Genomic DNA, 41,755 nt, shown 5'->3' on the forward strand with positions numbered 1-41,755 from the left:
GATGGGCCTTCATCTGCTCCAGAGTCTGTGTCATGGCCTCCGCCTGTGCCTTGCCCCTCGCGTCCAGCCTCGCAAGAATGGCGAGGTGACGTTCCGCCACCGGCAACTGCTGCGCCACCTCGTCCATGTCATCGGTCAAGATGGCACGGCTGGCGGTCAGCAGCGCGATCTGCACCTGGGCGGCGATCAGGTGAAACGCGTTCTCGTCAAGCAGTTTACCTACCAATCTACCGGTGGCCGCGAACCACTCCTCGTCGATCAGAAAAGGGCCGGCGCCCTCAGTTGGATCGCGATAGGCGATCCGCAGCTTTTCAGCCTCGGGCAGCCGCGCATTGACCGCCTCGATCTCCGCAGCGTTCCGCTCAATGTACTGCCGTTGCCAGTCGAGGGATTGCACGTGATAGCCGACGGCAGGGACCGGGACCGACGTCTTGAGACCCAGCTTCATGCGCGTCGCGGACTGGCTTCCCTCCGGGCTCATGGCCTTGAGGAAAGCGAATTCCGGCGCGCGAAGCGAACGGTTAGACATACGGCCCCCGGCGTCGGCCAGGACGTCCTCGCCAACGCCGAGGATGTCGGTCAGGAGCTGCTTGAGCACGGTCGACCATCGGCTGTAATTATACGCCTCGATGCTGAAACCCGGCAGGTCCAGCCCCTCTTCCAGATAGAATCTGATCTGGGCAAAACGGCCTTGCGGCCCCGTTCCGGCAAAGTGCCTTTCCACGCTGCCATCTGACCGACCGACGTTTTGCGCCGCCCTGGAAACGGCGAAATCAATCGGGTCGCGGACCATCATCACCGTCCGGACCCGCGTAATGGCATTCACCGAGCAGAACCTCTGAAGCTGTCGGAACATCGGGTGATCCGGCTCGGTCAGGGGCTCGAAGAAATGCTCCGAATGCAGGACGATCCGCGGCGCCTCGGGCGCGATCGGCATATCGCCCTGCCGGGACAGAATATCGTGGTTGCCCCGCACATCCTGGGCTTGCTCACGCGGGTCCTGAGGTTCCCCAGGCCGCGCGGGAGGAAGCGGATAGTGGATCCCCCGGGCGGCCAGTCGATCGGCGTTATGGGCCAGCAGACCCTGCGCATAGGTCGTCCCGGTCTTGCCATGCCCGACAAACAATATGAGTTCTCGGTTCTGCATTTCGGTTCTCCGCTACTGCCATTTTGGTTCGGGTTGTGGCAGGTTCGCCATGACTCTTCCATGGTTTACTTTCGCGAATCGGGCCCCGCATGCATCAGAACGAAAAGCTCGCCATCCTACGCCGGGACAGATCCGAATGGGATGCGCGATGGGCGCGCCCCGGGATGGAGGCCTTCTGGCTGGATCGCGAACTGCCACCGGAGGTCGAGTCGATGCTCGACGATGGTTGGCTGCTGCCCGGAGAGACCGTGCTGGATGTCGGATGCGGCGATGGCCGCACTGCAGGCGCACTAGTGCGCCGTGGTTTCAAAGTCACCGGGATCGACAGTTCACATTCCGCGATCCGGCGCGGACAACGCGCCTTTCACGACAGCGAGGAGGCCCCGGTCTTGCGAGTCTTTGACATCTGCAGCAGCAGCGGCCGGCTCGGACGATTTGACACGATACTGGATCGCGGTTGCCTGCATTGCATTCCCGAAGCCATCCTGCCTGACTATTTCGCGGGCGCAGCGCGCCAACTCAAGCCCGGCGGACAGCTTTGCGTTTTGTACAAGACATCATCCGCCGCAGCCGAAGAAACGGCGGACCTTGTCGAACTGCTCTCCCGCGCCTCCGCCGGCCCGTTCGAATGCGAATACGTGATCTCTACAGAAATTACTGGACAGTCGAGCGCGGTTCCCGCCGTCTGCATGCGAATGCGCCAAACCGAAACCCACTGACCCGGCGAGGGCGCCGGACGGCGCGGTCGGTTGTCCCGCCTGCACCCGCCAGATGGCATGGTCCCGGCGACCGGCCTGGCAAAGCCGTACCGACCGCGCGCGTCCCGTTCGGATGGCGCGCGGACCAGATAACAGATCAGGAGAATGTCACAGTCGGCATCCCGATCACCTCGGGGTCGAGAGATGCTGACCAGCCAAGACGTCCCGGCTCCAGCGCGATACCGTGATGGCCAAGGGATGAATGAAAGCAGCAGGTTATATGGCAAGTGGCGGACAGACAGGGATTCGAACCCTGGAGACGGTCACCCGCCTACACACTTTCCAGGCGTGCGCCTTCGACCACTCGGCCACCTGTCCGTGGGGCGTGAGTTAGCCAAAAGCGAGCGGCGATGCAAGGGTGTGTTTCAGACCGTGTGAATATAGACGCGGCGGTTCTGTGCGCCCTTCTTTTCAATCTTGCCCAGACGCAGGCGGCCGATCTCGCCGGTGTGGCGCACATGGGTGCCGCCGCAGGGTTGCAGATCAATCTGATTTGCCCCGCTGCCGATCATGACCAGCCGGATTTTTCCGGTGCCCATGGGCGGCGCCACTGACATTGTCTTGACCAGACCGGGGTTGGCACGCAGCTCGTCGTCGGAGATCCACGACTCGGTCACCTCAAGGTTTCGCGCCACCAGATCGTTCAGAGCGACCTCGATCGCAGTTTTGTCCTCGGGCGATTCGGGCATGTCGAAATCCAGCCGCCCCTTGTCGGCCGAGACCGACCCGCCAGTCACCGGCAGCGGGATCACCACCGACAGAAGATGCAGCGCGGTGTGGATCCGCATGTGCCGCAGCCGCCTGCCCCAGTCGAGCCGCAAGATCACCTCGACGCCCACGGGGGGCAATGGTCCGGGCGCAGCGGGCACGGCGATCAACGCGCCCTCGGTGCCCTTGATGCAGGTGGCGATCTCTATCTGCCCGCCCGGCCAGTCGATCCACCCGCTGTCCCCTGGCTGCCCGCCGCCCGTGGGGTAAAACAACGTGCGGTCCAGAACGATTCCGCCCTCGTCGGTCAGGGCGAACACTCTGGCGGTCGCTTCTGTCAGATAGGCGTCGTCGCGGAACAGCGGTTGAGTCATGATAATTGCTCCTCGGGGGCATTGGTGTCGGTGGTCGGATACGAAGGCCCGGTGGCGGGCAAAGCATCGGGATTGCGCAATCGGATCACGCGTTGGGCCACCGGAATTTCAAAACCCTCCGCTGCGAACCTTGCGGCAATTTCGTGGTTCATGTCGGATTTGACCGTCATCACAAAATTCACATCCCGAAGAATTGCTCGGATCTCGAAATTCATCGAATCCGGTCCGAACCCCTGAAACAGGACAACGGGCGGCGGGATCAGCACGACCAGAGGATGCGCCTCGGCGATGGATTGCAACACCGTTTCGACCCTGCGCGTGTCGGTGCCATGGGCGACGCCGACGGGCACGATGACCCGCCCCGTCAGGTTGCCGCGGGTCCAGTTGGTGACGGTGCCGCTGACGAAATCAGCGTTCGGCACGATCACGTCGGTCCTGTCGAAGGTCTCGATCCGGGTTGCGCGGACCGAGATCGCCTTGACGAAGCCCATCTGACCGCCGACCTCGATCCAGTCGCCCTCGGAAATCGGACGCTCGATCAGAAGGATGATGCCCGCTACAAAGTTCGACACGATGTTCTGCAAACCAAAGCCGATACCAACAGAAAGCGCACCAGCAACGATGGCCAGCGATGACAGGTCGATCCCCGCAGTGGTAATGGCAAACACGATTGCCAGAAAAACCCCAAGATATCCGAGCCCCGCAAGGATCGCATTGCGCCCGCCGGTGTCGATGCGTGTGCGCGGCAGAACGGCCGAGCGAAGCAAGCCCTGCGCCAGCCGGGTTAACCCGAAACCGATGGCAAAGATCACCAGGAATGTTACAAAATCCGACGGCGAAAGATGCATCTCGCCGATGGAAAACCCTTCGCGGAAACGGGTCCAGAGTTCCGAAAGATCGGTGGTCCGTGCCCCCCAGATCAGCGCGAACAATGGCAGCGCCGCCAGTGAAAGCGCAAAGATGATCAACACCGGCACCAAAGCGTCGCCGGCCTGTTCATCGCTCTGTCCGGTCAACAGGGAATAGCCATCGCGCACAACGATCCACAGCACCGCCAGAGTGGTGACCAGAGCCAAACTAAGTGCAGTGGGAAACAGCAGGCCCTTGGCGGCCACGTGATATCCCGCCACCGCCAGCAGCGGCCCGATCAACCCCAGCCCCATGACGATCCGCCCGATCAGGTGTATCAGCCAGTTGAAATAGCCAGCATCGAATCCGTCTTCGTCGCGCATGTCGCGCGGGATTTTATATCCCGTCAGGATCATCCCGAGGCGCCACAGGATCAGTCCGGCCGTTACAAGGATCGGAAAATCCAGCACGACGACGGTCGCGGGATCGTATCGGTCGAAATTCGCCAGCCGCGTCAGTAGCGCGTTCAGGCTGAGGCATACGCCCAGACCCAGAAACATCAGCCGCCCGTTGCGGCGAAAACCGGCGGACAGGATCAGTGGTGCGGCAATGCTGTCGCGGCGCGGAAATGTCCGCGCGCCCAGCCACAGCGCACCAAAGAACAGTGCGCCGATCCACGGCAGAAGCTCCGCAATGATCCGGCCGCGCAGGCCCAGAGATCCGCTGGCAAAGGCCGCTTCGCGCAGTGCGACCATGCCAAGGACAGGCACAACAATCTGCATCAACGACACGACAAACGCAAAGGCCGGATGGCCGAACCTGCGGCCACCGCGCCGTTCATACAGATACAGCGTCAGTCGCTCCATCCACGCCCGCCCGCGCACCACAAGTGCAACGGCGACAAACAGAAAGAACAGCATCCAGGGCAGGTTTTCCAGCGGCTCGGGCCGGGAATCAGTGCGGCGCAAACCGGCAGAGATTTCGTTCTTCAGCTGGACAAGGCTCTGATTCAGTTCCCCAAGCGCCGGCCCCCAGAACGCCGGGTTCAATGGCCAGGGCCCCCGGGTCATCCATTCGTCGGTTCGGCGCAGACGCATGGTCGAGTCGATCTCGCGGATCAGACCGTCGGCGCGGTTATAGGCCGCTTCGGCCTCGCGCCGGGGGACAGTGATGCGCGCCAACTGCTCCATGAGTTCGGCGCGACGGATGGCGATCTCTTCGGGTTCGGCCGGCTCGCCCTCGGCGGGCAATGGGCCCAACCCGTCGATCTGCGCCTGAAGCGTGTCGATACGCGTCTTGTTGGCACCCTGCGCCGACAGAAACCGTTCGCGGAAGGTCGCGATTTCCGCACGCAGCTGATCCATCGCACGATCCGACGCCCGCCCGGTTTCAAGCGTCTCCTCGGCCCGCTCGGCCAAAGCGCCCCAAGCCGCGACATCCTGTGCCACGGCCTCCCCCGGCCCGGCCAGAAGCGCCAGACACAACAGAACTGTGCGCAACAAGGCGCTGAGGATGGCGGGCCGCTTCATCCGTGCCATGACGACCCCGCGTTCATCACTCCGTGACAAATGCGGCCGGAAGAACCCGCCCGCCCTGATCCAGCCAATCGGGGACCGGCAGCCCCTTTTCCCGCAGGAAATCGGGGTTGAACAGTTTGCTTTGATACCGGGTGCCATAGTCGCACAGAATGGTGACAATCGTGTGCCCCGGTCCCATCTCGCGGGCCATGCGCATCGCGCCGGCCACGTTGATGCCCGACGATCCGCCAACACACAGCCCTTCGTCGGTCAAAAGGTCAAACACCACCGGCAATGCCTCGGCGTCGGGGATGTTATAGGACATGTCGGGGGTGAATCCCTCAAGGTTGGCGGTGATCCGCCCCTGCCCGATGCCTTCGGTGATGGACCCGCCGTTGGATTTCAATTCACCCGTGGTATAGAAGGAATGCAGCGCGGCGCCGTCCGGATCGGCGAGCGCAACCTTGACGCCTTTGGGCTGCAACACTTGTGCCACCCCGGCCAGCGTACCACCCGACCCGACCGCGCAGATGAACCCATCCACCTTGCCACCGGTCTGGTCCCAGATTTCGGGGCCGGTGGTTTCGATATGCGCCTGACGGTTTGCCGTATTGTCGAACTGTTGTGCCCAGATCGCGCCGGCGGGTTCCGTTTCTGCCAATTTCGCGGCCAACCGTTCGGAATAATGAATATAGTTATTCGGGTTGCGATATGGCGCGGCGGGCACCTGCACCAGTTCGGCCCCGGCAAGGCGCAGCATGTCCTTTTTTTCCTGACTCTGGGTTTCCGGGATCACGATCACCGTGCGAAACCCCATTGAAGCACCGACCAGCGCCAGCCCGATACCGGTATTGCCTGCCGTGCCCTCGACGATCGTGCCGCCGGGTTTTAACGTACCGCGCGCCACTGCATCGCGGATGATGAACAGCGCCGCGCGATCCTTGACCGACTGGCCGGGATTCATGAATTCGGCCTTGCCCAGAATTTCGCAGCCCGTCGCATCGGACGGCCCGTTCAGACGGATAAGGGGGGTGTTGCCGATGGCGGCAGCCAGGTCACGGTGGATGGTCATGGGATATCCTTCGGCAGTTGCCGGACCTTACTAGTACCGCGCCGCGCCGGACTCAAGCAAAGCCGCCCGCCGCCCGCCGCCGGTCCAGCCACAAAGCCGAGAGGATCAGCGGCGAGTTTTCGACCTCGCCACTGTCGATCAGGGCCATGAGATCGGCAAAAGGCAGGACGTGGGTGCGGATATCCTCGTGTTCTGCGGCCAGCCCGCCCTGCCCCATTGTCAGATGAGGAAGGTCGCACAGGCCTATGAAACTGAACAGATATTCGCTCAGCGCGCCGGGACTTGGATAATGCGAGGCAATCGGCAGCAACTGTTGCAGGATAATTCCCGCTTCTTCCTCTGCCTCGCGCCGCGCCGCCGCATCGGGAGTTTCGCCGGGGTCGATCCGGCCTGCAACCGCCTCCAGACACCATGGCAATGGATCACCGCGCATCAGCGGACCAAAACGGAATTGTTCGACCAGCAGAACCCGGTCGCGCACCGGATCATAGGGCAGCAGTGTTACCGCATCACCACTGTGCAGCCCGGCACGGGTCATCGTGCCGCTTTGTGATCCATCGAAATGGGTGTGGGTCAGATCGGTTTCATCAAGCGCAAAGAAATGCACATAGGGTCGCCGTCTGTCGGCGATCCTCACGTCGTCCCGTCCGAAGCCCCGCCGCACAAGCACCGGCGAAGGCTGCGCCGCCGCGCGCAGGGCCGAATCCGCCCGCACCCGGATCATCGGCATGCGAAACCGTAATTCGGCCCCGGAGACCGTTCCGAACATCGTCATCACCTCGGTGGCGGCGGCACGGGTCATCGGACCCCATTGCGCCTGCCAGTCGGACAAGTCCCAGGCAATGTCGCTGCTCCCCACCGGTTCGCCGGGCAAATAGACCGTCGCAGCCAATGCGCCGCGATCGGTCTCAACCGTTGCATGGCCCGGCACATATCCGAACCCCTGTTCATAGAAATGCAGGCGCGCCAGAGCGGAGTCGGGAACATCGCGCAATAGCACCCCATGCGCCGCCACCCCGAGCCCCAGAACCGGAAAATCGCCCCCCGTGGCGCGCCAGATACCATGGCCGGGCAAGACCGCCGGTTCGCCCGCAATATCGCACCCCGCCACCAGCCCGCGCAAAGCATCGTCCAACAGCGTTCCGAACAGAAACAGATCGCTCACATGGGTTTCCATTTGGTGCGCTGCCCGATCCATTCCGTGACCAGCCCACAGAACACCGCCCCGACCGCCAGCGACGCCGCGGCATTGTTGCCCGGTATATAGGCCGCAAAATCAATCATCAGGCGGACCATCGCCTCCAACGCCTCGGTCGGATCATCATAGTACAGATCAAGCGAGCGATTGATCATTTCCCGCCCGCCCCAAAACAGCAGAACCCAGAACAGCGTCGCCACCGCCGCAGTCAGGCCATAAGCGACACCAAAGCCATAGCCTTCGCCCGCCCGCCGGCCCACAAGGCGCCACCCCATCAAAAATGCGACGGCCGCATTCACCACACCAAAGGTGATCGGAATACTGTCGCCATAAGGAATGTTGGGAATCACCAATCCGGTGACGAAAAACGCCAGCCCTGCAAACAGAATGCCGGCGATGATCTTTGCTGCGGTGGGATACATGAATTCAGGCGGGCCTTGTCACAGTGATCTGCGTCACGTCACAGTTTCCGCTGTCAAACGTCGCCGCGCAAGACAGAAGATAGAAATTCCACATTCGCCGAAATCTTTCATCAAATCCCAGAGCCCGGACTTCCTCCCAACGGTCGTTGAACGTTTCGTGCCAGCGCTTAAGGGTCTGCGCATAACTGTCGCCGAATTCGATGCTGTGCTTGACGACAAGCCCGGCCTTTTCCACCTCTGCACGCAACGCACCGGGGCTGGGCAACATGCCGCCGGGAAATATGTATTTCTGTATGAAATCAATAGTCTGACGGTATGCTTCCCATCGCTTTTCCTGCACAGTGATGATCTGCAGCGTCGCCATGCCTCCGGGTTTCAAGCGGGCGCGCAGGGTGCTGAAATAGACCGGCCAGTATTTTTCGCCCACGGCCTCGAACATCTCGATGCTGGCGATGCCATCGTACAATCCTTGTTCGTCGCGATAATCCTGCAACTTGATCTCCACCCGGTCGGCCAGCCCGGCCCGCGCGATCCGCTCAACCGCAAAGGCATATTGCGCCCGGCTGATTGTCAGACACGTCACCCGCAACCCCCGTTCGCGCGCGGCATATTCCGCGAATCCCCCCCAGCCACAGCCGATTTCCAGAACGTGGTCGCCGGGCCGCGCGCCCATCTCATCGACCATGCTGGCGTATTTCGCCAGTTGCGCCGCCTCAAGCGGTTCTTGCCCGGTGGTGAACTTGGCGCTGGAATAGGTCATCGTATCGTCCAGCCACAGACCATAGAAATCATTCCCCAGATCATAATGGGCTGCGATGTTTTTCTGCGCCTGAGCGCGCGAATTGCCCAGCCACCAGAACCGCAAACGTTCGTAAAACCGTACCAGCCCCATGCCCGGAAAACTGTCGTACATTTCCCAATTGTCGGCGTGTACCAGATCCATAAACCCCTGAAGGTCGGGCGTGGACCACCATTCATCCAGATAAGCCTCGCAAAATCCCAAATCGCCTTCGCGGATCAGGCGGGCAAATATATCCGGGTTGTGAATGCGCAATTCGGCCACCGGATTGGCGGTCTTTGTCCCCGTTGCGCGAAACCGCCGCCCGTCGGGCAGCACGAAATCCAACTGTCCATTGTGCATCGAACTGGCCATTTGGAACACCTGCGCGAAATAGCGCGGCAATTTCTCCTGCCCCGTGACACCTGTCAGAATTTCCATCACCTCGCCCCTCTCACCCTGCACCGGCAATCGCCCGTCCTGGCCAGAATACTCATTTCTTTTGCGGTTTGGATCAAAAAGATGCGGCGTCATCCAGATGCGTATATTTCCCGAACCAGCGGTGTCCCGCGCGGGGGAATCCCCCGGGGTTTCGCACGCAGGGCCATGCAGAGCAGTGTCGCCCATCGCAACATCCGCCGTCCGCGCGTTGCTCCGGTCAGGTGTTCAAAAAACGCAAGTCCGGCGAGCTCGGGAGTGGCGAACGCCCGGAATTGCGCCCGGACGAATTGGCAGTCGAGCGTCATGGAGCAAGGGGGTGCCACATTCTCCGACCGCGTCAATGGGGTGAGTAAAGGCGCCTCCGGCGGGAGTATTTAGGCAAAAGAGAAGCCCGGCGGCAGTCCGTCTTTCGTCGGCTTCTTCTTTGTAAAAATACTCAAAGAAAACGGCGCACAATCAGGCGCGCCGTTTCGGTTTTCGCGGGTGGAATTCAGCGTTTGGCGTGTTCGCTCGCCAGACCTTTCCAGATGCAATAACACATGGCCAGAAGGACCACGGTGAACAGCAGCCCGGTTGAGATCACCATCGACTGGAGCGCCGCGAGGCCACCGCCGATCAACAGCGCAATCGCCACGGCGCCCTCGAAGATACACCAGAACACCCGCTGGGGTGCCGGTGCGTCCACCTTGCCGCCTGCCGTGATCGTATCGATCACCAGCGAACCGGAGTCCGACGAGGTCACGAAGAACACGATCACCAGCAAGATGCCGATGAACGAGGTGATCGACGCCAGCGGCAGTTCTCCCAGCACCTTGAACAGTTGCAGCGACAATTCGGCTTCCTGTGCTCCGGGGAAGTTGTCGGCAATCACCTGATGGATCGCAGTTCCGCCAAAGATCGACATCCACATCACACAGACCATCGACGGGATCAGCAGCACGCAGATGATGAATTCGCGCACCGTGCGGCCACGCGACACGCGGGCGATGAACATGCCGACGAAAGGTGACCAGCTGATCCACCACGCCCAATAGAAGGCCGTCCAGCCTTGGGAAAAGTTCACGTCCTCACGGCCGAAAGGGTTCGCAAGTTGCGGCAGGTATTGGAAATAGGCGACCAGGCTGTCCCAGAAAAAGTTGATCAGGAAGGCCGTGGGCCCAACGATCAGGGTAAACAGCGCCAGCAGCCCGGCCAGCCCCATGTTGATCTCGCTCAGGATCTTGACCCCTCCGTCAAGCCCGCGCAGCACCGAAATCAGTGCCACTGCGGTGATTGCAGTGATCAGAATGACCTTGGTGGTGTTGCCGATCGGGACACCGAACAATTCGTTCAGGCCGGCATTCGCCTGTGTCGCGCCAAGACCCAGCGATGTGGCCAGACCGAACAGCGTGGCAAAGACCGCAATGATGTCGATGACATGACCCCACCAACCCCAGACCCGTTCGCCGAAGATCGGATAGAAAGCGCTGCGGATGGTCAGCGGCAGGCCTTTGTTGAAGGTGAACAGCGCAAGCGCAAGCCCGACGGTCGCATAGATCGCCCAAGGGTGAAGCCCCCAATGGTAAATCGTCGCAGCCATTCCCAGTCGCACGGACCCTGCCTGATCACCTGACGCGGCCCCCAGCGGTGCCCAGTCGGTGCGAATTCCGTTCTCGGAGGTAACCTCGCCCAGGGATGTCGAGAAGTGGGTCAGCGGTTCGGACACACCATAGAACATCAGACCGATGCCCATTCCGGCGGCAAAAAGCATCGCGAACCAGCCCGTATAGGAGTAATCAGGCGTCGCCTCGGACCCGCCCAGCCGGACCGAACCATAGGGTGTGACGATCAACACAAGCATAAAGACCACGACCAGATCGGCCGCGCCGATCAGGAACCAGGCAAAATTGTGGGTGGTAAAGTTGAACATCGCCGAAAAGACCGAACTGGCCTGTTCCGGCAGCGCGATTGTATAAAAGACGAATGCGATGATCGAGGCAGCCGAGATCGCGAAGACCGGGTTATGAATGTCGAAGGGCACGCCCAATGCGCGCCCATCGACGTTGCTCTGACCGATCTCGAAATCGGTGTCGATCAGTGTCGTCTGTCCCTCGGGCTCTGGAATGCCCGGTGATGATGTGGTGTCGGCCACTTTGCGTGTCCCCTTTTTTATTCTGGTTCATGCCGCGCCGGAGATTCGGGCGGATGCATTCCCTGCGCCACCAAGTTGCTCTCACAAGGACTGCGAGAGCGACCAACGGCGGTTCTTCCGAAGAGGCTGCGACATTTGCGACGGTCGCAACCCATAGTGTATCACACTGTAGGAGTCACCCGTTCACACAGATTTGAAGAACCGGCCGGGGCCGAACGCCCGCGATCAGGCGTTCACATCCACCACCACCCGGCCCTTGACCTCGCCTTTCAGGATCGCCGCGCCGAGGGCAGGCAGGTCGCCGAGGGAGGCGGGTACGATCATGGCTTCAAGCTTGTCCAGCGGCAGATCGCGGGCGATCCTATCCCAGGCGCGGACCCGGTTTTCATAGGGCTGCATCACGGAATCGATCCCCAGAAGGTTGACGCCGCGCAACAGGAAAGGAATGACCGTGGCGGGCAGAGCAGCGCCCCCGGCCAGACCGATCGCCGCAACAGATCCACCATAGCACATCTGCCCCAGGACCCGCGCCAGCATCGCGCCGCCCACGGCATCGATGCAACCAGCCCATGTTTCAGCTTCAAGCGGGCGTTTGACCGTTTCGGCCAGATCTTCGCGCGGCACGATCCGCCCGGCGCCAAGCCCGGTCAGATATTCCGCCGTCTCGGGCCGCCCGGTGACTGCCGCGACCCGGTGCCCCAATGCGGCCAGCAGCGCGACCGCCACCGATCCAACACCCCCCGCAGCACCGGTCACCAGAACCTCGCCCTTGCCGGATTGCAGCCCGTGATCCTCAAGCGCCATCACCGCCAGCATTGCTGTGAACCCGGCCGTGCCCACTGCCATAGCCATGCGGCTGTCCAACCCGTCGGGCAGAGGGACAAGCCAATCGGCCTTGACGCGCGCCCGCGTTGCGTGGCCGCCCCAATGGGCCTCGCCGACCCGCCAACCGGTCAGCACCACCTTGTCACCGGGGGTATAACGCGGGTCGTCCGATGTCTCGACCGTGCCGGCAAAATCGATGCCCGGCACATGGGGATAGGTGCGGACCAATCCGCCCCCCGGGCCGATGCACAGCCCATCCTTATAGTTCACCGTGGAATATTCGACGGCCACAGTCACATCGCCGTCGGGCAGACGGGTATCCTCCAGCCGTTGTACCGAGGCTGTGGTCTTGCCGTCAGCGTCCTTTTCAACAAGCAGTGCCTTGAACATCTTGATTCCCTTCAGTTTATCGGATCATGTCGGCGGATATTACCGGCGGCGCTGGGCACCGCTTTCGATATTGCTTTGCGTATTGGTGTGGCCTGCTGCCAGCGGGCAGTGCGCGCCATCATGCGGCAGGTTCCGGCCGCATCATGTGCCGTTCATTTGCCCGGGCCGGACCAGTCGATGGCGCAGATCTCGGCAGATTTGCCGCCGAAATCCCACACCCGGCCATAGTCACGGACCCGGCTTTTCAGCCCGGTCGCCGCGATGATGTCGGGGCCCATCCAGTATTTCGAGTTGCTGATCATCACCGGATGATCGGGCGACTTGCCGGTCAACATTTCGATCTCGCCCTGAATCTTGCGTCCGATCGTAATGCTGCGCCGCTTGCCCTCACGCTCGATCAGGACGTTTTCACGTTCGGCGCCAATGATCTCGCTGACCAGCATGGTGAACAGTCCGGTTGTACCGCCTGCCGCGCCGGACAGAATTTTCAGCAGCCCGTCATATGCCTTTTGTGATGCGTTTTCATCGATGTACGCGGCGACCTTCCAGTTGCCTTCGGCCATGCGGCCCGGAATGTCGACCAGCAGACCGATGTTGAGACCGTCCAGAGGCTCGCCCTCGAAATGGCCCTTGTCCACGGCGATTGCCATCCAGGTGTGGCAGTGGCCTTCGGTCGGAGGATGGGCGCCCAGTGACACGACGCAGGGGCAGAATACGGCACAGGAACAGTTCAGGAATAATTCGCCCTGCATGCGCCATTCGGTCGACTGCATCTTGCGGCGCGCCGGATTATTCACCTCTTGTACGTTTCGGTCGCGCGTTGCGACCCCGTCGGACGTTTCGCGTTCTGTCGCCATGTCATCCTCCATCAAATCATCGCGCGGGCCGTCACGACCGCCCCGCCCAGCATCAAGACCACGCCACCCGGGCGCATCACCCGCCGCCCGACATCGGGCAGTTTTTCCAGCACCATGAACAGGGTGGCCAGCCCCATCCATAGCAGACTCATCACCCCGCCGACAAAGCCCAGAACCATGAACCCCCAGCAACAGCCGACACAGAACACGCCCAGCCCAAGCCCCATGCGCAGCCCGCCGCCAAATCCCAGCCGCCAATGGCGAAGGAAATACACGGCAGGCGCGTGGCAGACGCCGTGGCACATCTCTTTCAGCCGGGTGAACTGGAACGCGCCGACAACGATCAGCAACAGCCCGGCCACCGCTGTGGATGTGGCTGCCCCCATGATGTTGAGCACCCCTGCCCGCATCAGAGCCACCTGTACGAATGCGATCAGCAGAGCAAAGACCACCCAAACCGCGAAATAGCCCAGAACAACACCCAGCCAACCCGCGCGGGTGCCGTTGGCCGATACCATCAGATCCTCATAGGCGCGCAGGGTCGGCACCATGGTGGGCAGCATCATTGCCGCCATCATGATTGCCCACATGGGAAACAGGGTGCCGAAACGAACCATCGGCATCATGTTCATGCCCGTCATCCGACCGAAAATATCGACGCCAGACATGCGTGCCATGGCGTACATCACCCACCAGGCGGCAAGGATCGCCGCGAAAAAGCCAAGCCACAGCAGGCTGCGCAAAGCGGGGGAGGTCAGGCGCATGGCAGGCTCCGATCCGGATGGCCACAGTCTTTCCGCCCATGGACCGGCGAGTCAAACACTTCGTCCTCCGGCCTGCCCCGGGATCGGCCCGGCATGGGGCCAACAGGTGTTTTTGCTTGTCGCAGCGAACCTGCCCGACTAGCGTTCCTGAAACGTCACCGATGCTTTCACGGGAAGGAAGCCATGCCAAAGCTCTTCACATTCACCCCCACTCTGGTTTCTGTCATCGCGATGGCCGCTGCCCTGCCTGCTCTGGCGCAGGACACCGACCTTCTGGTGTTCGATTATCCCGGGTTCGAGGATCCGGCGTTCCATTCGGCCTATGTCGAAAAGAACGGCGCCAGCCCCGAATTCGCGTTTTTTGGCGATGAAGAGGAAGCGTTCCAGAAACTGCGTTCCGGGTTTCGCGCCGATGTCAGCCATGTCTGCGCCGGTTCGGTGACCAAATGGGTCGAATCCGGAATTTTGCAGCCTTGGGACACGGCCAAGATCACGGCCTTTGGCGATCTGGATGCCAACCTGACGGGGCAGGACGTGGCAGCCGCCGCATCCGACACCTATTTCGTCCCGACCGATTTCGGCTCGACCGCCATCGCATTCAACACCGAAGAGGTTCCGGCCGAGGATGTCGCGTCGCTGGATGTGTTTTTGAACCCGAAATACGCCGGGCGGATGACCCTGCCCGACAATGTCGACGACTCCTTTGCGCTGGCGTATCTTGCCACGGGCACCGACGACTGGACCAATGCGACCGACGAACAGTTTGAGGCCGCGGCACAATGGCTGCGCGACGTGCATCCGAACCTGCGCACATACTGGACCGATCCGGCCGAGCTGGCGCAGCTTTTGGCGGGGCAAGAGGTGCTGGTGGCCTGGGCGTGGAACGAAACCCTGCCGACCATGACCGAAGAGGGATTTCCCGTCGGGTTTGCCCGCGAAACAACCGAAGGTTCATCCTTGTGGCTGTGCGGTTACGTCAACCTGAAGGACGGTCAGGGGTCCGAGGACAAAGCCTATGATTTCCTCAACGCGATGCTCGACCCTTCGTCGACACAGGCGCTGCTGGATGCAGGGTATGGCCAGTCGAACGCCAAGGCGATGGCCGATGTGGGCGACGAGGCGCTGACCGCCGTTGGCCTTGGCCAGATCGACGCGCCGGTGCTGGCACAACTGCCGATGAGCAACGAGTTGCGCACAAAGCAGTCCGAAGCCTTCGAGAAGATCAAGGCAGGCTTCTGACGCCTGGATCAACGCAACCAGATTGACGCCGGCCGTCCGGCGTCAATTCCCGACCCTGCGAAAAAATCGGCCGAGTAAACCCGCCGAATCAGGCAGTGGAATCAGCTCGCCGCCCTGAGAGATAGTCTCGGCGTTCCGCCCGCGGGGCCAAATCACACTGTGCCTGATGGCTCAACCTGCAGGCCCCCGCATTCTGTACCCCTGCCCGCCGATGAACGTCAGAGTTTCCAACACCAACCGGTCCCAACTTGCTTCTTGTGGCAGCGGAATATGGTTGCGACTTTCCAGCATGACGAACTTTGCCCCCGGTATTTCCGCGGCCAGAAGCCTGCCTTGATCGACAGGCTGGATCGCATCCGCATCGGCATGGATCACCAATGTCGGGGTGGTGACCATTGAAAGCTCATCCACTACCGAGAACCGATCGATAATCTGACGCAGGGTCGCCGCGTTTTCGGGTGATACCGATTGCATCTGCATCCGCACAAGGCTGTCGAGCTGTTCTTGTGTCGCGTCCGGCACGAAAAGCGTTGCGAAGGCGCGCACAAAGGGGCTGTTTTCGCGTCCCCATCCCGCTCGGATAAGACTGAGCACCGTATCCTCGTCAATGTCACCGCTCAACGGATCGCGCAGCGCACGGCCCTGTGCAAATCCGCCGTACAGGACCATGGCACTCAGCCGCTCGGGAAACCGGGTTGCAAACCGGACCGCCACCGGCACGGCCTGAGAGGCCGCAAAGATCGGAAACCGGTCAAGCCCGCACGCATCCGCCACCGCCGCCAGATCATCGACAAAATCATCCAACGTTACGTTGTCCAGAGCCCGACCGGACAGGCCGGTGCCCCGCTGATCGTACCGATACAACGTATGATGGTGCGACAAGGCGGTAATCAACGGCCGCCAGACCGGGCTGTCCCAATCCAGTTCCAGATGCGACAGCCAATGCCCCATACGCACCAGCGGCGGGCCGCTGCCGCATGTGGCGTGGGCAATTCGCGCCCCGCCCGAGGATTTCGCAAATCTGACGTCCTGCTGAACGACGCCGATGCCTGGCGACACATCACGCACGCCCTGTCCATCTGTCTCGACATCAACCGCCAATTGAAACCCGCGCCCGTGGATGGTGCGGATGATCCGCTGATCCCGGCCATTGTCACCCACCGCTTTTCGCGCGGCATTGATCCGGGCGTTGATTGTCGAATCCGAGACGTTCAGCCCTTGCCAGACCGTTTCGACAAGATGCTCTTTCGTGATCACATCACCCGGCCGGGTCACCAGCACCTGAAGCAGCGTAAAAACCTGCGGCTCCAGATGAACAGGATCGCCGCAGCGAAAGAATTCGTAACGGTCCGAATCCAGCAGGCAGGTGCCAAAGCGAAAGATCATGCCCCATTCAACGGTCAGAGGGACGCATTTCTCAAGGAAAATCGGACCACGACCGGAATGACAAGTGAATCACAAGCGTCCCACACGCTGATCACAAAGCGTCGGGGATGCGGCTGTGCTGAAATGATCGTGACCTGAAAACATGGCCGCGAGGAAAGCAGATGAAACCCGATAAAGGAATTCAGCGTCGCCCGGATGGCTCCATCGATACCGACCACTATATGACGCATGGGCGCAACATGCGCGCGGAACAGGTGCTGAACATGACGGCTGCACTTGCCAGCCGTGCCACCGCCCGGCGATTGCGCATGGCGATTTCGGCCGGGATTGCCCGCATCGCACCCGGCGGCCCTACCGGCACGGACCCAACCGCAGGGAAATGAATCCGGCGATAAACCCGCCACACCACCCCTTGCACGATGATCCGTCCCGTCCTACATTCATCCTGTCGGGGCAACCCGAATATGGTGATAAACGCGCAGGTAATAAGCGGATTGGACCCGGGGGCGGTACCCGGCGGCTCCACCAAACATCCCTTGTTGGGGGAACATGGGGCCGAAATAGGATCGACAAACGTCTAAAGCTGTTTGCTTTTACTCGGTGAGCTACCACCGATATCGGTGCAATATAGTATAGTTGCCAACAACAACCATGCTCCGGTCGCAGTCGCAGCGTAAGCTGTCACTAGACCGATACTTAAGTCCTTACGCCTAGCCGCGTAGGGCGGGGTCCGCAGGCACCTGGCAACAGAAGCCTGCACTTTCACTTCATGCGGCAGGTATCTGATATCTAATCATTTTCCGCTTGATTGCCCCTCTCGGAGTTATGCACCGGAGACAGACTAACCCCATGCAAACCGAACGCGATAAACTGGTTGCTTTCAACGAGCGGGTAAAGCTGTTTGCCGGGTTTCTGAATGCCATCGGTCTCGGTCTGATCGGCTTTGCGGTGCTGCGGCCATTGACAGAAACACCCAGCAATCCGACCTGGGCGGTGGTGTGGTGGGGCGTCATCGGACTCGCAATGCATGCGGTCTCGCACTATATATTAGGGAGACTGCGCAAGGAGATGAAACATGACCCTGTTTGAATTCATTGTTCCGGTGATCGCGCTGGCTGTGGCCGGGGGCGGTATCTATATGCTGCGCCGTTCGGAAAAACATCTGGACGACAAGACCCGCCAACATCCGGCAGGGTAACCACCTCCTGAGCCAAAGGGCGCTGCTGGTCGGTCCGGCCTTGCCGCTTTCTCCTCTCAGTTCAGACCAGTTCAGACTTTCGTAAGCATCTGCGCCTAGCGTTGGGACAAAGCTCTCACGCAAGGTGCCCCGATGACCAATTCCGAATTGCTCCAGAATTTTATTCAAGCGGTCTGGATCAACGGCGATCTTGGCGCCGTCGATCAGCTGTTTGCGCCAGATGCCGGTGCAGACGGGCTGTTGCCCGACATGACGCTGACGCCCGAAGACTTTAAAACCATGGTCATGGCGCTGCTTAATCTTGTTCAGGAACCGGAAATCAGTCTGGTCAAGATGTTGGAAGACGAAGATTGGGTTGCGATGATGATGCGGGTGCGTGCGCAGTCACAGATCGGCCCTGACCAGATCAGCGCAACCGGCCAGATCATGGCGCGGTTTAAGGATGGCAAGATCGTCGAAGTTTATAACCACTTCGATTTCCTCGGACTTTTTCAACAGCTTGGACTTATCCCGCACGAGGCGGTGACACTGTGTCTTTCAGGCGAACCGCTTGGCTGACTTGCCAAGGGCGCCACCTTCGGTATACGAATCCAGACGGGGCCATGCGACCGCCCCGTCAGGCATATGCTTCAGGTTCGCATCCGCAGGCTTTTGCCGAAAAGATGCCCCACATGCATTTCACCCCGTCCTTCACTGTTCTGGCCGATCTGCCGCCCTGCACTCAGGATTGGCAACGGACTATTGCCGTGCTCGACGCTGCCTGTGGCGCCCTGCTGACCGGAGCGACCCCTTGATTCCGAAACCGACGCTGAACGAATTTCTGGCCATATTCGGACGCATCGGCCTGCTGTCCTTTGGCGGTCCCGCGGCCCAGATCGCGCTGATGCACCGCGAGCTGGTTGAGCGGCGTCCATGGCTGACGGAAACCCAATTCCTGAACGCCCTGTCCTTCTGCATGCTGCTGCCCGGCCCCGAGGCGATGCAACTGGCAACCTATGCCGGCTGGCGGCTGCGCGGCACGTCTGGCGGGCTGATCGCCGGGCTGCTGTTCGTTGTGCCGGGCGCGCTGGTGATATTTGTGCTGGCGCTGATCTATGCCCATTTTGGCGGTGTGCCGCTGGTGCAGTCGCTGTTTCTCGGGGTCAAGGCAACCGTGGTGATCATCGTGATCGAGGCGTTGCTGCGAGTATCCAAACGGGCGCTGAAGGGTGTTCAGGGCGTCGTCATCGCCGGGCTGTCATTTCTGGCGATCTTTGCGCTGCAATTGCCGTTTCCGCTGATCATTGCCGCCGCGGGTCTGTTCGGCGCGATGACCGCGCAGGGCACCGGAGCAATCCCTGTGGCACCCCCGGCCCGCCCACGCACCGCGCGTACTGTTGCGATCTGGCTGGCGCTCTGGGCCGCGCCTGTTGGTGTTCTGGCCATCGCGAATCAGCCGCTGCTGTTCGAGATCGCGACATTCTTTTCCACGCTTGCGATTGTCACATTTGGCGGCGCCTACGCCGTCCTTGCCTATATGACGCAGGAGGTGGTTACACAAAAGGGCTGGCTGACCACAGCGCAGATGATGGATGCGCTGGGTCTGGCCGAAACCACGCCGGGCCCTCTGATTCTGGTGACGCAATTCGTCGGGTTCATGGCGGGCTTTGGTTCGGGGGGGATTTTGCTGGCATTTGTTGCGGGGATGGTCACGCTTTGGGTCACCTTCGTGCCCTGTTTCCTGTGGATTCTGGCCGGGGCGCCCTGGCTCGACTGGATTTCGGGTCGCCCGCGTCTGAGCGGCGCGTTGACCGCGATCACCGCCGCCGTTGTCGGGGTGATCCTGAACCTGTCGATCTGGTTTGCGGTCCATGTCTTCTTTGGCACGGTCGGCACCTTCCACCTTGGCCCTTTGTCCATTGTCCGCCCCGATCCCGCCACGCTGAACCTTGCCGCTGTGGCTCTGGCCCTTCTGGCTGCGGTTCTGTTACTGATGCGGCACTGGCCACTGATGGCAGTACTGGCGCTGACCGCGGTGGCGGGCGTCGCCCTGTCGGCGGCCGGACTGAACCCCGTCGCCTCCATCAGGGGTGAAATTCGCCCACCCGCCCTTTCCATCACCCGGGAATGCACTATGGTGGGACCACTTAAAGAGGGCCGGAAATGTCGCGCAAGATCGACTATGGAAACTTGATGCATCGCGCCATGCGCGGGCTGATACAGGAAGTGCTGAACGATGTGTCGGTGCGCGGCCTGCCGGGCGACCACCATTTTTTCATAACCTTCGACACAATGCATCCCGATGTGGAGATTGCCGACTGGCTTTCCGACCGGTATCCCGACGAAATGACCGTGGTCATGCAACATTGGTTCGACAATCTTGACGTCACGAATGATGGTTTTTCGGTCACCCTGAACTTTGGCGAAGATCCCGAACCGCTGTATATCCCCTATGATGCGATCCGCACTTTTGTGGACCCTTCGGTCGAATTCGGGCTGCGGTTTGAAACCCAGACCCGCGAAGACGACGACACCGACGATGACACGGATCCCGACGACGCAGACCCCGGAACCAAAGAGAATAAAGCCCCGGCGGCGCAGGTCGTGAGTCTCGACAGCTTCCGCAAATCCTGAACCGCGATCTGCTTTGCGCCGGGTTGCCCTTCATCCCTTGCACGGTTGCGCCCGCCTCGACGGAAATTGCGGCATTTGCCATGGGTCATCCGAATTGATTTCCCCGCCCTGCACGCCTAAGACGGCGCAAACGACGCTCAGGAGGCCGAGATGGCGAACACCCGCACAGAAACCGACAGCTTTGGACCGCTTGAGGTGCCCGCCGATAGATATTGGGGCGCACAGACTCAGCGTTCGCTTCTGAATTTCCCCATTGGCTGGGAAAAACAGCCCGTGGCCATTGTGCGCGCTCTCGGGGTGATCAAACAGGCCTGCGCCACGGCGAACAAGGCCTCGGGCAAGCTCGACGCCACAAAGGCCGACGCGATAATCCGGGCCGCATCCGAAGTGGCCGAGGGCAAGTTTGATGACAACTTTCCGCTGGTCGTCTGGCAAACCGGATCGGGCACCCAGTCGAACATGAACGCGAACGAGGTGATCTCGAACCGCGCGATCGAAATTCTGGGCGGAACCATCGGATCGAAAGACCCGGTCCACCCCAATGACCACGTCAACATGGGCCAGTCCTCGAACGACACCTTCCCCACCGCCATGCATATCGCCGTGGCGATGACGGCGCGCGATGTCACATTGCCGGGGCTGGAGAAACTGCACCGCGCATTGGTCGCCAAGGTCGCGGAATTCGACGGGATCATAAAAATCGGCCGCACCCACATGATGGACGCGACGCCCCTGACGCTGGCACAGGAATTTTCCGGCTATGCCCATCAGGTTGCCATGTCGATCAAGCGGGTCAAGGCCGCCCTGCCCCACATTCACGAATTGGCCCAGGGCGGAACCGCAGTCGGCACCGGGCTGAACGCGCCCAAAGGTTGGGGCGAGGAAGTGGCGGGCAATATGGCCGAAATCACCGGCATTCCCTTTGTCACCGCGCCCAACAAGTTCGAAGCACTCGCTGCCCATGACGCGCTTGTGGAAATGTCCGGCGCGCTGAAAACCGTTGCCGCATCGCTGTTCAAGATTGCCAACGACATCCGTCTGCTGGGCTCAGGCCCGCGCTGTGGTCTGGGCGAGTTGATGCTGCCGGAAAATGAACCCGGATCGTCGATCATGCCAGGCAAGGTCAACCCGACCCAGTGCGAGGCGCTGACCCAGGTTTGCGCCCATGTCTTTGGCAATGATGCAGCGGTCGGTTTCGCCGGATCACAGGGGCATTTCGAACTGAACGTATTCAAGCCGATGATGGCCTATAACGTTTTGCAATCCATGCAGCTCTTGGGCGATGCTTCGGCTGCATTTACCGACAATTGCGTCGTCGGGATCGAAGCGAACCGTGACCGGATCGCGAAAATCATGAATGAATCGCTGATGCTGGTCACCGCGCTGGCCCCGACCATCGGCTATGACAATGCCACGATGGTCGCCAAGACCGCCCACAAGAACGGCACCACGCTGAAGCAAGAGGCGATCGGCCTTGGTTTTGTGGACGAGGAAACCTTTGACCGGGTCGTCCGCCCCGAAACCATGATCGGTCCGAAATGAGCGAACCGATCAACCTCAACCGCGCCCGCAAGGATCGCGCCCGCGCCGAAGCAAAGTCCGACGCTGATGCAAATGCGGTGAAATTTGCGCGCTCCAAGGCGCAGAAGATCCTGGAGGCGACGCGAAACGCCCGCGCCGCCCGAGCGTTGGACAGTCACCTGTCCGAAGACGAATGAACGACCGCCCGCGCAAACATTCTCTCACCCTGCGCGGGCATCGCACTTCAGTCTCGCTCGAAGAGGATTTCTGGCAGGCCCTGCGGGCGCAGGCTGCCGCTCAGGGACGCCCGATCAACGATCTGGCCGCCGAAATCGACGCCGCCCGCCACCCCGACACCGGTCTGGCCACCGCGATCCGCCTGCATCTTTTTCGTGCGATCCGCGACGGCTGAGCTGAAAATTCATCCACCCGGCGTCAACATTTCCCCATTGCAGAAACGAAAAGGGCCGCCCCTGAGGGCGGCCCGAAACATCGTGCGAATGGAGGATAACCCGCCAATCAGCGCTTGGAGAACTGGAAGCTCTTACGCGCTTTTGCCTTGCCGTATTTCTTACGCTCGACCACGCGGCTGTCACGGGTGAGGAAACCGGCGGCCTTCAGAGCGGTGCGCAGGGTCGGTTCGTAAAGTTGCAACGCTTTGGAAACGCCATGCTTTACCGCGCCCGCCTGTCCGGACAGTCCGCCACCCTTGACGGTTGCGATCACGTCGAACTGACCTTCGGTATTGGTGATCTGGAACGGCTGGCGCAGGATCATCTGCAACACCGGACGGGCGAAATAATCGTCCTGCGCTTTGCCGTTGATCGTCACCTTGCCCGAACCCGGACGGATCCAGACCCGCGCGACCGCATCCTTGCGCTTGCCCGTGGCATAGGACCGGCCCAGCTCATCGCGCACCGCTTCGTGCAGCGGCTTGGTTTCGATCGCGGCGGGGGTGCCCGACACGATCTCGTTCAGATCGTCGAGAGATTTGATTTCGTCGGCCATGCTCATGCGCTCCGGGTGTTTTTCTTGTTCATCGCTGCGACGTCCAGAACCGTGGGGTTCTGCGCTTCGTGCGGATGCTCGGCGCTGGCATAGATGCGCAGGTTGGTCATCTGCTGGCGGCTCAGCTTGCCACCGGGCAGCATGCGCTTGATGGCCAGGGTCAGCACGCGCTCGGGGTGCTTGCCGTCCATGATCTGGCCGATGCTGCGCGATTTGATGCCGCCGGGATATCCGGTGTGCCAGTAATGGCGCTCTTCGCGCTTGTTGCCGGTGATCTGCAACTTGTCGGCGTTGATCACGATGACATTGTCACCCATGTCCATGTGAGGCGTGAAGCTCGGCTTGTGCTTGCCGCGCAGACGCATGGCAATGATCGATGCAAGGCGACCAAGGACAACGCCTTCGGCGTCGATAATGATCCACTGCTTGTCGATATCCGCCGGTGTCGCGGTAAAGGTTTTCATTTGTTCGTCCTGTCGAGAATGCGTGTGGCGATAGCGCCACCTCGGGATGTCGGAGTTCTAACCCATCGCGCGGCACAGTCAATCGGCAAGTCACCGGATTTACATAGCTGTTTCAATGTCTTACAATTAAGGTATTAGAATACCTCCAATCAACCGGCATTTTCGCACCCCGGTGGCGGATCTTTTTGCCACTGCGCAGACAAAGGGCTTGCAACAGGGGGCCGGGGATCATAGGTGGAGCGTTCGTGCGGGACCGATCCTAACCTCGACAAACCGGGGGGGCGCTAAGGGACCACGGATTTCAATCTGCTGGAACAAAGGGGATAGGCCATGAATGGCTCCAACCTCTTTCAACTGGGGATCGGTCTGGAGACTGGCGCCCAAGAGGAAGAAAAACGCAGCAACACCGCTGCGCAAACCGACAACATGCGTGACGTGCTTGACACGGACCGCGACGATCACTTCATTCGCCGCGACGGCAAGGTTTTTGCCGGCACGCATCTGATTATCGAAGTCGTGAACGGTCACGGACTGGATGATGAAGCGCGCATCCAACAGGCGTTTCGCGATTCCGTCGAATTGTGCGGCGCGACCCTGCTGCATATCCACACTCACAAGTTTTCGCCTCAGGGCGTAAGCGGCGTGGCTGTTTTGGCTGAATCGCACATCTCGGTGCACACATGGCCCGAAATCGGCTATGGCGCGTTCGACGTGTTCATGTGCGGCGACGCCAACCCATGGCGCGCTGTCGATGTGTTGAAATCCGCATTTGCGACAGATGACGTGCGGGTGCGCGAACTGTTGCGCGGCGACGGATTGGTTACCGACACGGTCGCCGCCTGACCTGCCGATCTTCCGGTCGCGTCTCACGCCTGAACCCGTGCGAGACGCGACCGGAAAACTGTCAAAGCGAAGGAACACCGCCATGACCACCCTGCCCGGCTGGACCCTTGAGCGTCTGCATGACGACCATGCGCAGGCATTGCGCGAATCCCGCGTGCTCTATGACAGCCAGACCGAGCATCAGCGTCTTCGGGTGTTCGAAAACCCAACTTTCGGACGCATTCTGACGCTGGACAATGTGGTGCAGGTGACGACGCGCGACAATTTCATCTATCACGAAATGCTGACCCATGTGCCGCTTCTCGCTCATGGCGAAGCGAAACGGGTGCTGATCATCGGCGGCGGTGACGGCGGCATGGCACGCGAAGTGCTGCGCCATACCAGCGTCGAACATGTCACGATGGTTGAAATCGATGCAGGTGTGGTGGAATTCTGCCGTGAATATCTGCCCGATATTTCTGCTGGTGCCTTTGACGATCCGCGCCTGCATCTGACAATCGACGATGGCGCCGCCTTTATGCGGTCCACCTCCGACAGGTTCGATGTAATTATCGTGGATTCCACCGACCCCGTCGGCCCGGGCGAGGTTCTTTTCACCGACACCTTCTATGGCCATGCCCACCGCGCACTCAATCCCGGTGGCATCCTTGTGACGCAGAACGGTGTGCCCTTCCTGCAGGGGGCAGAGCTGACCAACACGATGCGCGCCTTCAAAGCGTTGTTCGCCGACAGCACCTGCTATCTGGCGACGGTGCCGACCTATGCGGGGGGACCGATGGCATTCGGCTGGGGCACCGATGGCACGGCGCGGCAGGTCACGGTGGAGACGCTGGCCCAACGCTTCCAAGCGGCCGAGATCGCCACCGATTACTATACGCCCGAGGTGCACAAAGGCGCCTTTGCCCTGCCCGGCTATGTCGCGCGGCTGCTGCCCTGATCTCCCGGGCCGTGCGATTTACCCGCCGGTGTTAGTGCAGGGTGAATTCGCCGGTGACATTGCGCCACTCACCCGACGCAATCATCTTGCGATGGGTGAACCGCACCGAATGCAATTTTCCCTCGATCTCTTCCTGCCAGAATTCAATGAACTTGAACAGACGCGGATGGTCCGGTGCGACGTCATAGTCTTGCCAGACGAAAGTGTTGAGAACACTATGAAAATCCGGCATCCGGTAGAACATTTCAGCCGTCGTCAGCCCGTATCCCTTGAGCATCATTTCGGTTTCAGACATCGCCATGGTCATGCCTTTCGATTGCCTCATAAAGAAATTATGACAGACCTGAATTACTTTGCAATAAAAACAATGTGTTATCACTCAACACTGCTGGCTGCCGGTACAATCGCCGGGCAGCCATTGCACGCCACGTGAACGCTCTGGTATACCCTTCATAACGCCAAATTAGGTTATCCCGAGGAGCAGCGGGCAACGTGAACGATACACCGCAAACCCCCGAAAACGAAGACGAAATTCCGCCGGAACGCCCTGTCTATCATGGCGAGGTCATTTCGATCGCCGACGAGATGCGGAAATCGTTTCTCGACTATGCCATGTCGGTCATCGTGTCCCGCGCGATCCCTGACCTGCGTGACGGATTGAAACCTGTGCACCGGCGGATCCTTTATGCCATGCACGAAACCGGCAACACCCACGAGAAGTCTTATCGCAAATCGGCGCGCCCGGTTGGGGATGTGATGGGTAAATTCCACCCCCATGGCGACTCGGCGATCTATGAAGCGCTCGTGCGTATGGCCCAAGACTTTTCCATGTCCCTGCCTTTGCTCGACGGACAGGGCAACTTTGGCTCGATGGACGGCGATCCGGCCGCCGCGATGCGATATACCGAAGTCAGGATGGACCGCCCGGCGCATTACCTGCTGGCGGACATCGAAAAAGACACGGTCGATTTTCAGGACAACTATGATGGCAAGGACCGTGAGCCCACCGTCCTTCCCGCACGGTTTCCCAACATGCTGGTCAATGGCGCGGGCGGCATCGCCGTCGGCATGGCCACCAACATCCCGCCGCACAATCTGGGCGAAGTGATCGATGCGACGCTTGCGCTGATCGGCGACCCCGACATGACGTCCGAGCAGTTGATGGAGATCGTGCCCGCGCCCGATTTTCCCACCGGCGGTCTTATCCTCGGTCGCTCTGGCGCGCGCAAAGCCTATCTCGAGGGGCGCGGCAGCGTCATCATCCGTGCGAAAACGCGGATCGAGGAGATCAGGAAAGACCGCTATGCCATTGTTCTCGATGAGATTCCTTATCAGGTGAACAAGGCCTCCATGATCGAGAAGATTGCCGAACTGGTACGTGACAAACGGCTTGAGGGCATTTCAAGCGTCCAGGACGAATCTGATCGGATCGGCATACGTGTGGTGATCGAGTTGAAACGCGATGCCACGCCCGAAGTGGTCCTGAACCAGCTGTTCCGTTTCACCCAGATGCAGACTCACTTTGGCTGCAACATGCTGGCCCTGAACGGCGGGCGCCCAGAGCAATTGACGCTGCGCGACTTCCTGACAAGCTTTATCACCTTCCGCGAAGAAGTCGTGGCGCGCCGCACCGCTTATGAATTGCGCAAAGCGCGCGAACGCAGCCATATCCTGTGCGGTCTGGCTGTCGCCGTGTCAAACGTCGATGAGGTGGTCGCGACCATCCGCGCAAGCGCCGACGCGCCGGAAGCCCGGCACAAATTGATGGAACGCGCCTGGCCTGCCCATGAAATCGCGTCCTATATCCGCCTGATCGATGATCCAAGCCACACGGTGAACGAGGACGGAACCTATCATCTGTCGGAAATTCAGGCCCGTGCCATCCTTGAGTTGCGGTTGCAGCGTCTGACCCAGATCGGCGTCAAGGAAGTGACCGACGAGCTTGAGGAATTGGCCGCGAAAATAAGGGATTACCTCGACATCCTCAGATCCCGCGAGCGGATTATGGAGATCATCTCGACCGAGCTGCAAGAGATCAGGGATCTGTTCGCTGTGCCCCGCCGCACCGAAATCGTCGATTGGGCCGGCGACCTGGACGACGAAGATCTGATCGAACGTGAAGACATGGTCGTGACGATTACCCAGACTGGATATATCAAGCGTACGCCGTTGGTCGACTTCCGCAGTCAACGTCGTGGCGGCAAGGGGATGTCAGGCGGCAGCCTGAAGGATGACGATGTCGTCACCACTCTGTTCGTCGCCAACACCCATACGCAGTTGTTGTTTTTCACAACAGACGGAATGGCTTACAAGCTCAAGACATGGCGCCTGCCGCTGGGTGGACGCACGTCGAAAGGCAAGGCGATCGTCAATATCTTGCCGATCCCGACCGGTGTATCGGTGGCCGCAATCATGCCGGTCGACCGGGACGAGGCCGATTGGAGCGAATTGCAAATCGTATTTGCAACTTCGGATGGCAGCGTGCGTCGAAACGCTCTGTCGGATTTCACCAACGTCAGGTCGAATGGCAAGATCGCCATGAAACTCCCTGAAAACGTTGAACTTGTGAATGCCCGCATCGCCAACGAAAATGACGATATGATGTTGGTGACGGCATTGGGACGGGCGATCCGATTTGCCACAACCGCTGTCAGAGTGTTCAAGGGCCGCGATTCAACCGGCGTGCGCGGGATCCGTCTTGCCGAAGACGACCGCGTCGTTTCCATGGCGGTGATCCGCCACTTCAAGGCGACACCGGAAGAGCGGACAACCTATCTGAAGATGCGCCGCGCCATGGCCGGTCTGGCCGACGATGCCGAGAACGAAGATGAGGATCAAACCGCAGAAGCGACCGATTTCACCAACGAGCGCTATGCTGAAATGTCTGCGGCCGAGGATCTGATCCTGACAATCACTTCAAGAGGGTCAGGCAAGCTTAGCTCCAGCCACGATTATCCTGTTCGCGGTCGCGGGGGCCAAGGGGTTTCGGCAATGGACCGGGCGATGCGCGGTGGCAATCTGGTTGCGACATTCCCGGTCGATCTGGACGATCAGATCATGCTGGCGACTTCAAACGGACAGTCGATCCGCGTGCCCGTTGAAGGTATCTCATTCCGGTCGCGCGGCGCTGGCGGTGTCAAAGTGTTCAACACCGGCCCCGAAGAAGAAGTGGTCAGCGTCGCCAGAATCGCCGACCAAGGTGAAGAAGCCGAGGTCGAGGCCGACGGCTCTGACGTCGCACTGGAATGATTGCATGATAATCCGGCGCCAACGCCCTTTGGGGCTGGTGCCGGACCATCCTGAGCAATCGGTACCATCGACAGATTTCGCGGGCCTTTCCTTTTCGCCCGCGCAAGGCTAGATCGCAGGCATGGATACACTCAACATCATCGGCGGCGGCATGGCCGGATCCGAGGCCGCGTGGCAGGCTGCAAACGCAGGCCTCAACGTGGTGCTTCACGAAATGCGCCCTTCTGTCGGAACTTTCGCCCACCGAACCGGACATCTGGCCGAAATGGTCTGTTCCAATTCGTTTCGCTCGGACGATGACGAACAGAATGCGGTGGGATTGCTACATTGGGAGATGCGCGCGGCGGGCGGGCTGATCATGGACGTCGCGAACGATCATCGCTTGCCAGCAGGAGGCGCGCTGGCGGTGGATCGCGATCCGTTTGCAGAAACGGTCACTCGACGCTTGACAGATCACCCGAAGATCACCCTGCAAGGGTCTGAAATTACTTCGCTTCCCACCGAAGGACATTGGATTATCGCCACCGGGCCGCTGACCTCAGGCGCTTTGGCTGAATCGATCCGTACCGAAACCGGAGCCGATGCTCTGGCATTTTTCGACGCCATCGCACCCATCGTCCACGCCGAAAGCGTAGATATGTCAGTGGCATGGCGGCAGTCCCGCTATGACAAAGGCGATACAGAGGACGAGCGGACTGCCTATCTTAATTGCCCGATGGACAAAGCGACCTACGAAGCCTTCATCGACGCTCTTCTCGCCTCTGAAAAGACCGAATTTCACGCGGGCGAAACTGCGGGTTATTTCGACGGATGCCTGCCGATCGAAGTGATGGCAGAACGTGGCCGCGAGACATTGCGATTTGGTCCGATGAAGCCCATTGGATTGACCAACGCCCATCGTCCCGACGCCAAACCCTATGCCGTCGTACAACTGCGCCGCGACAACAAGTTGGGAACACTTTACAATATCGTCGGCTTTCAAACCAAGATGAAGTATGGCGCGCAAACTGCTGTTTTCAAGATGATTCCCGGCTTGCAGGATGCCAGTTTCGCCCGGTTGGGCGGCATCCACCGAAATACCTTTCTCAACGCGCCGACGCTTCTTGATGATCAGTTGCGATTGAAATCGCGCCCGAATATCCGCTTTGCCGGACAGATCACTGGCGTCGAAGGCTATGTCGAATCCGCCGCCATGGGTTTGCTTGCGGCGCGGCTGGCAGTGGCCGAACTGACCGGTCAGGCGTTGCCCCCAGTGCCTGCGACCACTGCCACAGGTGCGCTGATGACGCATATCACCGGCGGAGCTGATGCGAAGACATTCCAACCGATGAACGTAAATTTCGGGCTGTTTCCGCCGGTTGAAGGGCTGAAATCAGGACGCCGCGGGCGTCGCGACCGTTACAAAGCCTATACCGACCGGGCCAAAGCCGATTGGCTGGACTGGCTTGCATCGGATCGGGTGCCCGCCTGATCACCCGTTTCGCCCCGTCACCTACCGGGCCTCTGCACCTTGGCCATGCTTTTTCCGCCATTTTGGCGCATGATATGGCCGTTGCGGCCGGCGGTAGGTTCCTCTTGCGTATCGAGGACATCGATCAAAGCCGCGCCCGCCCGGAATGGGAGGCGCAGATCTTCGACGATCTCGCCTGGCTCGGCCTGACCTGGCCAGAACCGGTGATGCGGCAGTCCGATCGGCTGAAGATATATCGTGACAGTCTTAACTCTTTGTGGACGCGCAACGCGATATACGCCTGTACCTGCAACCGGCGCGACATTCTCGAAGCTGCGGGTGCACCACAGGAAGGCGCGCATCCGGTCACCGGGCCCGATGGCGTTGTCTATCCGGGCACCTGTCGCACGGCAGGAGCGCATATCACGGGCGCTCCGCTTCCCGACCAAGCACTGCGGCTGAGAATGGAAGAAGCGACCGGCGACAATTTGACCTCCTCCCTCCGGTTCACCGAAACCGGAGCCGGGCCAGATAGCGAAACCGGAAATATTCGGTTCGGGAAAGAGATTCGCAGCAGCATCGGCGATATTGTTCTGGCCCGGCGCGATATGGGCACGTCATACCACCTGTCGGTCGTTCTGGACGATGCGGCACAGGGCATCACCCATGTCGTGCGCGGCAATGATCTTTTCGAGGCGACGAAAATTCATGTGGTCCTACAACACCTTCTGGGACTGCCGACGCCGGTCTATCATCATCATCACCTGATCCGCGACGCAACAGGCCGGCGTCTGGCAAAGCGAGACGACGATCGCGCACTTTGCAAATTCCGCGCAGAGGGCGCCAGCCCTGCCGATATCCGCCATATGGTGGGTCTTGGCGCCTGATGTTCAGGTCGGCATGGGAGCCGACAATTCCACCTCGTCGCCCTCGCGCAGAGCGGTGTAAAAACAGCTTCGGCGATTGGTGTGGCAGGCCGGTCCAGTCTGATCCACCAATGCCAAAAGGCAATCCCGGTCGCAATCAATGCGCAATTCGACCAGGTGCTGCACATGGCCGCTGCTTTCACCCTTGATCCAGTAGGATTGGCGCGAGCGCGACCAATAGGTGACACGCCCGGTTTCCAGGGTTTTCTCTACCGCAGCGGCGTTCATCCAGGCGAGCATCAACACCTCGCCACTGGTCGCGTCCTGCGCGATGACCGGCAACAGGCCGTCGGCGTTAAAGCTGAGCGAGGCGGGATCGAATGGCATGGCGCACCTTTTCCTTTAAGGGGATGCGGACTATCTAGGACATGATGGCGCCAAGCGAAAGCGAACGAATGTCCGACAGCGATCTGATCAAACTTTATTCCGGGCGTATTTTGGCGCTAGCTGCCGATATGCCGCTGACCGAACCGCTGGATCATGCAGACGGATCGGCGCGCAAACGCTCGCCATTGTGCGGATCGACGGTTTCGGTGCAGCTGCGCATGGAAAACGACCGGATCGCGGCCTATTCGCAAGACGTCAAAGCATGCGCTTTGGGTCAGGCGGCGGCATCGGTTGTCGGCAGCAACATCATCGGGCGCAACAGGGCCGAGGTTGAACAGGCGCGGGACGAATTGAAGGCGATGTTGAAATCCGCAGGACCGGTGCCCGCACCGCCATTCGAAGGGTTGGCCGTGTTGGAACCAGCCAAGGATTTCAAGAACCGCCATGCCTCGATCATGTTGGCACTGGACGCGACGATCGAAGCGTTGGACGCGGTCGAAAAAACCGTTTGCGCCTGAGAGATCGGCAATCGGCGGGTTTGATGGCCTTTCGACCCGCGATGTACCCGCCTCCGGATCTGAATTGCAGGACTGTGGGCGATCAAGAGTGCGCCACGGCATCGTCCGACACTCTTTGCCCGAAAGATAAAAAAAGCGCCGCACATCCCGGTCGGGATGGCGGCGCAAGTAAGCGTTCGTCATAGGCGCGGGGCAACCCGGATCAAGAGGCAGAACCGGGAACAGGCAGTCAGAACAGCATCTTCAGTGGGGACAGTGGGATGCAGACCCGGCGCGACGAACAGCAGGCAGTCGTGAAATCAAATCCCTCTATGTAAGGCCGGGCAAATACAGCCCGGCAAACAGCAAAACAACCAGAGCAAAGGCGCCTACGAAATCTTGAACCAAGGTGGTGGACCTTGTCATCACCGTTTTGATCTGTCGGATCATCGTCGGTTTCCTTTCCGGTTGCTTCTCTTTGTTGCACCTTTGTTCTCATATCACAGAAAGCCTGTAAAGAACTTTATGAGAACAAAACGGAACAAAGTGCTAACCTACTGAAATCAGACGGATCGCTTTGTCCTGCTCCATCAACCAAAGAAGATGCCGCGCAGCGCACCCGCGCGGTGTGGTCAGACCGGGGTCGTCGTGCAGCAGTTTGCGTGCATCGCTTTGCGCCAGATTCATCAGGGCGCCCTGCCTTTCCAGATCCGCGACGCGGAATCGCGGCAAGCCCGATTGGGCATGACCGATCAGATCGCCCGCACCCCGCATGGCAAGGTCTTCTTCGGCAATACGGAATCCATCTTCGGTCTGACGCAGGATCTCCAGCCGCCGCCGCCCGGATTCACCCAGTGGCGCTTGATACAGCAGCAGGCAGGTCGATTCCGCTGTGCCCCGCCCGACCCTTCCCCGCAACTGGTGCAACTGCGCCAGACCAAAGCTTTCGGCCCGTTCAATCACCATGATCGAGGCATTTGGGACGTTCACCCCGACCTCGATCACCGTGGTCGCCACCAATACGCTGGTTTGGCCCGCGACGAACCGCGACATTGCGGCGTCTTTGTCGGCTGGGGGCATCTGGCCATGCACCAGTCCGACGACATCATCGCCCAAGGCCGCGCGCAGGCGTCGGAAACGGTCTTCGGCGCTGGTCAGATCGACGGATTCGCTCTCTTCGACCAGGGGGCACACCCAATAGGCCTGCCGCCCCTCGCCCACGGCCCGGCGCAGCGATGCGACCACTTCGTCAATCCGGGTGGTACCGATCAGCGCGGTCTTGACCGGCTTGCGACCCGGCGGTTTTTCATCCAGCACCGACACATCCATATCGCCATACTGAGCCAGCGCCAAAGATCGTGGAATCGGCGTCGCAGTCATGACAAGAACGTCGGCACCCTGCCCCTTGGCACCCAATTCCAGCCGTTGGCGCACACCGAACCGGTGCTGTTCATCCACGACCGCCAGGCGCAGATCGCAGAATACGACGTCTTTTTGAAACACCGCATGAGTGCCGACCAGAACCTGAATGTCACCCGCCGCCAGCGCCGCCAGTTTGGCCGCGCGTTCGCTCCCCTTGTCGCGTCCGGTGAGCAGTTCCAGCACCACACCGGCCTGTTCGGCCAGCGGCTGCAACCCCTCAAGATGCTGACGGGCAAGGATTTCAGTCGGGGCCATCATCACGCCCTGCCCGCCCGCCTCAACCGCGACAAGCAGCGCCATAAAGGCGACCACAGTCTTCCCCGAGCCGACATCGCCTTGCAACAGCCGGTTCATCCGTTCCGGTCGGGCCATGTCGTCGGTGATTTCACCGATTGCCCGCTCCTGCGCTGCGGTCGGATGATACGGCAACGCATTCAACACCTTGCGCTGCAACGTGCCGGTTGCGCGCGACACGATCCCGCGTTTGCGTTTGCGTTCGACACGGGCCAGCGCAAGGGTCAGTTGGTGTGCCAGAAGTTCGTCATAGGCAAGCCGCCTGCGCGCCGGGGCGTCGGTTGACAGATCGGCGGCTGTGCCGGGCGCGTGGGCAGTTTTCAGCGCCGCTTGCCAATCGGGCCATCCCTCGCGCTGCATGACGCCGGGATCGATCCATTCGCCCATGGAGGTCGTCCGTTCCAGCGCAGCGGCGACGGCACGCGCCATGATTTTCTGGGTCAATCCGGATGTCAGGGGATAGACCGGTTCGTAGGGCGCAATTTCCTCTGCCTCGTCCGGAGCAAGAACGTGATCGGGGTGCACCATCTGCGCTATGCCATCGAAAAGTTCGACCCGCCCGGAAACTATGCGCCGCTGACCGGTGGGCAACAGTCGGGTCAGGTAATCCTCACGCGCATGAAAGAACACCAGATGAAACGTGGTCTGGGAATCCGTCACCTCGATCCGGTAGGGGCGGCCCCGTGACGCCGGTGGGAAATGCCGCCCCACCTCAACCTCGACCGTTACGACGGCGGGCGGATCGACGTCGCGGATCGAATCGCGACGTTGTCGATCGATGCCGGAATGTGGCAGCGTGAACAGCAGATCGCGTGGCTTTTCGACACCCATCTGGCCAAAGATCAGCGCAGTTTTCGGGCCGATGCCATCAAGCCCGGTCAGATCGGCGAACAGCGGAAACAATCCTTCGGGGCGGCCGGTGGTCATTGGCCTGCAATCAACGCAAGCCAGCCGTCTTCGTCCAGCGTGGTCACCCCAAGTTCGGCCGCCTTGGTTGCCTTTGATCCCGCCCCCGGTCCGGCGATCAACAGGTCGGTTCTGGCGGAAATGCTGCCCGCTACCTTGGCACCCAGCGACTCGGCCTTGGCCTTTGCCTCGGCCCGTGTCATTTTTTCCAACGTTCCGCTGAACACGACCGTCTTGCCAGCGACAGGGCTGTCCACCGCACCGCGCCGCGCCGCATCGGTGACCGTCAGATGCGCGACCAACCGGTCAATGGCGTCACGCTCGGCACCCGGGCGAAATGCGGCCGTCAGCGATCCGGCCATCACCGCACCGACACCATCGATGCCGTTCAGATCGTCCCAGGCTTCTGTTTCGGGCACAGCGGTGCCCAGTGCCGCCGAGAGATTCGCCCAACTGGCATAATGCCCCGCGATCAGCGCAGCACTGCTTTCCCCGACATGGCGAATGCCAAGGGCGAACAGCAGGCGGTTCAGTGGGATCGTCCGCTTTTCTTCGATCGCGGCAAATAGGTTGTCGGCACTTTTTTCGCCCCAGCCTTCGCGGTTCTTCAACTGCTGCATGCCGCTGCCAAACCGGTCTTTCAGGGTGAAAATGTCAGCGGGTTCGGCAATCCAGCCGTCGCGATAAAATTGTTCGACCTGTTTCGCTCCCAGCCCTTCGATGTCGAAGGCGGCGCGGCTGACGAAATGTTTCAGCTTTTCCACCGCCTGCGCCGGACAGATCAACCCGCCGATGCATCGGCGAATCGCGTCACCCGGTTCGCGCGGTGCCTCGGACCCACATTCGGGACAGCGGTCAGGAAAAGCATACGGCACAGAATCTTTCGGGCGGCGCGACAGGTCGACATCCGACACCTTGGGAATCACATCGCCCGCGCGATAGACCTCGACCCAGTCGCCCGCACGGATGTCCTTGCCACCGCGAATCTCGCCCCCTTGGGAATCGCGCCCTGCGATATAATCCTCGTTGTGCAGCGTTGCATTGGACACGACCACACCGCCCACCGTGACCGGCACCAACCGGGCCACCGGCGACAGGGCCCCCGTGCGCCCAACCTGAATTTCGATCCGGTCAAGCAGCGTCCAGGCGGTCTCGGCGAAAAACTTGTGCGCAATCGCCCAGCGGGGCGTCGTCGAGCGAAAGCCGAGTCGTGCCTGCAAGGCCAGATCATCGACCTTGTAAACCACCCCGTCGATGTCGTAGCCCAGCGTCGCGCGCCGTTGCTCGATCTGTTCATATTGCGCTAGCATCGCGTCAGGCCCGTCGCACAGTGCGGTTTGATCGTTGGTCACGAACCCCATTTCCGCCAGCCGCCGCAGGGCGCCAGACTGAGTATCAGCCAATGGAGCGCTGAGCGCACCCCAGGCATAGGCGAAAAAGCGCAACGGTCGGGATTGGGTGATGGCAGGGTCCAGCTGCCGCAGGGATCCCGCAGCGGCGTTGCGGGGATTGGCAAAGATTTTGCCCCCGGCCGCTGTTTGACGCGAGTTCAGTGACGCAAAATCAGCATGTGACATGTAAACCTCGCCGCGCACCTCAATCACATCGGGGGCGTCCGTCAGGTTCTGCGGGATGTCATCAATGGTCCGGGCGTTTGCGGTGACGTTTTCACCCACCGCGCCGTCGCCGCGCGTTGCCGCCTGCACCAGCCGACCCTGTTCATACCGCAGCGACAGGGACAGGCCGTCAATCTTTGGCTCGGCAGTAAACTTTAGTCGCGCGTCGGCGGACAGGCCCAGATATTTGCGAATCGAGCGGTCGAATTCAACCACGTCACCGGCATCGAACGCATTGCCCAGCGACAACATCCGAACCTCGTGCGCGACCTTGGCAAAGCCATCGCCAGGGGCGGCCCCCACCCGGTCACTGGGGCTGTCATCACGTTTCAGCTCTGGAAATTGCGCTTCAATCGCCGCATTCCGGCGTTTCAGGCTGTCAAACTCCGCGTCGCCGATTTCGGGCGCATCCTTGCCGTGATAGGCGGCGTTTGCCGCGTCAATCAGACCGGCCAGTCGGGACAATTCTTCCCTTGCCGCGTCTTTCGTCAGGTCTTCCACCCGCGTTTGTGCCATTTTCCGCTCCACCGACTCTGCGACCTTGTGATAGGTTCGCATGGGCCCGCGGTCCAGTGGCAGGGGCAAATTCCGCCTTGCCCGCATGCGTTCAGGCGTTCGCGACCAAGGCCGATGGGTGTTCCTTCACTTCGGGATCGCGCAGAACATATCCACGGCCCCAGACCGTCTCGATATAGTTATCGCCAACTGTCGCCTGGCTAAGTTTCTTGCGCAATTTGCAGATAAAGACATCGATGATCTTCAGCTCAGGCTCATCCATGCCGCCGTAAAGATGGTTCAGAATGTCATTATAAATGCGCAAAATCAACGCGTTGAACTCAATTATTTCAAAGACAAACCGAATACAAAGCGTGAATTTTGAAACAGCAGTTTCACCAACCCAAAGAGCGTCCCACATTCGATACATAGGAGATCGACATGAGCGATTGCCACTCGACGCGTGTGATGCATAGAGCGCAGGTTCACACAGATTCACCGCCAGGCGCATGAGCAACCCGATCGTCGAACGGAGCGCGGTCCCTCACTTACCCGCCCTGCACAAAGCGATATCGCGCGGACGCGCGCTCAATTTTCTGTACCATCCCCGCGAACGTCACAGACACATAATTAGAACAGTATTCGAGAACTGTATCCGTATTGACAATAATTGGCGACATCCCTGTCTATATGTGCGTCTTTTTCAAAGCATGCGAAGATGATGGCCTGACGCTCATAATGCTGCGATCTGGTTGGGGAAGCGTCCGAGACAGAATATGCGTCGGACTGTTTTAAGGGGATAGAACGATGGACTTTGAAAAAGTTACGACATTTGAGGTCCGGGGCTATACCCTTGAGGTGCGCACCAACCAAAAGAGAAATTTCTGGATCGGCGCAGTTTTGAAGGATGATGAATCAGTCCAAACTATCGCGGCATCTTCGTCTTTAGAACTGAGCAACCTATTCGCGGCTTGGACAACTTCCACCAAAGTCAGCATTGAGGCTCGCCCGTTCTTTGAGGTTGAAGGCTTCACCTGCGAGATGACGACGGATCGTCGGCGAAATCTTTGGGTCGGCGCTGTGCGAAGGAATGGTGATATCGTTGACGTTCTCACCGCCGCGTCACGGACAGAACTCGAAGAGATTTTTGTGGAATGGACAGTGGGAAAGCCGAAACACAGCTATACCGATGGCCCGACGCCGGTCATCGGCCCCGTATCCACCGCTCGATCGCTCTGAGAAGACCCGATCGATCTGCGTCATCGATCTCTTCTTGATCCAGTAACGGCGGAAATATTTCCCGCTTGCCGGTTGTCCCCGCTTCATTACGAAGCCGCGATATCCGGATGGCCTTTTCGTTCCTTGATACGCCGCTCATCTAACCACCTTTCCGTGTGGACTGACTGCCAAATGAGGGGCAATCATGACGACACTTGGGCGATGTACACCCGGAATCGGACTTCGGCGGAAACAGTCTTATTCCCGGCGGGGCATCAGCAGAGATTGGCCACATGTTTCGGCTCGCTGCTGCCCAATGGAAATGGTGATGGAAAGCCTTACATGGCCGGCAAAGGGCATGAGAATTGTTGAGGCAGTCCCTTCATCACCTTACGGAGTGCGACATGGAAGACTTGATCTGCAAAGCCATCCAGCGACGTACGCGGATCTCCTTCATGTACAAAGGAGTTCGTTGTCGGGTGGAGCCCCACCTTCTGGGATACGACGTTAAGGGCAACCTGACGCTCAGCGCCTGGCAACTGCCAGGACGCAAAGATGAAGGCTTGCGCCATTTTCACATCTCTGAGATGGCCGGGATCGCCAGTGGCCTGATTAAATTCCCAGGACCAAGACCAGGTTACAATCCAAATGATCAGACAATTCCTCGGGTTGTTTGCCGTCTCGGACTTTACCTGGTCACCTAGTGGTCCGCACCTGACGCAAGTTTCCCAGCCTGCTTCAGGCGCGCCTCCGACGTTTATACGAAAGTCCGAGTGGCCGGTATGCGCAGGAAGCGTGCTTTCCGAAGTCTTGGTTGGCGTCATGGCACGAGCGGCATGTTCGGCCCGAACCGGCCTTTCACCCTCCCTTGGCAATGCTGCGGTGCGGCCCGTCAGTGCAGCCATTCGTGCGCAGCGCAGCATTTTGAGAAGGTGAAGGACTGCAACGCGGACGTTGCTCCCGTTCGTCAAATACACCATTGTAAGCGGTGCGCCGGTCACACCTATTTGATGTAGTTCCATGGTAGCAGATCGTCGATTTAGCTTTGCTTGTGACCAGCAACGATGTCTGCCAGATGTCTTCCGAACGTCAATTTGATGTGCCGCCGTTACTTCCAATCCCTCCACTTTCCCGGTAGGCTCATCTTGAGTTCTAGATAATGCATCAGTCTCAGTCGGCAGCTAATTTTTTGACCAAGCCAGCAGGACGCGATGGAAGACGAAATTTGCACTTTAACTCTCAAAACGCTTCGTACCGAATTGGCATCAGAAATTGCTAATTTTAAAGCATATGATGTTCCGGCAATATGCGTGCGAATTGGGTTGTCTGAGGGTTCAGAAGAAGAAGCTTTCCAAAGTAAGCACAAATATGCGCAGAAACGGATTGCAGCTCAGTCAGCCGATGAGCTTCTCAAGAGCGCGCGGTTGCTTCATGCTGAACAAGGCGGATACGCACTCGGAGAAGTGCTTGCAAAATTGGATGATTTAAAAGGCCGCCCAATTACAAAACTGACAAGGCGGCGTCTTATCAAGCTCTTTGATGGCCAACCACTGGCAACCGAGGTTGAACAGATGGATTTTATCCGCTCCGTTTGGCCTATCGAAGACATGCCAGTGGGCAACGGCATTCAATATGATAACCTTGAATCTTTTTTGGTGCAGCACACCCTCAGAAACGATGATCTGACCCAGCAGGAGTTGATGGAATACCTCGGCCTACTGGAGTGCTCCACGTCCCGACTCTTCAGGTTTCTCGAAGCGGTCACTTCAGCTGAGTATCAAGCTGTTAAAAGGCAGAGCGAGTTGGCCAAAGCGATAGATCAACTTTTACGTCACGACGGATATGCATTGGTCAAATCGGGAACTATTTCTGGGTCACCTTTATTCAAAGTGCGCCATATCCCGGATGGAAGCCCGTCGGACAATGAAATATCGATAGCGATCAAGAACTTTGAAACAAGTCAGGTAAGCCCGCGCTGGCAAGCTGCGCTTGAAAGCAGATCTTCTAACCCCGAGCGTTCGATCACCCTAGCACGCACTTTGCTTGAGGACGTCTGCAAATGGATATTGCACGAAGCTGGGGATGGTTGGGACGAAGCTGATGACTTGCCAGCCCTTTACAAAAAAACAGCGAAGGTTTTGAACCTTGCCCCAGACGATCATACAGAGCAAATTTTTAAGCAAATATTGGGTAGCTGCCAATCGGTTGTCAGTGCGCTAGGCGCGCTACGCAATAAGCTAGGTGATGCGCACAGCATTGGTCCGAAGCGCGTGCGCCCCGCTGCCCGACATGCTGAGTTGGCCGTGAACCTTGCAGGAACAATGTCAACGTTCCTAATTGCAACGTGGGCCAACAAAAATGATAATACCTGAGAAATGAGTGTCCGCAGCTTCATTCATAATTTCGATTTTTTGCTGGGTCAGCTCAAGCGCTGGACTTGTGCTGTGCGGGCTTGCAGTATTTTTCGGAGGACATGTCCTTGTAAGAAGGGGAGCGTCTCCAAAATAAATATTAAAGGACAAACCATGCAGGTTTCACGAGACCATTTTTTGCAGGCCGCTAGAGAAATTGGTCAAAGCGGTGAAAACGACACTCTCCCATATGATATTGATGCAGGCTTTATTCGAGATATGGCTGATGAGCTTTCCGATGTCTGCTTCAACCTGTTTCAGGACATAAATCAGAGAACCCCCAAAAACGCTGCGGGATATGTAAATGAACTAACTGTAGGGTCGGAGAGGCTACTGGCTCCTTCTGGGTCTAATGGATTTAGGATTACAACAAAGATTCACCCGCTCTGGAATCTATATTTGAACGGGCTTGGAATTGCTATCGCCGAAGCCAACGAGGGGAATCGCAGCGCGAGGGTCCATTCCTATAGGCTTGGCGGTGAAGCTCCATCCTTCTTCGATCGGTCCAAGTCTTGGCGTACCTATAAAGAGGCCACTCTCAAGGAACCTGCATTAAACGAAGTAGGTTCCGTAGTCGTACAAACTGACATTTCCAGCTTCTATGAGCATATATACCATCATCGGCTTGAGAACGTCATTAAAGATTTGGGTGATTCAAATTCAACTGTAGCCGCGCAAGTTGACCGTATTTTAAGTAAACTGGCGGCTGGCCGTTCCTTTGGACTACCGGTCGGCGGTCAGTGCGCACGGGTCCTTGCAGAAGTAATGATGACTCCCATCGACAGGTCACTATCAGATGCAGGCATCGTATGGCATCGCTTCGTCGATGATTTCACCCTGATCTGCAACTCGCAACAAGAAGCATACAAGGCACTTTCAGTGCTTTCTCACTCTCTTGCAGACTATGGACTTTCACTCAATCGAACTAAAACGACTACTTTGAGTGCTAAACACTACATAGAGTACGTCGCTGCTCAATTGGGTGACGGTGAAGACGCCAGCATGGCACTGCGAGAGCTGGATTTGCACTTCGATCCCTACTCTGATGCAGCACATGGTGAATATGAACAGCTAAAGAAATCGTTTAAAGATATTGACGTCCAGTTTTTATTGAACCTCGAAAAAGAGAAATCGCAGCCGGACAGTTTTGTGCTTGCGCAGATTGGGCGCGCCTTAAAATTTCAAGAACCAAAGGTTGCAGCACAACTATGTGCCACGCTGCTTGAACCAAAAAATCTCAATTCGTTTCGCGCTTCTTGGTCCAAGATTATGCGAGGCGTGTATTCGGTAAGATCGAACGATGAATTTACGCTTGTTTTCGATCAAATAGACAACCTACTTGATTTACTGCCGACAACAGTTCCCCACCTTCTGATGCAGGGCAATCGCGTTTGGCTCACGCGTCTTACAGCCCATTGAGAACGCTGCATAAGAATGCCTCATCCCAGCCAGCTCGCTTGAGTTTGATGCTGAGAGAGCCTTTGGATGTGTCGCGTCGGACGAC

General features: G+C 59.3%; 40 protein-coding genes, 1 tRNA gene, 1 other RNA gene and 1 pseudogene (1 of these 43 cut by a window edge). 23 read left to right on the forward strand and 20 right to left on the reverse strand.

All coding sequences use genetic code 11. From position 1 onward, the window contains the following. On the reverse strand, positions 1 to 1,147 hold the 5' portion of the coding sequence (locus FQ320_RS08665) for a hypothetical protein (protein ID WP_148471317.1). It extends 26 nt beyond the left edge of the window; 1,147 of the gene's 1,173 nt are visible here — the first part of the coding sequence; the start codon lies at positions 1,145 to 1,147; its stop codon lies beyond the left edge, outside the window. 89 nt (positions 1,148 to 1,236) lie between these two features. On the opposite strand from FQ320_RS08665, the gene FQ320_RS08670 reads away from it, so the two are divergent. Next, positions 1,237 to 1,866 carry a bifunctional 2-polyprenyl-6-hydroxyphenol methylase/3-demethylubiquinol 3-O-methyltransferase UbiG gene (locus FQ320_RS08670; RefSeq protein ID WP_148471318.1) on the forward strand — a complete coding sequence of 210 codons (630 nt, stop codon included), beginning with the start codon at positions 1,237 to 1,239 and terminating at the stop codon, positions 1,864 to 1,866. A 267-nt stretch (positions 1,867 to 2,133) separates the two neighbouring features. On the opposite strand, the gene FQ320_RS08675 is transcribed toward FQ320_RS08670, so the two are convergent. The 11 genes from FQ320_RS08675 to FQ320_RS08725 all read right to left on the reverse strand — a co-directional run bounded on the left by FQ320_RS08675 (position 2,134) and on the right by FQ320_RS08725 (position 14,231). Then, a tRNA-Ser gene (locus FQ320_RS08675) sits at positions 2,134 to 2,223 on the reverse strand. A gap of 47 nt (positions 2,224 to 2,270) precedes the next feature. Further along, positions 2,271 to 2,987 (reverse strand): alanyl-tRNA editing protein, encoded by a 717-nt coding sequence (locus FQ320_RS08680; protein WP_148471319.1) that lies wholly within the window; start codon positions 2,985 to 2,987, stop codon positions 2,271 to 2,273. Then, positions 2,984 to 5,374 (reverse strand): DUF3772 domain-containing protein, encoded by a 2,391-nt coding sequence (locus tag FQ320_RS08685; RefSeq protein ID WP_255509429.1) that lies wholly within the window; start codon positions 5,372 to 5,374, stop codon positions 2,984 to 2,986. Before FQ320_RS08685 ends, FQ320_RS08680 begins: the two co-directional genes overlap by 4 nt. Positions 5,375 to 5,390: 16 nt before the next feature. Then, a complete protein-coding gene (locus tag FQ320_RS08690) occupies positions 5,391 to 6,425 on the reverse strand; it encodes a cysteine synthase A (RefSeq protein WP_148471320.1) in 1,035 nt (344 codons plus the stop codon). Between the two features lie 52 nt (positions 6,426 to 6,477). Next, complete coding sequence (locus FQ320_RS08695; RefSeq protein WP_187393832.1) at positions 6,478 to 7,590, reverse strand: NUDIX domain-containing protein; 1,113 nt, start codon at positions 7,588 to 7,590, stop codon at positions 6,478 to 6,480. Then, a complete protein-coding gene (locus FQ320_RS08700) occupies positions 7,587 to 8,045 on the reverse strand; it encodes a TrgA family protein (protein ID WP_148471322.1) in 459 nt (152 codons plus the stop codon). Before FQ320_RS08700 ends, FQ320_RS08695 begins: the two co-directional genes overlap by 4 nt. A gap of 4 nt (positions 8,046 to 8,049) precedes the next feature. Further along, the gene (locus FQ320_RS08705; protein ID WP_148471323.1) at positions 8,050 to 9,264 is read right to left on the reverse strand and encodes a cyclopropane-fatty-acyl-phospholipid synthase family protein; all 1,215 of its coding nucleotides are present in this window, start codon (positions 9,262 to 9,264) and stop codon (positions 8,050 to 8,052) included. Positions 9,265 to 9,754: 490 nt separating this feature from the next. Continuing rightward, the gene (locus FQ320_RS08710; RefSeq protein WP_148471324.1) at positions 9,755 to 11,395 is read right to left on the reverse strand and encodes a BCCT family transporter; all 1,641 of its coding nucleotides are present in this window, start codon (positions 11,393 to 11,395) and stop codon (positions 9,755 to 9,757) included. A 225-nt stretch (positions 11,396 to 11,620) separates the two neighbouring features. Then, positions 11,621 to 12,610, reverse strand: coding sequence for an acryloyl-CoA reductase (gene acuI / locus FQ320_RS08715; RefSeq protein ID WP_148471325.1), 990 nt, complete (start codon positions 12,608 to 12,610; stop codon positions 11,621 to 11,623). Positions 12,611 to 12,762: 152 nt separating this feature from the next. Next, entirely contained in the window at positions 12,763 to 13,467 is a 705-nt protein-coding gene (locus FQ320_RS08720; RefSeq protein ID WP_148471326.1) for a DUF1326 domain-containing protein, read from the reverse strand. Between the two features lie 11 nt (positions 13,468 to 13,478). Next, on the reverse strand, positions 13,479 to 14,231 hold the full coding sequence (locus tag FQ320_RS08725) for a DUF2182 domain-containing protein (RefSeq protein ID WP_148471327.1): 753 nt from the start codon (positions 14,229 to 14,231) through the stop codon (positions 13,479 to 13,481). A gap of 183 nt (positions 14,232 to 14,414) precedes the next feature. Between FQ320_RS08725 and FQ320_RS08730 the strand changes: the two genes are divergently transcribed. After that, positions 14,415 to 15,470 (forward strand): ABC transporter substrate-binding protein, encoded by a 1,056-nt coding sequence (locus tag FQ320_RS08730; protein WP_148471328.1) that lies wholly within the window; start codon positions 14,415 to 14,417, stop codon positions 15,468 to 15,470. A 171-nt stretch (positions 15,471 to 15,641) separates the two neighbouring features. Here FQ320_RS08730 and FQ320_RS08735 read toward each other — a convergent pair whose 3' ends face one another. Beyond that, a complete protein-coding gene (locus FQ320_RS08735; protein WP_148471329.1) occupies positions 15,642 to 16,856 on the reverse strand; it encodes an alpha/beta fold hydrolase in 1,215 nt (404 codons plus the stop codon). Positions 16,857 to 17,017: 161 nt separating this feature from the next. Here FQ320_RS08735 and FQ320_RS08740 point away from each other — a divergent pair, with 161 nt between their 5' ends. The 11 genes from FQ320_RS08740 (at position 17,018) to FQ320_RS08780 (ending at position 22,600) form a co-directional block, all read left to right on the forward strand. Then, positions 17,018 to 17,239, forward strand: a complete 222-nt coding sequence (locus FQ320_RS08740) for a hypothetical protein (RefSeq protein ID WP_148471330.1) — start codon at positions 17,018 to 17,020, stop codon at positions 17,237 to 17,239. Between the two features lie 25 nt (positions 17,240 to 17,264). Next, positions 17,265 to 17,617: a transfer-messenger RNA gene (gene ssrA, locus FQ320_RS08745) on the forward strand. Positions 17,618 to 17,705: 88 nt separating this feature from the next. After that, positions 17,706 to 17,945, forward strand: coding sequence for a hypothetical protein (locus FQ320_RS08750; RefSeq protein ID WP_148471331.1), 240 nt, complete (start codon positions 17,706 to 17,708; stop codon positions 17,943 to 17,945). Then, positions 17,932 to 18,054, forward strand: a complete 123-nt coding sequence (locus FQ320_RS26370; RefSeq protein ID WP_255509430.1) for a hypothetical protein — start codon at positions 17,932 to 17,934, stop codon at positions 18,052 to 18,054. Before FQ320_RS08750 ends, FQ320_RS26370 begins: the two co-directional genes overlap by 14 nt. A gap of 132 nt (positions 18,055 to 18,186) precedes the next feature. After that, positions 18,187 to 18,612, forward strand: coding sequence for an ester cyclase (locus tag FQ320_RS08755; protein WP_148471332.1), 426 nt, complete (start codon positions 18,187 to 18,189; stop codon positions 18,610 to 18,612). A 113-nt stretch (positions 18,613 to 18,725) separates the two neighbouring features. Beyond that, positions 18,726 to 18,848, forward strand: coding sequence for a hypothetical protein (locus tag FQ320_RS26375; protein WP_255509431.1), 123 nt, complete (start codon positions 18,726 to 18,728; stop codon positions 18,846 to 18,848). Continuing rightward, positions 18,848 to 20,227 (forward strand): chromate efflux transporter, encoded by a 1,380-nt coding sequence (gene chrA, locus FQ320_RS08760; protein ID WP_222861594.1) that lies wholly within the window; start codon positions 18,848 to 18,850, stop codon positions 20,225 to 20,227. Before FQ320_RS26375 ends, chrA begins: the two co-directional genes overlap by 1 nt. After that, the gene (locus FQ320_RS08765) at positions 20,197 to 20,667 is read left to right on the forward strand and encodes an SspB family protein (protein ID WP_148471333.1); all 471 of its coding nucleotides are present in this window, start codon (positions 20,197 to 20,199) and stop codon (positions 20,665 to 20,667) included. The genes chrA and FQ320_RS08765 overlap by 31 nt, the downstream gene beginning before the upstream one ends. Before the next feature lie 150 nt (positions 20,668 to 20,817). After that, the gene (gene fumC / locus FQ320_RS08770; RefSeq protein ID WP_148471334.1) at positions 20,818 to 22,209 is read left to right on the forward strand and encodes a class II fumarate hydratase; all 1,392 of its coding nucleotides are present in this window, start codon (positions 20,818 to 20,820) and stop codon (positions 22,207 to 22,209) included. Continuing rightward, positions 22,206 to 22,385, forward strand: a complete 180-nt coding sequence (locus FQ320_RS08775; RefSeq protein WP_148471335.1) for a DUF4169 family protein — start codon at positions 22,206 to 22,208, stop codon at positions 22,383 to 22,385. The genes fumC and FQ320_RS08775 overlap by 4 nt, the downstream gene beginning before the upstream one ends. Beyond that, positions 22,382 to 22,600 (forward strand): ribbon-helix-helix domain-containing protein, encoded by a 219-nt coding sequence (locus FQ320_RS08780; protein ID WP_148471336.1) that lies wholly within the window; start codon positions 22,382 to 22,384, stop codon positions 22,598 to 22,600. The genes FQ320_RS08775 and FQ320_RS08780 overlap by 4 nt, the downstream gene beginning before the upstream one ends. Before the next feature lie 107 nt (positions 22,601 to 22,707). On the opposite strand, the gene rpsI is transcribed toward FQ320_RS08780, so the two are convergent. After that, complete coding sequence (rpsI, locus tag FQ320_RS08785) at positions 22,708 to 23,196, reverse strand: 30S ribosomal protein S9 (RefSeq protein WP_148471337.1); 489 nt, start codon at positions 23,194 to 23,196, stop codon at positions 22,708 to 22,710. A 2-nt stretch (positions 23,197 to 23,198) separates the two neighbouring features. Then, entirely contained in the window at positions 23,199 to 23,660 is a 462-nt protein-coding gene (rplM, locus tag FQ320_RS08790; RefSeq protein ID WP_148471338.1) for a 50S ribosomal protein L13, read from the reverse strand. A 330-nt stretch (positions 23,661 to 23,990) separates the two neighbouring features. Here rplM and speD point away from each other — a divergent pair, with 330 nt between their 5' ends. After that, entirely contained in the window at positions 23,991 to 24,503 is a 513-nt protein-coding gene (gene speD, locus FQ320_RS08795) for an adenosylmethionine decarboxylase (RefSeq protein ID WP_148471339.1), read from the forward strand. Positions 24,504 to 24,585: 82 nt separating this feature from the next. After that, entirely contained in the window at positions 24,586 to 25,440 is an 855-nt protein-coding gene (gene speE / locus FQ320_RS08800; protein WP_148471340.1) for a polyamine aminopropyltransferase, read from the forward strand. A gap of 31 nt (positions 25,441 to 25,471) precedes the next feature. Here speE and FQ320_RS08805 read toward each other — a convergent pair whose 3' ends face one another. Further along, positions 25,472 to 25,741 carry an usg protein gene (locus FQ320_RS08805; RefSeq protein ID WP_148471341.1) on the reverse strand — a complete coding sequence of 90 codons (270 nt, stop codon included), beginning with the start codon at positions 25,739 to 25,741 and terminating at the stop codon, positions 25,472 to 25,474. Positions 25,742 to 25,932: 191 nt separating this feature from the next. Between FQ320_RS08805 and gyrA the strand changes: the two genes are divergently transcribed. The 3 genes from gyrA (at position 25,933) to gluQRS (ending at position 31,026) form a co-directional block, all read left to right on the forward strand. Further along, positions 25,933 to 28,689 carry a DNA gyrase subunit A gene (gene gyrA, locus FQ320_RS08810; protein ID WP_148471342.1) on the forward strand — a complete coding sequence of 919 codons (2,757 nt, stop codon included), beginning with the start codon at positions 25,933 to 25,935 and terminating at the stop codon, positions 28,687 to 28,689. A gap of 121 nt (positions 28,690 to 28,810) precedes the next feature. Further along, complete coding sequence (gene trmFO / locus FQ320_RS08815) at positions 28,811 to 30,160, forward strand: methylenetetrahydrofolate--tRNA-(uracil(54)-C(5))-methyltransferase (FADH(2)-oxidizing) TrmFO (RefSeq protein ID WP_148471343.1); 1,350 nt, start codon at positions 28,811 to 28,813, stop codon at positions 30,158 to 30,160. Further along, on the forward strand, positions 30,157 to 31,026 hold the full coding sequence (gene gluQRS / locus FQ320_RS08820; protein ID WP_148471375.1) for a tRNA glutamyl-Q(34) synthetase GluQRS: 870 nt from the start codon (positions 30,157 to 30,159) through the stop codon (positions 31,024 to 31,026). The genes trmFO and gluQRS overlap by 4 nt, the downstream gene beginning before the upstream one ends. 3 nt (positions 31,027 to 31,029) lie before the next feature. Here gluQRS and hisI read toward each other — a convergent pair whose 3' ends face one another. Then, the gene (gene hisI, locus FQ320_RS08825) at positions 31,030 to 31,392 is read right to left on the reverse strand and encodes a phosphoribosyl-AMP cyclohydrolase (RefSeq protein WP_148471344.1); all 363 of its coding nucleotides are present in this window, start codon (positions 31,390 to 31,392) and stop codon (positions 31,030 to 31,032) included. Between the two features lie 68 nt (positions 31,393 to 31,460). On the opposite strand from hisI, the gene FQ320_RS08830 reads away from it, so the two are divergent. Beyond that, positions 31,461 to 31,910 (forward strand): iron-sulfur cluster assembly scaffold protein, encoded by a 450-nt coding sequence (locus FQ320_RS08830; RefSeq protein ID WP_148471345.1) that lies wholly within the window; start codon positions 31,461 to 31,463, stop codon positions 31,908 to 31,910. A gap of 528 nt (positions 31,911 to 32,438) precedes the next feature. Here the strand turns inward: FQ320_RS08830 and recG are convergent. The 3 genes and pseudogenes from recG to FQ320_RS08845 all read right to left on the reverse strand — a co-directional run. Then, complete coding sequence (recG, locus tag FQ320_RS08835) at positions 32,439 to 34,532, reverse strand: ATP-dependent DNA helicase RecG (RefSeq protein WP_148471346.1); 2,094 nt, start codon at positions 34,530 to 34,532, stop codon at positions 32,439 to 32,441. Then, positions 34,529 to 36,643: an NAD-dependent DNA ligase LigA gene (ligA, locus tag FQ320_RS08840; RefSeq protein WP_148471347.1), complete on the reverse strand. Its 2,115-nt coding sequence runs from the start codon at positions 36,641 to 36,643 to the stop codon at positions 34,529 to 34,531. The genes recG and ligA overlap by 4 nt, the downstream gene beginning before the upstream one ends. Before the next feature lie 91 nt (positions 36,644 to 36,734). Then, positions 36,735 to 36,926: pseudogene (locus FQ320_RS08845) on the reverse strand (helix-turn-helix domain-containing protein); the annotation flags it as partial. Between the two features lie 503 nt (positions 36,927 to 37,429). Between FQ320_RS08845 and FQ320_RS08850 the strand changes: the two are divergent. The 4 genes from FQ320_RS08850 to FQ320_RS08865 all read left to right on the forward strand — a co-directional run bounded on the left by FQ320_RS08850 (position 37,430) and on the right by FQ320_RS08865 (position 41,670). Then, positions 37,430 to 37,861 carry a hypothetical protein gene (locus FQ320_RS08850; protein ID WP_148471348.1) on the forward strand — a complete coding sequence of 144 codons (432 nt, stop codon included), beginning with the start codon at positions 37,430 to 37,432 and terminating at the stop codon, positions 37,859 to 37,861. A gap of 383 nt (positions 37,862 to 38,244) precedes the next feature. Further along, complete coding sequence (locus FQ320_RS08855) at positions 38,245 to 38,544, forward strand: WYL domain-containing protein (RefSeq protein WP_148471349.1); 300 nt, start codon at positions 38,245 to 38,247, stop codon at positions 38,542 to 38,544. A 507-nt stretch (positions 38,545 to 39,051) separates the two neighbouring features. After that, a complete protein-coding gene (locus FQ320_RS08860; RefSeq protein ID WP_148471350.1) occupies positions 39,052 to 40,212 on the forward strand; it encodes an abortive infection family protein in 1,161 nt (386 codons plus the stop codon). Positions 40,213 to 40,365: 153 nt separating this feature from the next. Beyond that, entirely contained in the window at positions 40,366 to 41,670 is a 1,305-nt protein-coding gene (locus FQ320_RS08865; protein ID WP_255509432.1) for an RNA-directed DNA polymerase, read from the forward strand. Positions 41,671 to 41,755: the final 85 nt, after the last annotated feature.

It is taken from the genome of Oceaniovalibus sp. ACAM 378 (assembly GCF_008085915.1).
Lineage (GTDB): Bacteria > Pseudomonadota > Alphaproteobacteria > Rhodobacterales > Rhodobacteraceae > Oceaniglobus.

Coding starts and splice junctions, on each gene's coding strand:
- speE (WP_148471340.1), top strand. CDS start 24,586: ATGACCACCCTGCCCGGCTGGACCCTTGAGCGTCTGCATGACGACCAT.
- FQ320_RS08670 (WP_148471318.1), top strand. CDS start 1,237: ATGCATCAGAACGAAAAGCTCGCCATCCTACGCCGGGACAGATCCGAA.
- FQ320_RS08750 (WP_148471331.1), top strand. CDS start 17,706: ATGCAAACCGAACGCGATAAACTGGTTGCTTTCAACGAGCGGGTAAAG.
- trmFO (WP_148471343.1), top strand. CDS start 28,811: ATGGATACACTCAACATCATCGGCGGCGGCATGGCCGGATCCGAGGCC.
- FQ320_RS08805 (WP_148471341.1), bottom strand. CDS start 25,741: ATGGCGATGTCTGAAACCGAAATGATGCTCAAGGGATACGGGCTGACG.
- FQ320_RS08720 (WP_148471326.1), bottom strand. CDS start 13,467: ATGGCGACAGAACGCGAAACGTCCGACGGGGTCGCAACGCGCGACCGA.
- recG (WP_148471346.1), bottom strand. CDS start 34,532: ATGACCACCGGCCGCCCCGAAGGATTGTTTCCGCTGTTCGCCGATCTG.
- FQ320_RS26370 (WP_255509430.1), top strand. CDS start 17,932: ATGACCCTGTTTGAATTCATTGTTCCGGTGATCGCGCTGGCTGTGGCC.
- FQ320_RS08690 (WP_148471320.1), bottom strand. CDS start 6,425: ATGACCATCCACCGTGACCTGGCTGCCGCCATCGGCAACACCCCCCTT.
- rpsI (WP_148471337.1), bottom strand. CDS start 23,196: ATGGCCGACGAAATCAAATCTCTCGACGATCTGAACGAGATCGTGTCG.
- FQ320_RS08725 (WP_148471327.1), bottom strand. CDS start 14,231: ATGCGCCTGACCTCCCCCGCTTTGCGCAGCCTGCTGTGGCTTGGCTTT.
- FQ320_RS08855 (WP_148471349.1), top strand. CDS start 38,245: ATGGAAGACTTGATCTGCAAAGCCATCCAGCGACGTACGCGGATCTCC.
- FQ320_RS08680 (WP_148471319.1), bottom strand. CDS start 2,987: ATGACTCAACCGCTGTTCCGCGACGACGCCTATCTGACAGAAGCGACC.
- ligA (WP_148471347.1), bottom strand. CDS start 36,643: ATGGCACAAACGCGGGTGGAAGACCTGACGAAAGACGCGGCAAGGGAA.
- FQ320_RS08780 (WP_148471336.1), top strand. CDS start 22,382: ATGAACGACCGCCCGCGCAAACATTCTCTCACCCTGCGCGGGCATCGC.
- FQ320_RS08860 (WP_148471350.1), top strand. CDS start 39,052: ATGGAAGACGAAATTTGCACTTTAACTCTCAAAACGCTTCGTACCGAA.
- acuI (WP_148471325.1), bottom strand. CDS start 12,610: ATGTTCAAGGCACTGCTTGTTGAAAAGGACGCTGACGGCAAGACCACA.
- FQ320_RS08755 (WP_148471332.1), top strand. CDS start 18,187: ATGACCAATTCCGAATTGCTCCAGAATTTTATTCAAGCGGTCTGGATC.
- FQ320_RS08775 (WP_148471335.1), top strand. CDS start 22,206: ATGAGCGAACCGATCAACCTCAACCGCGCCCGCAAGGATCGCGCCCGC.
- FQ320_RS08685 (WP_255509429.1), bottom strand. CDS start 5,374: ATGGCACGGATGAAGCGGCCCGCCATCCTCAGCGCCTTGTTGCGCACA.
- FQ320_RS08705 (WP_148471323.1), bottom strand. CDS start 9,264: ATGGAAATTCTGACAGGTGTCACGGGGCAGGAGAAATTGCCGCGCTAT.
- FQ320_RS08830 (WP_148471345.1), top strand. CDS start 31,461: ATGTCCGACAGCGATCTGATCAAACTTTATTCCGGGCGTATTTTGGCG.
- fumC (WP_148471334.1), top strand. CDS start 20,818: ATGGCGAACACCCGCACAGAAACCGACAGCTTTGGACCGCTTGAGGTG.
- FQ320_RS08865 (WP_255509432.1), top strand. CDS start 40,366: ATGCAGGTTTCACGAGACCATTTTTTGCAGGCCGCTAGAGAAATTGGT.
- hisI (WP_148471344.1), bottom strand. CDS start 31,392: ATGCCATTCGATCCCGCCTCGCTCAGCTTTAACGCCGACGGCCTGTTG.
- FQ320_RS08735 (WP_148471329.1), bottom strand. CDS start 16,856: ATGATCTTTCGCTTTGGCACCTGCCTGCTGGATTCGGACCGTTACGAA.
- FQ320_RS08765 (WP_148471333.1), top strand. CDS start 20,197: ATGTCGCGCAAGATCGACTATGGAAACTTGATGCATCGCGCCATGCGC.
- FQ320_RS08850 (WP_148471348.1), top strand. CDS start 37,430: ATGGACTTTGAAAAAGTTACGACATTTGAGGTCCGGGGCTATACCCTT.
- FQ320_RS08700 (WP_148471322.1), bottom strand. CDS start 8,045: ATGTATCCCACCGCAGCAAAGATCATCGCCGGCATTCTGTTTGCAGGG.
- rplM (WP_148471338.1), bottom strand. CDS start 23,660: ATGAAAACCTTTACCGCGACACCGGCGGATATCGACAAGCAGTGGATC.
- FQ320_RS26375 (WP_255509431.1), top strand. CDS start 18,726: ATGCATTTCACCCCGTCCTTCACTGTTCTGGCCGATCTGCCGCCCTGC.
- speD (WP_148471339.1), top strand. CDS start 23,991: ATGAATGGCTCCAACCTCTTTCAACTGGGGATCGGTCTGGAGACTGGC.
- FQ320_RS08730 (WP_148471328.1), top strand. CDS start 14,415: ATGCCAAAGCTCTTCACATTCACCCCCACTCTGGTTTCTGTCATCGCG.
- FQ320_RS08740 (WP_148471330.1), top strand. CDS start 17,018: ATGAAACCCGATAAAGGAATTCAGCGTCGCCCGGATGGCTCCATCGAT.